36 protein-coding genes, 1 pseudogene and 3 riboswitches (1 of these 40 only partly in view) are annotated in these 46,793 nt (G+C 70.8%); of the genes and pseudogenes, 21 read left to right on the top strand and 16 right to left on the bottom strand.

The window, feature by feature from the left end; translation table 11 throughout:
- From ABZS42_RS03230 to ABZS42_RS03220, 3 genes and pseudogenes are all read left to right on the top strand, one after another.
- Window positions 1–263 (top strand): annotated as a pseudogene (locus ABZS42_RS03230) (N-acetylmuramoyl-L-alanine amidase); the annotation flags it as partial.
- Window positions 264–369: 106 nt separating this feature from the next.
- The gene (locus ABZS42_RS03225; RefSeq protein ID WP_355142051.1) at window positions 370–1,815 is read left to right on the top strand and encodes a VCBS repeat-containing protein; all 1,446 of its coding nucleotides are present in this window, start codon (window positions 370–372) and stop codon (window positions 1,813–1,815) included.
- A 20-nt stretch (window positions 1,816–1,835) separates the two neighbouring features.
- Window positions 1,836–3,902 (top strand): N-acetylmuramoyl-L-alanine amidase, encoded by a 2,067-nt coding sequence (locus ABZS42_RS03220; protein WP_355142048.1) that lies wholly within the window; start codon window positions 1,836–1,838, stop codon window positions 3,900–3,902.
- Between the two features lie 50 nt (window positions 3,903–3,952).
- On the opposite strand, the gene ABZS42_RS03215 is transcribed toward ABZS42_RS03220, so the two are convergent.
- The 9 genes from ABZS42_RS03215 to ABZS42_RS03175 all read right to left on the bottom strand — a co-directional run bounded on the left by ABZS42_RS03215 (window position 3,953) and on the right by ABZS42_RS03175 (window position 11,581).
- Complete coding sequence (locus ABZS42_RS03215; protein ID WP_355142046.1) at window positions 3,953–4,828, bottom strand: STM4011 family radical SAM protein; 876 nt, start codon at window positions 4,826–4,828, stop codon at window positions 3,953–3,955.
- Window positions 4,825–6,150 carry an STM4012 family radical SAM protein gene (locus ABZS42_RS03210; protein ID WP_355142042.1) on the bottom strand — a complete coding sequence of 442 codons (1,326 nt, stop codon included), beginning with the start codon at window positions 6,148–6,150 and terminating at the stop codon, window positions 4,825–4,827. The genes ABZS42_RS03215 and ABZS42_RS03210 overlap by 4 nt, the downstream gene beginning before the upstream one ends.
- Entirely contained in the window at window positions 6,147–6,950 is an 804-nt protein-coding gene (locus tag ABZS42_RS03205) for an STM4013/SEN3800 family hydrolase (RefSeq protein WP_355142040.1), read from the bottom strand. The genes ABZS42_RS03210 and ABZS42_RS03205 overlap by 4 nt, the downstream gene beginning before the upstream one ends.
- Window positions 6,938–8,041 (bottom strand): STM4014 family protein, encoded by a 1,104-nt coding sequence (locus tag ABZS42_RS03200; protein ID WP_355142038.1) that lies wholly within the window; start codon window positions 8,039–8,041, stop codon window positions 6,938–6,940. Before ABZS42_RS03200 ends, ABZS42_RS03205 begins: the two co-directional genes overlap by 13 nt.
- 1 nt (window position 8,042) lies before the next feature.
- Window positions 8,043–8,990, bottom strand: a complete 948-nt coding sequence (locus ABZS42_RS03195) for an STM4015 family protein (protein WP_355142036.1) — start codon at window positions 8,988–8,990, stop codon at window positions 8,043–8,045.
- 6 nt (window positions 8,991–8,996) lie between these two features.
- The gene (locus ABZS42_RS03190) at window positions 8,997–9,155 is read right to left on the bottom strand and encodes a hypothetical protein (protein ID WP_355142034.1); all 159 of its coding nucleotides are present in this window, start codon (window positions 9,153–9,155) and stop codon (window positions 8,997–8,999) included.
- 164 nt (window positions 9,156–9,319) lie between these two features.
- A complete protein-coding gene (gap, locus tag ABZS42_RS03185) occupies window positions 9,320–10,330 on the bottom strand; it encodes a type I glyceraldehyde-3-phosphate dehydrogenase (RefSeq protein ID WP_355142032.1) in 1,011 nt (336 codons plus the stop codon).
- 5 nt (window positions 10,331–10,335) lie between these two features.
- Entirely contained in the window at window positions 10,336–10,929 is a 594-nt protein-coding gene (locus ABZS42_RS03180) for a TetR/AcrR family transcriptional regulator (RefSeq protein ID WP_355142030.1), read from the bottom strand.
- 85 nt (window positions 10,930–11,014) lie between these two features.
- On the bottom strand, window positions 11,015–11,581 hold the full coding sequence (locus tag ABZS42_RS03175; RefSeq protein WP_355142028.1) for an alpha/beta hydrolase: 567 nt from the start codon (window positions 11,579–11,581) through the stop codon (window positions 11,015–11,017).
- 197 nt (window positions 11,582–11,778) lie between these two features.
- Between ABZS42_RS03175 and ABZS42_RS03170 the strand changes: the two genes are divergently transcribed.
- A complete protein-coding gene (locus ABZS42_RS03170) occupies window positions 11,779–12,276 on the top strand; it encodes a sigma factor (RefSeq protein WP_355142026.1) in 498 nt (165 codons plus the stop codon).
- Window positions 12,273–12,668 (top strand): hypothetical protein, encoded by a 396-nt coding sequence (locus ABZS42_RS03165; RefSeq protein ID WP_355142025.1) that lies wholly within the window; start codon window positions 12,273–12,275, stop codon window positions 12,666–12,668. The genes ABZS42_RS03170 and ABZS42_RS03165 overlap by 4 nt, the downstream gene beginning before the upstream one ends.
- A gap of 155 nt (window positions 12,669–12,823) precedes the next feature.
- Here ABZS42_RS03165 and ABZS42_RS03160 read toward each other — a convergent pair whose 3' ends face one another.
- Window positions 12,824–13,558, bottom strand: coding sequence for an NAD(P)H-binding protein (locus ABZS42_RS03160; RefSeq protein ID WP_355142023.1), 735 nt, complete (start codon window positions 13,556–13,558; stop codon window positions 12,824–12,826).
- 624 nt (window positions 13,559–14,182) lie between these two features.
- On the opposite strand from ABZS42_RS03160, the gene ABZS42_RS03155 reads away from it, so the two are divergent.
- Window positions 14,183–15,472: a peroxidase family protein gene (locus ABZS42_RS03155; RefSeq protein WP_355142021.1), complete on the top strand. Its 1,290-nt coding sequence runs from the start codon at window positions 14,183–14,185 to the stop codon at window positions 15,470–15,472.
- Window positions 15,473–15,586: 114 nt separating this feature from the next.
- On the opposite strand, the gene ABZS42_RS03150 is transcribed toward ABZS42_RS03155, so the two are convergent.
- The 3 genes from ABZS42_RS03150 to ABZS42_RS03140 all read right to left on the bottom strand — a co-directional run bounded on the left by ABZS42_RS03150 (window position 15,587) and on the right by ABZS42_RS03140 (window position 21,825).
- A complete protein-coding gene (locus tag ABZS42_RS03150) occupies window positions 15,587–18,064 on the bottom strand; it encodes a M14 family metallopeptidase (RefSeq protein WP_355142019.1) in 2,478 nt (825 codons plus the stop codon).
- A gap of 312 nt (window positions 18,065–18,376) precedes the next feature.
- On the bottom strand, window positions 18,377–19,354 hold the full coding sequence (locus ABZS42_RS03145) for a ribonucleotide-diphosphate reductase subunit beta (protein WP_355142339.1): 978 nt from the start codon (window positions 19,352–19,354) through the stop codon (window positions 18,377–18,379).
- 62 nt (window positions 19,355–19,416) lie between these two features.
- Window positions 19,417–21,825, bottom strand: coding sequence for a ribonucleoside-diphosphate reductase subunit alpha (locus tag ABZS42_RS03140; protein ID WP_355142017.1), 2,409 nt, complete (start codon window positions 21,823–21,825; stop codon window positions 19,417–19,419).
- A 121-nt stretch (window positions 21,826–21,946) separates the two neighbouring features.
- Window positions 21,947–22,165, bottom strand: a riboswitch (cobalamin riboswitch).
- A gap of 254 nt (window positions 22,166–22,419) precedes the next feature.
- Window positions 22,420–22,592: riboswitch (cobalamin riboswitch) on the top strand.
- Window positions 22,593–22,619: 27 nt separating this feature from the next.
- Here ABZS42_RS03140 and ABZS42_RS03135 point away from each other — a divergent pair.
- The 9 genes from ABZS42_RS03135 (at window position 22,620) to ABZS42_RS03095 (ending at window position 35,319) form a co-directional block, all read left to right on the top strand.
- The gene (locus ABZS42_RS03135) at window positions 22,620–23,297 is read left to right on the top strand and encodes an energy-coupling factor ABC transporter permease (RefSeq protein ID WP_355142015.1); all 678 of its coding nucleotides are present in this window, start codon (window positions 22,620–22,622) and stop codon (window positions 23,295–23,297) included.
- Complete coding sequence (locus ABZS42_RS03130; RefSeq protein WP_355142013.1) at window positions 23,294–23,614, top strand: energy-coupling factor ABC transporter substrate-binding protein; 321 nt, start codon at window positions 23,294–23,296, stop codon at window positions 23,612–23,614. The genes ABZS42_RS03135 and ABZS42_RS03130 overlap by 4 nt, the downstream gene beginning before the upstream one ends.
- A complete protein-coding gene (cbiQ, locus tag ABZS42_RS03125; protein ID WP_355142011.1) occupies window positions 23,615–24,358 on the top strand; it encodes a cobalt ECF transporter T component CbiQ in 744 nt (247 codons plus the stop codon). It abuts the gene before it with no gap.
- Complete coding sequence (locus ABZS42_RS03120) at window positions 24,352–25,197, top strand: ATP-binding cassette domain-containing protein (RefSeq protein WP_355142009.1); 846 nt, start codon at window positions 24,352–24,354, stop codon at window positions 25,195–25,197. The genes cbiQ and ABZS42_RS03120 overlap by 7 nt, the downstream gene beginning before the upstream one ends.
- Window positions 25,198–25,355: 158 nt before the next feature.
- Window positions 25,356–27,245 (top strand): Na+/H+ antiporter NhaA, encoded by a 1,890-nt coding sequence (nhaA, locus tag ABZS42_RS03115; RefSeq protein ID WP_355142007.1) that lies wholly within the window; start codon window positions 25,356–25,358, stop codon window positions 27,243–27,245.
- 422 nt (window positions 27,246–27,667) lie between these two features.
- Entirely contained in the window at window positions 27,668–29,143 is a 1,476-nt protein-coding gene (locus ABZS42_RS03110) for a PQQ-dependent sugar dehydrogenase (protein WP_355142005.1), read from the top strand.
- Window positions 29,144–29,383: 240 nt separating this feature from the next.
- On the top strand, window positions 29,384–31,150 hold the full coding sequence (locus ABZS42_RS03105) for a thiamine pyrophosphate-dependent enzyme (protein WP_355142003.1): 1,767 nt from the start codon (window positions 29,384–29,386) through the stop codon (window positions 31,148–31,150).
- Window positions 31,147–34,236 (top strand): FAD-binding and (Fe-S)-binding domain-containing protein, encoded by a 3,090-nt coding sequence (locus ABZS42_RS03100; RefSeq protein WP_355142001.1) that lies wholly within the window; start codon window positions 31,147–31,149, stop codon window positions 34,234–34,236. Before ABZS42_RS03105 ends, ABZS42_RS03100 begins: the two co-directional genes overlap by 4 nt.
- 3 nt (window positions 34,237–34,239) lie before the next feature.
- The gene (locus ABZS42_RS03095) at window positions 34,240–35,319 is read left to right on the top strand and encodes an enolase C-terminal domain-like protein (RefSeq protein ID WP_355141999.1); all 1,080 of its coding nucleotides are present in this window, start codon (window positions 34,240–34,242) and stop codon (window positions 35,317–35,319) included.
- 34 nt (window positions 35,320–35,353) lie between these two features.
- Here ABZS42_RS03095 and ABZS42_RS03090 read toward each other — a convergent pair whose 3' ends face one another.
- Entirely contained in the window at window positions 35,354–37,129 is a 1,776-nt protein-coding gene (locus ABZS42_RS03090) for a glycoside hydrolase family 15 protein (protein ID WP_355141997.1), read from the bottom strand.
- A 277-nt stretch (window positions 37,130–37,406) separates the two neighbouring features.
- Between ABZS42_RS03090 and ABZS42_RS03085 the strand changes: the two genes are divergently transcribed.
- The 6 genes from ABZS42_RS03085 (at window position 37,407) to ABZS42_RS03060 (ending at window position 45,392) form a co-directional block, all read left to right on the top strand.
- Entirely contained in the window at window positions 37,407–39,851 is a 2,445-nt protein-coding gene (locus ABZS42_RS03085) for a low temperature requirement protein A (RefSeq protein ID WP_355141995.1), read from the top strand.
- Window positions 39,852–39,967: 116 nt separating this feature from the next.
- Window positions 39,968–40,396 (top strand): hypothetical protein, encoded by a 429-nt coding sequence (locus ABZS42_RS03080; protein ID WP_355141993.1) that lies wholly within the window; start codon window positions 39,968–39,970, stop codon window positions 40,394–40,396.
- Between the two features lie 103 nt (window positions 40,397–40,499).
- On the top strand, window positions 40,500–41,120 hold the full coding sequence (locus ABZS42_RS03075; protein WP_355141991.1) for a helix-turn-helix domain-containing protein: 621 nt from the start codon (window positions 40,500–40,502) through the stop codon (window positions 41,118–41,120).
- A gap of 116 nt (window positions 41,121–41,236) precedes the next feature.
- Window positions 41,237–41,686, top strand: a complete 450-nt coding sequence (locus tag ABZS42_RS03070) for a hypothetical protein (RefSeq protein ID WP_355141989.1) — start codon at window positions 41,237–41,239, stop codon at window positions 41,684–41,686.
- A gap of 337 nt (window positions 41,687–42,023) precedes the next feature.
- Window positions 42,024–42,121, top strand: a riboswitch (glycine riboswitch).
- A gap of 168 nt (window positions 42,122–42,289) precedes the next feature.
- Window positions 42,290–44,038, top strand: coding sequence for an amidohydrolase (locus ABZS42_RS03065; RefSeq protein ID WP_355141987.1), 1,749 nt, complete (start codon window positions 42,290–42,292; stop codon window positions 44,036–44,038).
- A 472-nt stretch (window positions 44,039–44,510) separates the two neighbouring features.
- Window positions 44,511–45,392, top strand: coding sequence for a redoxin (locus tag ABZS42_RS03060; protein ID WP_355142337.1), 882 nt, complete (start codon window positions 44,511–44,513; stop codon window positions 45,390–45,392).
- A 74-nt stretch (window positions 45,393–45,466) separates the two neighbouring features.
- Here the strand turns inward: ABZS42_RS03060 and ABZS42_RS03055 are convergent, their stop codons facing one another.
- Together ABZS42_RS03055 and ABZS42_RS03050 are read right to left on the bottom strand one after the other, a co-directional pair.
- On the bottom strand, window positions 45,467–46,285 hold the full coding sequence (locus ABZS42_RS03055) for an SAM-dependent methyltransferase (protein ID WP_355141985.1): 819 nt from the start codon (window positions 46,283–46,285) through the stop codon (window positions 45,467–45,469).
- Between the two features lie 255 nt (window positions 46,286–46,540).
- On the bottom strand, window positions 46,541–46,793 hold the 3' end of the coding sequence (locus tag ABZS42_RS03050; protein WP_355141983.1) for an SDR family oxidoreductase. 434 nt of this gene lie beyond the right edge of the window; only the last 253 of its 687 coding nucleotides appear in the window; the start codon falls outside the window, past its right edge; the stop codon is at window positions 46,541–46,543.

Below are 46,793 nucleotides of genomic sequence, written 5' to 3'. Positions count from 1 at the left end.
ATGTGTTCGTGTCCCTCTCCGACGGCACCCGCTTCGTCCAGAACGCCTGGAGGTGGCACGACAACTTCGCCATCGGCGACGAGCTGCCCGGACTGGGCGACTTCAACGGGGACGGTCGGGCGGACGTGGTGACGTTCACCCGGGGTACGGCGGCCGACGTGTACGTCGCTCTCTCCGGCGGCGGACGGTTCGGGCCGACGGCGAACCGCTGGCACGACCAGTTCGCGCCGGGCACCGACCTGCCCCGACCGAGCGTGCCGTGACCCGGACCCCGCGGCCGCGGAGCCGCCGAGCGCTTCGCACCGGACGGCTGCCCCGGCCGTCGACGCAACCCCACCCCACACCCCAACCCCCTGGTGAGGAGGCATCGTGAGACGAAAGTTCCTGGCGATACCGCTCGCGCTCTGCGCGGCGCTGGCGGCCGTGACCGTCGGCGTGCCGGCGCAGGCGGACCCGATCGGTACCCTGGCCTGCACGTCGATCCCCGCCACCCATGATCCCGCCATCACCCTGATCGTCTACCGAGTGGCGCGCGCCCACAACGCCAACGACAAGGTGCTGCTCTCGGCCTTCGAGGCCGGCTGGGTCGAATCCCACATGAACAACCTGCCCTGTGGCGACAAGACCTCGCTCGGGGTCTTCCAGCAGCGCTGGGACTACGGGTGGGGCACACCCGAGCAGATCATGGACCCGGTCTACGCCACCACCCAGTACGTCACCCGGGCCATCGTCTGCGACAGCAACAACCCGGGTTACACCGCCGGTCAGGTCGCCCAGTGCGTGCAGCGCTCCGGCTTCCCGGACCGCTACGACCAGGCCGCGGCCAAGGCCCGAACCCTGCTCGCCGAGGCGGCCCGCACGCACGCCATCGCCGGCGGATCGTCGACCGATGTCACCGGCGACGGCCGCGACGACGTGCTCACCTTCACCCAGAACGCCCTGGCGGACGTCTACGTCGCCAACTCCACGGGAACCACCTTCGCCGGCACCTCGGTGAAGTGGAACGACTTCTTCTCCATCGGCGGCGAGACGGCGTCGAGCGGCGACGTGAACGGCGACGGCCGCGACGACATCGTGACCTTCGCGCACAGCAACACCGGCGACGTCTACGTGGCGCTGTCGAACGGCTCGTCCTTCGGCGGCGGCCAGAAGTGGCACGACTGGTTCGCCCCGGGCGCGGAGATCGGCGCGGTCGGCGACGTCAACGGCGACGGCCGCGACGACATCATCGCCTTCACCCACAATGCGGCGGGCGACGTCTACGTGGCGCTGTCCACTGGCACCTCGTTCGGTCCCGGCCAGAAGTGGCACGAGTTCTTCAGCCCGTTCGGCGAGTACCCGGCGGTGGGCGACGTCGACGGTGACGGCAAGGCCGACCTGATCACCTTCACCCAGGGGCCGGCCACCGCCGCCGACGTGATCGTCGCCCGGTCGACCGGCACGTCCTTCGGCGCGGCCCAGAAGTGGCACGACCTGTTCGCCGTCGGCGCGGAGCTGCCCCGGGTGGGTGACATCAACGGTGACGGCAAGGACGACATCGTGACGTTCACCTGCGACGCCAACGCCGACGTGTACGCGGCCGTCTCCAACGGCGACGCCTTCGTCGGCACCACCGTCAAATGGAACGACTTCTTCTGCCTGGCCGGCGAGTTCCCCTATCTCGGCGACTTCGACGGCGACGGCCGGGACGACATCGTCGTCTTCACCAAGGGCAGCCTCAACGACGTCTACGTCGGTCTCTCCACCGGCACCTCGTTCGGCGGCGGAGCCAAGTGGCACGACTTCTTCGGCCTCAACGGGGAGGCGACGCTGTGAAACCCGGACTGGAGACCCCCATGGCAGGAACACGTGCCCACCGGCGTCGTGGCGCCGTCGCCCTCCTCGCCGCGGCGCTCACCGCCGCGGCCGTCGGCCCGGCGGTACCCGCGGCGGCGGCCACCCCGGCCCGTACCGCGATCGACGCCGCCTTCGAGCGCGCGGCGAACGAGTACGACGTGCCCCGGGACCTGCTGGTCGCCGTCGGGTACGGCGAGTCCCGGCTCGACGCGCACGACGGCAAACCCAGCCAGGCCAACGGCTACGGCGTCATGCACCTGGTGAGCAACCCGACCCTGCACAGCCTCGAACGGGCGGCCACGTTGACCGGTGAACCGGTCGCGAGGCTGAAGTCGACCATCTCGGCGAACATCCGGGGCGGCGCCGCGGTACTGCGTGACCTGGCCGACGCGCAGGGCCTGACGGCGGCCGATCGCGACCGGATCACCGCCTGGTATCCGGTCGTGGCGAGGTACGGGGGAGCGGTCGAGGATCCGACCGCGCGGCTCTACGCCGACCACGTCTACGACCTGCTGCAGCAGGGCGTCCCGGGCGCCGCCCCGGTCCGCCCGCACCGGGTCGAGCCGGAGCGGGGGCACTACGCGCAGGTGCTGCCGGCCGGTACGCCCTCGAATCTGGTGGCGGCCGCCGTGCCCGAGTACGGCCCGGCTCGCTGGATCGCGGCCAACGGCGCCAACTACGGCGCCGGCCGGTCCAGCGCGATCACCACTGTGATCATCCATGTCACCCAGGGCTCGTACGCGGGCACCATCAGCTGGTTCCAGAACCCGTCGGCGGGAGTGAGCGCGCACTACGTCGTCAAGTCGAGCAATGGTGAGATCACCCAGATGGTGCGCGAGGGTGACACCGCGTACCACGCCCGCTCCGGCAACGCGTACGGGGTGGGCATCGAACACGAGGGGTTCGTGGACGATCCGGCGTGGTTCACAGACGCGATGTACCGCTCGTCGGCGGCGCTGACCCGCTACGTCTGCGACAAGTACGGCATTCCGAAGAGCCGTACCGGGATCAAGGGACACAACGAGATCCCCGGCAACGACCACACCGACCCCGGGCCGAACTGGAACTGGAACTACTACATCTCCCTGGTCAACCAGGGCGGTACGGGATCGAGGTACCTCGCCGGCTCGCCGACGGACTTCACCGGTGACGGCCGCGACGACGTGGTGGCCTTCTCGCAGGGCACGACGAACGACGTGTACGTGTCCTCCTCCACCGGCTCCTCCTTCGCCGGGACGTCGGTGAAGTGGAACGACTTCTTCGGACTCAACGGGGAGACGCTGCTCTCCGGCGACTTCGACGGCGACGGCCGGGACGACATCGTGGCGTTCACCCACGGCTCGCTCGCCGACGTGTACGTCGCCCTGTCGACCGGCACCGCGTTCGCCGGCGCCACGAAATGGCACGACTGGTTCGCGCCCGACGCCGAGGTACCAGCCGTCGGGGACGTCAACGGCGACGGCCGCGACGACATCATCACCTTCACCCACGACACCGCAGGCGACGTCTACGTCGCGCTGTCCACAGGCTCGTCGTTCAGCGGCACCGCCACGAAATGGCACGAATACTTCTCCATCGCCGGCGAGTACCCCGCCGTCGGAGACGTCAACGGCGACGGCCGCGACGACATCATCACCTTCACCCAGGGACCCGCCACCGCATCCGACGTGATCGTGGCACTCTCCACCGGAACGTCGTTCGGCCCGCCGCAGAAATGGCACGACCTGTTCGCCGTCGGCGCCGAGCAGCCGAGGGTCGGTGACATCAACGGCGACGGCAAGGACGACATCGTCACCTTCACCTGCAACACCGACGCGGACGTCTACGCGGCGATCTCCACCGGCACGTCCTTCGCGGGCACCACGGTGAAATGGAACGACTTCTTCTGCCTCGCCGGCGAATTCCCCTACCTCGGCGACTACGACGGCGACGGCCGCGACGACATCATCGTCTTCACCAAGGGCCACACCAACGACATCTACGTCGCCCTCTCCACCGGCACCGAATTCGGTCCCGGCACCAAATGGCACGACTTCTTCGGCCTCAACGGCGAGACCACGCTCTGACCGGTACGTCGAAGGCAGCGCCGGCCCGGTCTGGGCCGGCGCTGCGTCGTTCACGATCCGCTCTGGGTGGAGTGCCGGCGCGGCCAGCCGGCGGGGATGCGCTCCAACACCCCGCCGGCGAAGACGTCCCGCAAACCGAGCGGCTTGAGGTGGACGTATCCGATGTGGCAGTCGCAGATCGCGTTGCCACAGGGCCGGGGCTTCAGGGCGGCCCGCCAGGAGCCGTCGTAGAGGTTGCCGATCGGAGTCTGGATGAAGTGGCAGCGGCGTACGGTGCCGTCGCCGAGCACGGACACGGCCGTCTCTCCCGCGTGGCAGGCTCGGCCGAGGGACAGGTGCGGCCGGACGCTGTAGCCGAAGTGCGGATCCAGCTCGGTCCAGGTCGCCTCCTCGGTGGCGTCGTAGCGGCGACCTTCGGCGGCGTTCACCCACAGGTAGACGTGCTCCGGCAGGGCCTCGCGCAGCGCCCTGGCCTCGTCGAGGTGTTCCGGTAGGCCGACCACGCCGACGGAGTATCGGATGCCCAGTTCGGACAGTCGGGCGCAGCGGCGCAGGAACTGCTCGCGGCTCACCTGCCCCGGATGGTAGGTCGTCCAGAGGGCGGCGGAGCGGGGATCGGCGTCGGCCAGCCAGTCGACGCGGGCGGCCAGGTTGGTCTGGATGACCACCCGTTCCAGGTGCGGCAGGTGGGACAGCGACACCATCGCGTCCCGATACCAACTGCGGGTCAGCCCCTCTCCCCACGGCGTGAAGAGCACCGACAGCCGTACGTCGGTGGTCTCGGCCAACCAGCCGGTGAACCGGGTCAGCGCGGCCCGGTCCGCACGCAGCAGCTCGGGCGGGTCGTGCCGCTTGGCGAACGGGCAGTACGGGCAGTCGTAGTTGCAGCTCGCCAGCGGCCCGCGGTAGAGGATCTCCAGGTTCACCGCGGCACGTACCCGGTCATCGCGTGGTGGACCTCGGCGGAGGTGAGCCACGGGCCGATGGCGTCGGAGCGGGCCAGTCCCGCGGGAGTGAGCCGTGGCCCGTCCTCGGTGGCCCAGCCCCGCTCGACGAGGCGGGCGAGCTGGGGGAAGTCGTCCGCCGGTGGACGAGAGAAGCGGGCCTGGTAGGCGGCGGCGTCGACGCCCTCGGCGCGTAGCAGCGACTTGAGCAGCCAGCGGCGGCGCTGCTCGGCGCCGTCGAGGTGGAACCCGAACTCGGCGTACCCGAAGTCGTCGGCGGGGCGGGCGAGATAGTCGTCGAGTACCGCCCGCACCTGGGAGACGCTGACCGCGTAGTCGAAGGAGTAGTGCAGGGTGGTGGTGTAGGAGCGGGCACCGCAGCCGAGGCCGACCATGCCGTCGTCCTGGCAGCAGTAGTCGGGGCCGTCCGGTACCGGTGCGTCCGCACGGCGGAACTGCCGCATGGATTCCTGCCGGTATCCGGCCGCGCCGAGAGTGTCCACTGCCTGCCGGTAGAGGGCGAGCCGCTGGGCTTCCCAGTCCGCGCGGGCGTGGGTGCGCCGGCCGAGGCCGGTGAGCGGCCGGACGTAGAGCGGGTACAGGTACAGCTCCTCGGACCGCCAGGCCAGCGCCGCATCGAGGCTCTGCTGCCAGGTGTCGGCGGTCTGCCCGTCGATGCCGTAGATCAGGTCGATGTTGAGCACCGGGATCCGGGCGTCGCGGATCGCGCTCAGCGCGGCCTCCACCTCGGTACGGCGCTGCGGCCGGCCGGCGGCGCGGGCCTCGACGTCCAGGAAGCTCTGCACGCCGATGCTCACCCGGGTCGTGCCGTGCGCGGCGAGCACCGCGAGCCGGTCCGGCGTCGCGGTGGCCGGCGAGGTCTCCACCGACAGGGGTACGCCCGGCAGCCGGGCACCGACCGTGCCGGTGGCGATGTCGAACAGCTCGGTCAGCTCGTCGGCGGTGAGATACGTCGGGGTGCCACCGCCGAAGGCGGCCCGCACGTACCCGGCGTCGTCGCCGAGCGCGTCGGTGACCCGTTCGGCCTGCCGGCGCAGCTGCCGCAGGTACGCGGTGACCTGCTCCTCCGGAGCGTTGGCCCGGGTGAACAGGTTGCAGAAACCGCAGCGCATCTCGCAGAACGGCACGTGCAGGTAGAGGAACAACGCATCCCGCACCTCGGCTCGCCACACGTCGGCCAACCGGGGACGGGGCCGCAGCGGCCGGTACGAGGTCTTGTGCGGGTACGCGTACAGATACTGCTGGTACGGCGAGCCGTCGAGGCTCGGATCGGTGCTGGTCACCATTCTCCCGGGTGCAGGGTGAAGTGGGCGTACGGAACGGTCCACACCACGTCGTGGCCGATCCGGTGGCCGGTGTGCCCGTCCTCGCCGTAGGCCGTGCCGTGGTCGGAGCAGATGATGGTGAACACCGGCCGGCCGCGGCCGGTGACCAGGTTGAACAGCCGGCCGATCAGGCCGTCCACATACTCCAGTGCGGCGGCGTGGCTGGCCAGGCTGTCGACCTCGGCACCGGGTAGATGGTGCCGGTTGGGCTGGTGCAATGCGGCGACGTTGAGGAAGGTGAACAGCGGATGCGCCGCCGGCACGCGGGGCAGCACCTCGGCGAGCCGGTCGAGCTGCGCGTCCAGGCAGGTCGGTGAGGTGACCCCGAACTCCGCCTCCCAGTGCGTCTCGGTGAACAGGCCCGGAAGTACCGCGCCGAGCGGGCTGTTCCGGTTGAAGAAGCCGACCCCGCCCAGGCAGAGCGTGTGGTAACCGATGCCGGCCAGCGCGGTCGGCAGGTCCGGCGCGTCGAACACCCAGGTGTCCGGGCCGGAGGTCTCGCTGCCCGGGAAGGCCGCCGCGTAGAGCCGCTCGTGCCGGCCCGGCTCGGCCGGCGTGGGCAGGAAGCCGGCGAAGAAGGCGTGATGCGCGGCGTAGGTGAAGCTGGCGGGGGAGTGGCGTCGTTCCCACCGGCCGGCCGGCAACGCCCGGGCGAGGTTCGGGGTACGCCCCGTCGCGGCCAGCTCGGCGGCCACGTCGTAGCGCAGCGTGTCGAGGGTGACCAGGAGCAGGTCGTGACTGCCGATCAGGCTCCGCACGCGACCACCTCCCGAGCCGGCTCCGCCCCGAGGGACGCCCGCCACCGCTGCCACTGGCCGCTGGTCAACGCGTGCACCTGTTCGGCGTAGCTGTCGCGCCCGGCGGACAGCACACCGGGCAGCAGGTCACCGAAGGCGTTGACCTCGGCCACGGCGTGCCGACGCCAGCCGGCCAGGAACATCAGGTCGATCCCGACGTGCAGCGAGCCGGGGAAGCAGGCGGCGACCCGCTCGCACGTCTCCATCGCCGCCGACCAGCCCCGCGGTCCGACCGCGGCCCGCAGTTCGTCGAGGTCACCGCGCGCGTTGCCCAGGTGCAGGTTGGTCAGCGGCCCGTGGGCGGCGCGGACCACCGCGTGCGTCGGCCGCCCCGCGACGACCAGCACCCGGACGTCGACCACCCGGTTGCCGAGGCCGGCTTTCGGCAGCCACCGTTCGACGTGCAGGCCGTCCGGCGCGAGCCGGTCGACGATCGCGGCGATCTCCGACTCGTCGGTGTACCGGCGTACCCGCAGCGAGTTGAACATCGCGTCCGGAGTGTGCTCGATCGTGGTGACCGCCTGTACTTGCCGGGGACCGACCGCGAGCGCCAGCACCCCGGCGGCGGACGAACCGTGCGCGGGCTTGACGAAGACCCTGGCCCAGCCGGCCGCGGCCATCGCCGCCCGCAGCTGGGCGTAGCCGTCGACGGGCGGCAGCGCGGCCGGTACCGGCACCCCGGCGTCCGACAGCAGTGCGTGGCAGCGCCGCTTGTCGCAGAGCACCGCGACGTCCTCCGGCCGGTTGAGCAGGTCCGCGCCACCGGCGGCGACCCGCGTCAGGCCGCCGATCAGACCGGCGTACGCGTCGGCGAGGCCGACCAGCTCGCCGTGCCGGGCGGTGGTGGCCGCCTGGCGCAGCATCCGGTCGACCTGCGGGTCCTCGCCGGGTGAGTCCACCCGCACCAGTTCGCCGGCGGGCGGCGGTGCGGCCCCGGCCAGTACGTCGGCCCAGGGCAGCACCGTCGGCCGGGGCAGACCGGCGGCGAGCGCCGCCCGGGTGAACATCCGCACCCGGCGGTTGTCGGGGTTGCCGACGACGGTCAGTCGCATGTCACTCCGACACCGCCGTGTAGCGGTGGCTCTCACCGCCGTACTCGTCCGGCTTCTGCGGCTCGGACACGTCGACCCGGACGTTCGGCAGCGCGGCGACCACCGATGCCGCCGCCTCCTCGGACATGAAGTGGTGATGCAGGTCGAGTTCCGCCAGATGGGTCAGCGGCTGACCGGCCAGCAGCGCGGCCGCCCCGGTGTCACCGAGGGTGCCCAGCGACAGGTCCAGCCGCTCGATCCGGCGGACCACCGGTGCGGACGCCAGCGCCTGCGCGACCTCGTCGGCGATGTCCGCGTTGCGCAGCCCCAACCGGCGCAGCTGCGGGAACCGCTCACCGGCCAGCAGCGTCGCCAGGTCCGCGGTCGTCGAGTCGCCGCCGTAGTAGTTGCTGCCGAGCCAGAGCTCCAGGTCGGTCAGCGCGGGCAGTTCGGAGTCGAGCACCGCGCCGACGAACTCCCGCGACAGCCCGCCGCTCTCCACCGCCAGCTCGCGCAGCCGGGGATGCCGGACGGGGGAGAAGTGGAAATCCTCGCCACCGCGTACCCGTAGCACCTCCAGGGCCGGGTACGCCGCCAGCAGCTTGCTGACGTCACCGACCTTCATCCAGGAGACTTCGCATTCCTCGCTGGTCATGTCGCCGAGGAACAGGGCCCGCAGCGCGGGCAGGCGCGGGGCCGCCTCGCACAGCTGCTCGATCGGGGCGGGGTTGAACGCGGCGTACCCCCAGGCCCCGACGACCAGGGACTCCACCGTCGGACCGGTGTGCGCGACGAACTGCTCGAACGCCGCCTGGAACTCCTCGGAGAGCACGCCCTCGTCGTCGTCCTCGAAGTCCCAGCGGGCGATCCGCCACGAGACCGGACCGTCCACGGCCGGAAGCGGACCGTCCTCGGGGACATCGACCACCGGCCGGCCGGCGAAGGAACTCGCGTGGGATCCGAACGACATCGCCGATCACTCCCCGACCACGGTGCGGCCGTACTGCCCGCCGTCGCGCTCCGGGCCGCGGTCCTCGACGTCGAGCCGGAGAACCGCGCCCTCCGCTGGGGCGAACCGCGGTGTGCAGCGTGACACCGGCGGACCGGCGAACGACGACACGTGCGAGCGGATCACGGCAACCTCCGGTTCGACTGCGGCATGGGCGGCGCGACCGTAACAGGCCACCCCGACATCTTGATCGGTGGTGGCCTGCCGGCGACTCCCGTGCGGACGGACACCCGCACCGCACGGCGTGCTCAGCCGGCAGCTGAGCACGCCGCAGTCGGCCTCCCTCGGCGTCAGCCCTTCGTGGCCGCTCCGACCCGCTCGGAGAACTCGACGAGGCGGTTGGAGAACCCCCACTCGTTGTCGTACCAGCCGAACACCTTGACCTGGTTGCCGACGGCCTCGGTCAGCGGCGCGTCGAAGATCGACGAGTACGGGTTGCCGACGATGTCCGCCGAGACCAGCGGCGCCTCGGAGTACTGCAGGTAGCGCCGCAGCCGCTCGGAGCCGGCGGCCTCGCGGAACGCCGCGTTCACCTCCTCGACGTCGGCGCCGCGGCGCAGGACCACGGTCAGGTCGGTGATCGAACCCGTCGCGACGGGGACGCGTAGCGCCGCGCCGGTGAGCCGCCCGTCGAGCTCCGGGATGACCTTGCCGATCGCCTTCGCCGCGCCGGACGACGTCGGGATGGTCGAGACGGCCGCCGCGCGGGCCCGGCGCAGGTCGGAGTGCGGCGCGTCGTGCAACCGCTGGTCGCCTGTGTAGGCGTGGACCGTCGTCATCAGTCCTGACTCGACACCGAACGAGTCGTTGAGCACCTTCGCCAACGGGGCGAGTGAGTTCGTGGTGCACGAGCCGTTGGAGAAGACGTCATGGCTGTCCGGGTCGAGCCGGTCGTCGTTCACCCCGAGCACGAAGGTGGGGACGTCTCCCTTGGCCGGCGCCGAGATGACGACCTTCCTCGCGCCGCCCTTGAGGTGGGCCGCCGCCGCGACGCCGTCGGTGAAGTGGCCGGTGGACTCGATGACGACGTCGGCGCCGACGTCACCCCAGGGGATGTCGGCCGGGTCGGACTGCGCGAAGACCTTCAGGCGCGCGCCCTGAACGGAGATCGCGTCGCCGTCGAAGGCGACGCCGTCCAGATGGCCGGAGATGGAGTCCCACTCGAGCAGGGTGGCCAGCGTGCGGGCATCGGTGAGGTCGTTGACCGCGACCACCTCGACGTCGGCGTTGTTCGCCAGAGCCGCGCGCAGGTAGGTGCGCCCGATCCGTCCGAACCCGTTGATGCCGATGCGTACCGTCATGGTGTTCAGTTCCTATTCTTGTCCTTGTGCTCGGGCGCGGTTGGTGTCGCCGCCCGGAGCAGGTCGAGGGCGCCGGCGAGGGCGTCGTTGAACGGGCCGGGGTCCTGCTGTGCGATCGCGAGCACGTAGCCGCCCTGCAGGACGGCCATCAAGGTGTGAGCGAGGCGCTCCGGGTCGAGGTCGTCCCGCAGTTGACGTGCGGCGATGGCCTCACGTAGCACCCTGACCCAGCTGAGGTGGACCTGAGCGAACGCGCGCGCCACCGGGGCGAGCAGCACCGGGTCCTCGCGGACCTGCGGGTCCTGGGTCATCCGGCCGACCTTGCAGCCCTTGAGGGGGTCGCGCGGACGCATCAGATAGGCCTCGATCCGGGCCATCGGGTCGCCTGGACCGTCGAGTTCGGACGCGGCCGGCAGCAGGTCGGAGACGTTGCGTTCGAGGGCGGCCAGCGCCAGGTCCCGCTTGGTCGGGAAGTGGTGGTACATGCTGCCCTGGCCGACGCCGGAACGTTCGCGTACCTCACGGGGGCTGGTGTCTGCGTAGCCGCGTTCCCACATGAGCTCGCTCATCGTGTCGATCAGGAGTTGGCGCGAATCCACGAGAGCAGTGTACATACCGGTAGGTACAGTGTGCGTCTGCCCCACCCGCTTCCGTGATCAGCTTCGGTGGGCGCGAGGGCGGGGGTTACGCCGCGACCGCATCCACAGCCTCGAGGATCGAGGCCGTCACGACGTCGGGGTGGGAGACACTCAGCGTGTGGGAGGCGCCGGGCACCTCGCGTACATCCTTCGCGCCGGCCCGCTCCGCCATGAAGCGGTGCAGGGCCACCGGGATGCAGCGGTCCTCGTCGCTGAACACGAACCACGACGGGACCGACTGCCACGCCGGGACGTCGGACGGCAGGCCCTCGGTGAGGGCGACCTCCGTGACCGGGCGCTGGGTCGCGCTCAGCACTTCGGCCTGCGCCGGCGACACGTCGGCGGCGAACTGGTGATGGAACGTGTCCGGCCGGATGGCCAACTCGTTGCCGCCGGTCGTGACCGGGTAGGCGGTCAGCGCCGGGCCGAGCCCGTCGATGCCGGCGATCACGTCGCGCAGGTAGGCGGCGTCGCCGGGCACGCTACGCAGCGGGTTGGCGACCGCGACCACGCGCACGCCGTTCGCCTGCAACTGCTCCACCACCCCGGGCCGGCTCGCGGATTCGGCGAAGGCACCGTGCACCAGAACGACGGTGGGCTTCGGCTTGATCATGATTCGCTACTCTCGTGAGTCGTCGCTGTCTTCGCCCAGTGAGACAGCGCAACCGCGGGGAATGTGACAGGTCGTGCGGTAGCCAACGTCACTGCCGCGCGCCCGACATTGGCGACCGGGGCATCTTCGGATCACCATGGTCGGGGCGGGAGCCGCGACACGGATCCAGACGGGGGCGAGCGATGGCGGATTCCGATGTGAATCGTGAGCAGGTTGGCGCGGACGATCTGGAGGAGGCGGCCGCGATCTTCACCGACGTGCGGCCGCGCCTGTTCGGGATCGCGTATCGCATGCTCAGTAGCGCCACCGAGGCCGAGGACCTGCTGCAGGAGGTGTGGCTGCGGTGGCAGACGTGCGACCGCGGCGCGGTGGTCAACCCGGCCGCGTTCCTGGCCACGACGACGACCCGGCTGGCCATCAACGCACTTCAGTCGGCACGGGTGCGGCGCGAGACGTACATCGGACCCTGGCTGCCCGAACCCGTCGACACGAGCGCGGACCCGTACCTGGGGGCCGAGCGTGGTGAGGCGCTGGAGTTCGCCGCCCTGCTGCTGATGGAGAAGCTCACGCCCAACGAACGTGCCGCCTATGTCCTTCGGGAGGCCTTGACTACCCGTATGGGCAGATCGCCGCCATCCTGCAGTCGACCGAGCCCGCGGTGCGCCAGCTGGTCAGTCGGGCGCGCAAACACATGAGCGAGGAGCGGCGTACGCCGGCGAGCCCGGCCGCGCAGCGGGAACTGCTGACCACCTTCATCACGGCAGCCCGCTCCGGCGACATGGCCGCGCTGGAGCAGCTCCTGGCCAAGAACGCGACCAACATCGCCGACGGCAACGGCCGGGTGCGGGTCGCACGCCGCACGGTGGTGGGCGCGGAACGCGTGGCCAAGTACCTGTCCGCGCTCGCCTGGTTCTGGGAGAACGTCGAGGTGCGGTTGGTGACGACCAACGGGCAGACGTCCGCCGTGCTGCGACAGGACGGCGAGGTCTACGGGCTGATCACGGTCAGCGCCTCGAACGAGGGCATCGACCAGGTGCTGTGGATGGTGAACCTCGAGAAGGTCAAGGCCGTGCCCGCCCCGGCCTGACCGGCCGTGACGGAGCAGTGTGTTGTCCGATCCCCTCGGCGACCACGGGAGACGATCAAGCCGCGCGGGTGGTATCGCCGCCGACGAAGAGACCGATCGTCGGCGGAGGGCACGCGGGGCCCGCACGACGCACGTCGTACGGGCCCCGGGTGGTGTCAGCGGGCGAGGAACTCCCGATAGGTGGTCTTGAAGATCACCGCGTCTTCCTTGGCGATGAGCGCGTCGCCGGAGGCGGCGGCGAACAGGCCGGCGGTGTCGTCGGTGACGACGGTGCGCTGGTCGCCGCGGGCGGCGAGGGTGATCCGGCCCAGCTCGTCGAGGGGGAAGACCTCCGGGCCCGCGACGTTGCGAGTCCCCCGCAGCGGGGCGCCGACGGCGACGTCGGCCACGGCCTGGGCCACATCCGCCGAGGCCATCGGCTGAATGAGCGTGGCGGGCAGGCGCACGGTGTTCTCGTCGGACGTCCAGGACATCGTGGCGTCCATGAACTCGAAGAACTGCGTGGCGCGGACGATCGAGTAGGGCACCGGGCCGGCCTTGAGGATGTCCTCCTGCAGCACCTTGGCCCGGTAGTAGACCAGGTCCGGCACCTGCTCGGCACCCACGATCGAGAGGACCACGGCGTGCCCGACGCCGGCGTCCTTGGCCGCCGCGAGCAGGTTGTCCATCGTCGTCTGGAAGAACGCCGGCGAGGCGTCGTCGAAGGTCGGCGAGTTCGTCAGGTTGACCGCGACGTCGGCCCCGGTCAGCGCCTCGGACAGGCCCTTCCCGCTGATCAGGTCGAGTCCGGTGGACGGGGAGTGCGGCACCGCCTCGTGCCCGCTCGCGTTCAGGATCTTGACCACCTGCGACCCGATGAGTCCGGTACCGCCGATGACAGCGATCTTCATGTTGGTTGACCTTCCTGGTTCCGAAGGATGCTCTCTCGCCTCGTATGACAGGACAGCCTCGCGAGTTGTGACAGTGCCTCCGATGCCCGGACGCGGCGGCGGCCGGGGACGGTTGTCACAAGTCGGGGGGTCGTCCGGTCTCAGCTGGCATCGGGGCGGCGACGGACGCCGCGCGCGCGGGAGGGGCGTGATGAGGATCGTGGCCATCGGTGGCACCGGTCTGATCAGTTCGAAGATCGTGTCTCGGCTTCCCCCGACGGCGCCGCGGCGCTTCTCTAACCTATCGCTGGGGGAGAGGTCGCACGGGCTGTCGACCGGATCACCGTGGGTGGAGGCGATTCACGGCGGGACCCGCCACCGCGACCGGGCGGGCCGTAACACGCCCCGCCGGTGGGACGTCCCGCCGGCCCCGGACTTCACCCATGCCACGGAGGAACGATGAGCATCCCGATCGGCGACGGCGTTTGCCTGCGGGCTCCGGAACGCGGATCTCCGGTCGGTGGACCAACGCCGCCGACCAACTCGCCAGCACACCCGCACGGCAGTCACGTGGCCGCCCGCGACCATTGCCTCAGCCCGGTACGCGCCGTGGACCGCCCCACCGGAGCAGTCCGCTACGGGCGAATGTTTCGCGACGTCGAACCGCTGGGCACCGACCCTGATCTGCTGATGCGTGCGGGCAGTGACGGCGGGATCTGCGACGCCGCCGCGGTCCTGGAGCAGTTGCAGGCCGGCGGTGACGACGCGACCGAGGCCGCCGGATGGCCGTTCTTCGGCCAACTGGTCGCCCACGACATCACCGCCGACCGCTCACCCATCAACGGAGGCGTCGCCTCCGACCAGTTGCGAAACGCCCGGGCCCCGATGCTCAACCTGGAGATCGTCTACTCGGACGGCCCGATCGGCTCGCCGTACCTGTTCGACGTCGGCGACCCGGCGAAGTTCCTGCTCGGCCCGGACGGCGGCGACGTTCCGCGTAACCAGCAGGGCGTGGCCCTGATCGGCGACCCCCGCAACGACTCGCACCTGTTCGCGCTGAGCCTGCACGTCGCCCTGCTGCACATGCACAACCACCTGGTCGATCTGCTGCGCGCGGACGGGGTGCTCGAGGCCGAGGTCTTCGACCGGGCTCGGACCGCGCTGACCTGGCACTACCAGTGGATCGTCGTCCACGACTTCCTGCCCCGGCTCGTCGGAGCGCCGCTGGTCGAGCAGGTGCTCAGCGAGGGCGGCAGGTGGTTCGCGCCGCGGCCGGAGCAGGCGTACATCCCGCTGGAGTTCGCCGACGCGGCGTTCCGCTACGGCCACGGCCAGATCCGGCACACCTACCGGCTCGTCGCGGGCGGTCCCGCGGTGCCGCTCTTCCCCGACCTGGTCGGGTTCGGTCCGCTGCCCGCCGACCGGCGGCTGGATCTCGCGCAGATCTTCGACGTGCCCGGCCGTCCACCCGCGCAGCGTGCCAAGCGCCTGGACGGCCGGCTCGCCGCCGGCCTCATCGGGCTGCCCCAGCAGCTCACCGGCGCGGTCGACGTCGCTGCCTACCGCTCCCTGGCGGTACGCGACCTGCTGCGCGGCGAGACCACCCGCCTGCCCAGCGGCGAGGCGATCGCCCGGCTCCTCGACGTGGCGCCGCTGACCGCTCGCGAACTGGGGCAGACCTGGCCGCACGGCACTCCGTTGTGGTTCTACATCCTCAAGGAGGCCGAGCATCGCGGGAACGGTGACCGGCTCGGCCCGGTCGGCGGACGGATCGTGACGGAGGTCCTGATCGGACTGCTGCGCGCCGACCCGGCCAGCTATCTGAGCCGGGAACCGGACTGGGCGCCGCAGCTGCCCGCCACGGGGTCCGGCTTCGGTCTGGCGGACCTGCTCGCCTTCGGCGTCCACCGCGACGGGCCGGTCCACCCGGCGTGACGGTGGGTCGTGCTCCGGGCTCCGCCGCCACGCAACGGCGGGCGTGAGCCTGCGCGAGCACTGCCTCGTCAGTACGGGAGCGACCCGCACTGACGAGGCAGTGACCAGAACACGCTACTTCTTGTCGATCTTGATCGTTGCCGTGCGGTAGTTGTTGCGCTTGTCGTTCTTGGCCGGGTCGTAGTTCCGCTCGATGTTGCCGGCCGCGTCGACCGAGAACCAGTTGAACCTGGTCGTCTCGGTCACGTGGAAGACCTGACCCGGCTCACGGAAGTCGGTTGCCTCGTACCGCGGCGACTTCAGCGTGGGCCGGCTGCCGTCCGTCGTGTAGTAGATGGTGGCCGGCTCGTTCGTCTCGAAATGTACGTCGACGGGCCCGCGGTGCTTCCCGCCGCCGGGTACGAGCGTGGACTTCGGGTCCTTCTTGTCCCTGCCCCAGTCCGCCGCGACCCGGAACATCTCCATGATCCCGTTGGCGTACTCCATCGTCTCGGAGTGCCCGCTGACCAGGTTCGGGTCGCCCTCCCACGGCGGTTGGAACGAGCCGCCCTGCCAGTTGCCGGTGGCCGGGTTGTAGACCGAACCGCCGACCTCCCAGCCGAAGGCGTAGATGCCGTAGGTGTAGTACAGGTCCTCGCGCACGTTGCCGGCCGAGGAGTAGAGGACGTCCGACGAGCCACCGACGTTCTCCGGCGTCACGACGGTCTCCCGGTACGCCTTGACCTGCGACAGGATCCGGCCGGCCGACTGCCAGTAGAAGGCCTCGTCACCCAGCGGCGGACGCGGCGTGGTGATCCGGCCGTCGGCGATGTACGCGCCCGGCTGCCAGAACAGCTGACCGCCGTTGGAGTGCACCGACATCATGAACTTGATGTTCCGGTACTTCTCGACCAGCCAGACGATGTTCTTCGCCTCCGGCTCGGAGAGCTTCTCCGGGCCCTGGTAGGTGCCGCTGGTGCACACCGACGAGCCGCCGGAGTAGCCGTCCTGGCCCGAGGCGACCCGGTAGTTCCGGTTCAGGTCGACGCCCCAGGAGTCACGCCGGCCCGGATCGGCACTCTCGTCCGGGCAGTGGTTCGTCAGGTTCTTACGTTGCGAGGCGAAGTTGTAGAAGCTGTAGTTCGCGCCGTCCGGGTTGTTGGACAGGATGAAGAAGACATCCGTGTCCTCGACGATCCTCTTCGTCTCCCGGTCGGTCTTGTAGTTGTGCACCAGCCGCTCGGCGGCCTCGAGCGAGGTCGTCGCGGGCACCCACTCGCGGGCGTGGTCCTGCGCCTGGATCAGGACGCCGGGCTTCGTGCCGTCGCGGTGCTTGCCGATCCGAAGGACGGGGATCGTGGCCGGGCCTCGGGGCACCTCGCCCTCCGGCGCGCCGGCGCGCTTCTGGTCGAGGAAGTCGGTCAGCGCGACCGGCGCCGACGGCGCGACGATGCCGGTGCCCGCGTTGGTGCGGTACGGGTGCGCCCGGTCGATGAGGCCCGCGGACCGGGTCTCCAGCGCCGCCGCCACCTCGGCGGCCGTGCTCGCCAGCGCGCCGGAGGCGTCCTTGGCGAGCAGGACACGGATCGCCTTGCCCGTCACCTCGACGGAGAGCGGAAGGTCCGCCCCCGGCCGGTCGACGAATTCGACGGTGATGTCGTTGCCACCCTCGTGGCCCCACGCCGCCGAGCTGACGACGACCGCGGACTGGCCGGTGCCGCCGATCGTGGCCTGCGCCTTGCGCTGGTAGCCGTTGGTCTGGTTCGGCAGGTAGATGATCTGGGCGATGTCCGGGTACTGCCGGGCGATCTCCTCGGCGCGGCCGTAGAGCTGTTGCGGCGTCTTGTAGCCGTCGATGAAGTTCGACTTGTAGCCCGGATCGTCCGTCAGCGGCGGAGGGGCGTTCTCGAGCCAGTCGGAGACCTTGCCGGTGGTGACGCCGCCGGTGGAGCTCGTGACCCGGATCTGGCTCGGGCGCTCGTCGAGCTTGAACAGGTTCCGGTGGAACATGTACTGCCCGGAGTCGACGAACCGGCTCATCGTCCGGGCGAAGCCGAACGACGTGCCCGTGCCGGAGTCGTTCTCCAGCTGCATCTGGACGACCGGGTCGGCCTGCTGCCCCTCGGTGGTCCGCGCCTCGACGTAGAGGAAGCCCTGCCCCTTGGTGGTGAACCAGTCGGCGCGGACGACCCGTACCGTCTGCTCGTGGCTGAGCGGCTGGACGGCCTGCTTGCCGGCGGTCCGAATGCCACCGTCGGCCTGCTCGTTCCAGGCGAACGCCTCGTCGCTGCCGAGGATCTTGACGCCCATCGACTGGAGTTCGGCCCGCTGCTCGGCGGTCAGCACCGCCTCGGCCTCGATGCCGGTCGGCACTCGCTTGACGCCGTGCTCGAGGTCGAAGCCGGCGGCGACCACCTTGTCCAGCATGTCGGCGCCGGTCAGCTTGATGCGTACGAGGCTTACCGCCTCCCGATCCTCCAGGTGGGATCGCTTCGAACCCGCGCTGGCTGTGGAGTGCGTGGGATCCGCGCCCGCGGGCGCGCTCGCCATGAGGACGCTTCCCGCCATGGCGGTCAGCGCGAGAAGCCCGATGCGCACATGTCTGCGTCGCATGCTTCCCTCCTTCCGTTTGCGGCCAGTGGTTGATCTCATGGCACGCCCGTGCGCCGACCACTCCACTCCACTTGGGACATTCGCGCTGAACTCGCCCGCACCAGGCCGTGGTAGGACGGGGACCGCGGACGTGAGACGGATCGGACGGGCGACGGGCGAGCCGAGTGCGGTGATCGTATTCGCATTCCTCACATCGATGTCCGACGTGCTGCGGATTTGAGGATTACTTGAGGCAACGCCCGGGGCGGGTCCGGCCGCCAGGTGGATACGCGCCGACCCCGGGGCGCCGGCAGCCCCGGGGTCGGCCGGTGCTCAGAAGTCGTCGTCGAAGGTGACGCTGCCGGTGACGGCGACCTGGTACGCGGAGACCCGGCGCTCGAAGAAGTTCGACAACTCCTGCACGTCCTGAAGTTCCATGAACGCGAACGGGTTCGCCGAGCCGTAGAGCGGTGCGATGCCGAGCTGGGCGAGCCGACGATCGGCCACGTGCTGCAGGTACTCCCGCATGTCGCCGAGGGAGAGCCCGGATACACCCTGTTCGAGCAGGTCCTCGGCGAACTGCGTCTCGCACTCGACCGCCTCGGCCAGCATCTCCCGCACCTGGCGGACCATCTCGTCGTCGAACAGCTCCGGCTCCTCGCGCCGTACGGTCTCCACCACTTCGAAGGCGAACGCCATGTGCATGGACTCGTCGCGGAACACCCAGTTCGTGCCGGAGGCGAGACCGTTCAGCAGGCCCCGGGAGCGTAGGAAGTAGACGTAGGCGAAGGCGCCGTAGAAGAACAGGCCCTCGATGCAGGCCGCGAAGCAGATCAGGTTGAGCAGGAACGCCCGGCGGTCCTCCCGGGTACGCAGCTCGCGCAGCTCGAAGATGGAGTCGATCCAGCGGAAGCAGAACTCGGCCTTGCGCCGGATCGACGGGATGCTCTCGATGGCGGCGAACGCCGCGAAGCGCTCCTTCTCGTCGGGTACGTAGGTGTCGAGCAGGTTCAGATAGAACTGGACGTGCACGGCCTCCTCGAACAGCTGGCGGGACAGGTAGAGCCGGCCCTCCGGGCTGTTCACGTGCTGGTAGAGGTTGAGCACCAGATTGTTGGCGACGATCGTGTCGCCGGTGGCGAAGAAGGCGACCAGCCGGGACACCAGATGCCGCTCGGCGGGGGAGAGCCTCGCCAGGTCGGCGAGGTCGGAGTGCAGGTCGACCTCCTCGACGGTCCAGGTGTTCTTGATGGCGTCCTTGAACCGGTCGAAGAAGTGCGGGTAGCGCATCGGCCGCAGCGTCAGATCCATGCCGGGATCGAGCAGCAGGTGCCGCTCACCGGCGCCGTTGGTTCGTGGTTCGGGGATCGTGGTCACTGGCAGGCCTCGCAACTCTCGGGGTTTTCCAGGGAACAGGCCAGCGCCTCCGCGTCGCTGACCGCGACGACCGGCGCGACCGGCGCGACCGGCGCAACCGGCTGACCGACGGCGACGGTGGCCTGCTGGATGCGCGTCGCCGGACGCGAACGCAGGTAGTAGGTGGTCTTGAGCCCGGACTTCCAGGCGTAGAGGTACATCGACGACAACTTGCCGATGGTCGGCGATCCCATGAACAGGTTCAGCGACTGCGACTGGTCGACGTAGGGCGCCCGGGCGGCCGCGAGGTCGATCAGTGCCCGCTGCGGCAGCTCCCATGCGGTACGGAACAGTTCCCGCACCTCCGACGGCAACTCCACGATCCCCTGCACCGACCCCTCGGCACGCTTGATCTGCTCCCGGATCGCCGGCGTCCACAGCCCGCGTGCCTTCAGCTCACCGACCAGGTACGTGTTGATCTGCAGGAACTCGCCGGACATGGTCTCTCGCTTGAACAGGTTGGACACCTGCGGCTCGATGCACTCGTAGCAGCCGGCGATCGAGGCGATCGTCGCGGTCGGAGCGATCGCGACCAGCAGCGAGTTGCGTAGCCCGTGCGTGGCCACCGTCTCTCGCAGCGCGGCCCATCGCTCGCCCTGGGTGGGCTCGGCACCCCACAGGTCCGGATGCAGGTCGCCGTTTGCGGCACGGGTCTCGGCGTACGCCGGGTGCGCGCCGAACCGCTTCGCCAACCCGGCCGACGTCTCCAGGGCGGTCAGCAGGATCTCCTCCTGCACCCGGGTGGAGAGCTCCCGGGCCTGCGCCGAGTCGAACGGCAGTCGCAGGGTGAAGAACGCGTCCTGCAGTCCCATCAGGCCCAGCCCGACCGGTCGCCAGCGCGGATTCGACGCCGCCGCCTGCTTCGCCGGGTAGTAGTTGATGTCGATCACCCGGTCCAGGAACAACACGGCGGTGCGCACCGTGGACCGCAGCCTCTCCCAGTCGACGCCGTCGGCGCTGACGTGAGCGCCGAGGTTGACCGAGCCCAGGTTGCACACCGCGGTCTCGACGTCGTTGTTGACCTCGAGAATCTCGGTGCACAGGTTGGACAGGTGGATCGTGTTGCCCGGTGCGCCGGTCTGGTTCGACAGCCGGTTGGAGGGGTCCTTGAACGTCATCCACCCGTTGCCGGTCTGCGCGAGGGTGCGCATCATCCGCCCGTACAGCTCCCGGGCCTTGACCGTCTTGACGGCCTTCTTCTCGGCCGCGCGGTACGCCTCGTCGAACTCGTCGCCGTACAGGTCGGGCAGCTCCGGCGCCTCGGTCGGGTCGATCAGCGACCAGTCGCTGTCCGCCTCGACCCGGCGCATGAACTCGTCCGGGATCCAGTTGGCCAGGTTCAGGTTGTGGGTACGCCGGGACTCCTCACCGGTGTTGTCGCGCAGCTCGAGGAACTCCTCGATGTCCGGGTGCCACGGCTCCAGGTAGACGCAGGCCGCGCCCTTGCGCCGGCCGCCCTGGTTGACCGCGGCGACGCCCGCGTCGAGGGTCTTCAGGAACGGCACGATGCCGTTCGACCTGCCGTTGGTGCCGCGGATCAGCGCGCCCCGGCCGCGTACCCGCGACCAGGAGATCCCGATGCCGCCGGAGAACTTCGACAACCGTGCCACCTGGTGGTAACGCTCGTAGATCGAGTCCAACTCGTCGCGGGGCGAGTCGACCAGGAAGCAGGAAGACATCTGCGTGTGCCGGGTACCCGAGTTGAACAGGGTCGGCGAGCTCGGCAGGTACGCCAGCGACGACATCAACCGGTAGAACTCGACCGCCTCGACCGGCGTCTCGGACAGCCCGCAGGCCACCCGCAGCAGCCAGTACTGCGGTGTCTCCACCATTAGCCGCGACTCCGGGTGGCGCAGCAGGTACCGGTCCGCGACCGTACGCAGGCCGAAGTACTCGAACCGCAGATCACCGGCCAGGTCCACGGCCTCGTCGAGCACGCGAGCGTTGCGGGCCACGAACGCGGCGGTGTCGTCACCGATCAGACCCAGGCCGTGGGCGTACCGGATGGACTGGCTGAAGCTCGTCACGTCCTGCCCGCGGACCTCCTTGTCCACGTACGCGGCCAGCAACCGTGCCGCCAGCCTGGAGTACTGCGGCTCCTCCCCGATCAGCTCGGCCGCCGTCTGGATGGACAGCTTGTCCAGCTCGGCGGTGGTCGCACCGTCGTAGAGCCCGCTGATCGTCTTCGTGGCGACCCGCAGCGGGTCCACCTCGTCCAGATCGCCGACCCACCGCTCGACCGCTTTGACGATCTTGTTGACGTCCACCGGCTCGGTGTCGCCGTCGCGCTTTTGCACCCGCATCGCCTGCCGGCGCTGCTCCGGCGCGTCCGAACCGGACCCGGACCTCTCCCGCACGACCGTCATGCCGCCTCCTCGACTGTCTCCGATGGCCTCGGGCACGCGGGAGAACGCCAGGGCGACGGCGGGGTGCGCCGGTCCACTTGATGGCGTCGGTCGTCCCACGCGACCTCCGACCGCCGTCCGCGAACGCGTACGGCGCGCTGGCAGGTCTTCGGACTCGCGGGCGTGACCGGGACACCCGGTCGCCTACTGGCCGTCGCTTCCCGGGCCGGCAAGGCCCAGTGCTTGATGACGGCGTTCGTTCCCACTCACCGCTGCGGGGCAGTCCCGGATTCGCACCGAGTTCCCTCTTGCCTCGGCCACACCGTGCAGGTGCGACCGAACCAGCTGCGTGGGACACCATATATGCCGCCGTCCTTGGGACGGCAACACTAGATGTTCCGTCAGGGTGTCGTCTTTCTCACCGTCGCCGGATCGCGTCGCGCGACCCGCGACCCGGCGTCGCCCACCGGCGGCCACGCCCGGCTCGGGCCGTACCCGGCGGGTGTGTCGCCCTTGGAAGGACGTGGACCGGAGCCGACGCCGCGCCCCGTGAGCGGCGAGGCGGCGTAGGTCACCCGCGCCCCTCGGCCGCTTGCACCGCTCGGCGGTCGCCCGATAGCCTCTCGCCGTCAAGGTGCACGGGAAGCCGGTGGGATACCGGCGCGGCCCTCGCCACTGTGACCGGGTAGCGATCTCCGAAGACGCCACTGGGCCCATCCGGGTCTGGGAAGGCCGGAGTGAGCGTCGATCCGGGAGCCAGGAGACCGGCCTTGACAGTGATCTCATCCACGAGGTGCTGGAGAGGAAGGTCGTCGATGCATATCGCCGAGGGGTACCTGCCCCCGGTGCAGGCCGCGGCGTGGTTCGCGGTGTCCGCACCGTTCGTCGTCCATGGCAGCCGGGCGCTGGTCCAGCAGGTTCGCCGGGACCCGGAGACGAAACTGCTGCTCGGAGCGGCGGGAGCTTTCACGTTCGTGCTGTCCGCGCTGAAGATTCCGTCGGTCACGGGCTCGTGCTCGCATCCAACCGGCACCGGACTGGGCGCGGTGCTTTTCCGGCCGCCGGTGATGAGTGTGCTGGGCGGCATCGTGCTGCTCTTCCAGGCGGTGCTGCTGGCCCACGGCGGGCTGAGCACGTTGGGCGCCAACATCTTCTCGATGGCGATCGTCGGGCCGTGGGTCGCGTACGCGGTGTACGCGCTGATCCGCCGGGTCGGTGGCGGCCTGGACGTGGCGGTCTTCGCCGCCGCGGCGCTGGGTGACCTGGCCACCTACTGCGTCACCAGCGTCCAGTTGGCGCTGGCGTTTCCCGATCCGGCGACCGGGTTCCTCGGCGCGTTGGTGAAGTTCGGCGGCATCTTCGCGCTGACCCAGATCCCGTTGGCCATCAGCGAGGGGCTGCTCTCCGTGCTGGTGGTACGGCTGTTGGCCCGGGTCAGCGGTGACGACCTGCGCCGGCTCGGAGTGTTGCGGACGCCGGCGGTGCAGGCGTGAAGCGCTTCTCCCGGGTCAACCTGCTCCTGCTGCTCGCGGTGCTGCTCCTGGCGGTGGCGCCGGTGGCGCTCGGACTCGGATCGGGCGACGAGCCGTTCGCCGGGGCGGACGCGCTCGCCGAGCAGGCGATCGTCGACAACCACCCCGACTACGAGCCGTGGTTCTCCCCGATCTACGAACCACCCTCGGGTGAGGTGGAGTCGGCGCTGTTCGCCCTACAGGCCGCGCTGGGCGCCGGCTTCCTCGGCTACTACTTCGGGGTCGCCCGCACCCGGCAGCGGCTGCGGGGTCCCGCCACGAAGCCGCCGCGCGCCTAGGTGTTCGCCCTCGACATCGCGGCGCACACCGGACCGTGGCGGTCACGGCACCCCGCGGAGAAGGCGATGCTGTCGCTCGGGCTGCTCGCCTGCGCGGTGGCCCTGCCGCCGTGGCCGGGCGCGTTGTTCTCGGGCGGCGCGGCGGCGGTGCTGCTGGTGGGGCCCGCCCGGGTGTCGCCGGCCGTGGTGCTGCGGGCGGCGCGGGTGCCGTTGCTGTTCGTAGCCACGTCGACGGTGCCGCTACTGGTCACCATGCACGCGCCGGCCCGGCTGACGGTCAACGCCGCGGGCGTCGTACCGGCGGCGCAGACGGCCGGCCGGTCGGTGGCGGCGCTGATCTGCCTGCTGCTGTTCAGCGCCACCACGCCGCTGTCCGACGTGCTGCCGAGGCTGCACCGGCTGGGAGTTCCCCCGGCCGTCACCGAGGTCGCCGCGCTGACGTACCGGATGCTCTTCCTCCTTATGGACAGCGTGCGCGCGGTCCGGGAGGCGCAGGCGGCGCGGCTCGGCTTCCGGACCTGGCGCACCGCCTACCGGTCGCTGGCAGGGCAGGCGGGCGCGATCTTCGTGCGGGCGTTCAGCCGCGCGCGGCGCCTGGAGGAGGGATTGGCGTTGCGTGGATACACCGGTTCACTGGCCGTGCAGGTGGAGGCCCGGCGGATCTCGGCGCCGTTCGTGGCGGCGACCGTGGGGCTGCTCGTGCTGATAGTCGCGGTGAGCGCCGTGGTGGGGTGGCGGTGGTGAGCGACCCGCTGCTCGAGTTCTCCGCGGTGCACTTCGCCTACCAGCCGCAGCGTCCGGTCCTGACCGGCGCGGACCTCCGCGTGACAGCGGGTCAGCGGCTGGCCGTGGTCGGGCCCAACGGCGGCGGCAAGACGACCCTGTTCCGGCTCGCCGCCGGCTCGCTGACGCCAGGCGCCGGCCATGTCGCGATCGCCGGCATCCGGGTTCGGCACGACCGAACGGGTTTGCGAGCGGTACGACAGCAGGTGCAACTGGTGTTGCAGGACCCGGACGACCAGCTCTTCTCCGCCAGCGTCCGTCAGGACGTCTCGTTCGGGCCGGTCAATCTCGGGCTGGCTCCGGAGGAGATCCGGCGGCGCTGCGACGAGGCGTTGGCGGCGCTCGGGGTGACGGCGCTCGCCGAACGCCCGACCCACCTGCTCTCCTACGGTCAGCGCAAACGGGTGGCCATCGCCGGGGCGGTCGCGATGCGGCCCCGGCTGCTCATCCTGGACGAGCCGACCGCCGGGCTCGACCCGGCCGGGGTGGAGGCGCTGCTGCGGACGTTGGACGACCTGCACGCCGGCGGTACGACCGTGGTGCTGTCCACCCACGACGTCGACCTCGCGTTCCGCTGGGCGAACGCGGTGGCGGTGGTCGCCGGCGGGGGTGTGCGGATGATGCCGGCAGCCGAAGCTCTGGCCGACACCGGGCTCCTCGCCGCGGCGGATCTGCTGCCCGCCTGGGCTCCGCTGGTGCACCAGGTGCTCGACCGCATCCCGGGGCTGGCCGGGGCCCGCCCCGGCTCCGCCGCCGATCTCGCCGCGCTGCTCACCGCCGAGGCGCGAGCAGGTGGGTGACGGGCGGCCCGCGCGCCCGGGTCACCGGTTGACCGGCTCGTTCGGCAAGGCACCGCGGAGCGGGCGCCGGGTGCATTCCGCCGAGTCGCCCCTGCCGGCCGGTTACGGTGAATTGCCCGATTCCTGAGCGGCTGACGAGACGGTCGAGGAGACACGCGATGACGAGAGGCGCGTCCCGCTCACCGTGGTCGGGTCAGACCACCTGGGTCGGCCGGGTCGACGCCTCGCTCCGCTCCTTCCTGCGCACCGAGACCGGTAGCGCCCGAGTGGTCGTGGTCGCCACGGTGGCCGCACTCGTCTGGGCGAACCTGGGCCCGACGTCGTACGAGTCGTTCTGGCACACGCCTTTCTCGGTGCAGGTCGGCGAGTGGACCCTGTCCCGCGAGCTGCGCAGCTGGATCAACAGCGGGCTGATGACCTTGTTCTTCCTGGTCGCCGGGTTGGAGTTGCGCCGCGACTTCGACATCGGAGAACTGCGGGAGCGACGGCGGTTCACGTTGCCGCTGCTGGCCGGGCTCGGCGGCATGCTCGTGCCCATCGTGATCTATCTCGCGTTCAACGCCGGCACGGCGACCGCGAGCGGTTGGGGCGTGGTGATGGCCACGGACACCGCGCTCGCGCTCGCCACGCTCGCCGTCCTCGGCCCGCGTTTCTCGGACCGGCTGCGCGGTTTCCTGCTGACGGTCGCCGTCGTCGACGACGTGGTCGCGATCGTGGTGCTGGCGGTCGCCTATCCGGAACATCCGTCGCCGGCGGCGCTGCTCGTCGCGGCCGGGATCTTCGCCGTCGTCGTGCTCGCCCGGACGGTGGGTCTCCGGTACGGGCCGGTGTACCTGCTGCTGGGGGTGGCGGCGTGGGTCGCGGTCTCGGTCTCCGGTGTCGATCCGGTGGTGGTGGGCCTCCTGATGGGCCTGCTCACCTACGCCTATGCTCCCGGCCGGGTCGAACTGCAACGGGCCAGCGACCTGTTCCGCCTCTTCCGCGAACAACCCACCCCGCAGTTCGCCCACTCCGTGCGGGCCGGGCTCATCGCCGCGTTGTCACCGAACGACCGGCTGCAACACCTGTACCACCCGTGGGCGAGCTACCTGATCGTGCCGCTCTTCGCGCTGGCCAACGCCGGCGTCGTGATCGACGGCGAGCTGCTGGCCCGGGCCGCCACCTCGCCGGTCACGATCGGTGTGGTGGTGGCGTACGTGCTCGGCAAGCCGGCGGGGATCATTCTCACCTCGCGTCTGGTGGCCAGGCTCACCCACAACCGGCTCCGGCCGCCCGTCGGCTGGGCCGCCGTGACCGGCGTCGGCACGGTCTCCGGCGTGGGTTTCACCGTCGCCCTCCTGATCGCCTCCCACGCGCTGAGCGGTCCCGCCCTGGACGAGGCGAAGCTCGGCATCCTCGTTGCGACGGTGGTGTCGTCCGTCGTCACCTGGTCGGTGTTCCGGCTCGCCGCCCGGCTGCCGGAGGCACGGCGCGCCCGCGCGCTGCTCGGCAGCGCGGACGAGATCGTCGACCTGCTGGTCCCGGTCCGGACCGACCGTGATCACATACGTGGGCCGGCGGACGCCCCGGTCACGGTGGTCGAGTACGGCGACTTCGAGTGCCCCTACTGCGGGCAGGCCGAGCCGGTGGTCCGGGAACTGCTGGCCGAATTCACCAACATCCGGTACGTGTGGCGACACCTGCCCCTCACCGAGGTGCACCCGCACGCCCAACTCGCCGCTGAGGCCGCCGAGGCGGCGGGGGAGCAGGGCGCGTTCTGGGAGATGCACGACTTGATCTTCGAACACCAGGACGCGCTGAGGAACGCCGACCTGCTCCACTACGCGGACCGGCTCGGCCTGGATCTCGTCCGGTTCCGGGAGTACCTCACCGAGCGTCGGGGCGCCGACCGGATCAGCGAGGACGTCGATTCGGCCGACCTCAGCGGGGTGTCCGGCACCCCGACCTTCTTCATCAACGGCCGGCGTCACCACGGGGCGTACGACATCGTCGCGCTCTCGGCGGCGGTCAAGGGGGCGTTCGCGCAGGCGAAGATACGTCCCGAGTAGGCCCATCGGGCGCCGTGGCTGCATCTCATCGAAGGATCATCGATCGATCGTGAACCGGGTCCACTCCGGCTGCGTGCCTACCAATGGGACCGAGGTATCGACAGTCATCTCCGTCGAACGTGTCGGTGCATGGTGTCGACCTCGGCCCCGCCGGGTGTCCGGCGGTCGCCGGATCCGGCCGGCACCAGCAGGGACGGCCGTAACTCCGTGCCCCTGCGCCCGCGTTGGACGGAGAGGAGGCGACCCACAGGCAAGACAGGCGAGGCCGTGGCAGTGCGGCTTCACCCAGGCCGGTGCCGTCCGCTGGACACCCGTCACCACTCGGGCAAGAAGGGAAACCTGGCATGCACGAACGACACGTCCGTACCGTCGTCCCACGCCGCAAGCCCCTGGAAGTACCGAATGGATCACCTGGCGGTCGCGTGGCACCACGCACTCGCCGTCGTACGCGAGCGACCATCGCGATGCTGGCCCTGGCCGCGACGGGGCTGGCCATGACCGCGGCCGGCACCCCGGCCAGCGCCGAGCCGGGCGGACCGACGATGCTCGACCCGAAGTTGGCGGTGCGTACGGCCGCCACCGGGCTGGTCAGCCCCACCGGCCTGGCCTTCCTCGGCGACGACGACATGTTCGTGATCGAGAAGACGACCGGACGGGTCCAGCGGGTGGTCGACGGAGCCGTCGCGGACACGCCACTGGACCTCGCCGTCAACTTCGGTTCCGAGCGAGGTCTGCTCGGGATCGCCCTGCACCCACGCTTCCCGGCGAACCCCGGGGTATATCTGTACTGGACGGAGAGCACGACCGGCGCGGACACCAGCGTGCTCAGCGAGACCCCGCTACTCGGCAACCGGGTCGACCGGTTCGTCTGGAACGGAAGCACACTTACGTTCGACCGCAACCTGATCCGCATCCGCGCCGTCCAGGAGGACGCGGGCCAACCCGCACGCGCCAACCACAACGGCGGGGTGATCACCTTCGGCCGGGACCGGAAGCTGTACATCTTCACCGGCGACCTCGGCCGGCGCGGCCAGTTGCAGAACCTCACCTGCGGCCCGACCGCCGACTGCCCCGGGCCGATAGTGCCCGACGACCAGTTCGGCGGCCCGAAGCCGGACAGCGCCCACCTCAGCGGCGTCGTTCTTCGCCTCAACGACGACGGCAGCACCCCGATCACCAACCCGTTCTTCCGGGCGGGCGCGGCCCTGGGCGGCGAGGCCGGCGCGACCGTGCAGAAGATCTTCTCGTACGGCCACCGCAACGGCTTCGGCATGACTGTCGACCCCGACACCGGGAACGTGTGGATGCAGGAGAACGGCGACGACAGCTTCAGCGAGCTCAATCGCCTGGAGCCGGGCATGAACGGCGGCTGGATCCAGATCGCCGGGCCGGTGGCGCGGATCGGCCAGTTCAAGGAGATCGAGACGACGTTCGGCGGACAGAACCTGCAGCAACTGCGCTGGCCGCCGTCCAACATCGCGGACAGCCCGTGGCAGGCGCTCCGCCGGCTCTTCATGCTTCCCGGGGCGCACTACAGCGATCCCGAGTTCAGTTGGAAATGGGAGGTCGCGCCCGGCGGGATGGGCTTTCTCGACAGCCGGAGGCTCGGGCCACAGTTCGAGGGTGACCTTTTCATGGGTGCCGCGACGGGCGCCCTCAACGGCGGATACCTCTTCCGCTTCAACCTGACCGGCAACGGCCGGCAGATCGCCGTCGACGATCCGCGCCTGAAGGACCGGGTGGCGGACAACCTCGCCAAGCACGACATCACGGAGAGCGAGAGCCTCCTGGTCGGCCGGGACTTCGGTGCCGTCACGGACATCGAGACCGACCCGGACGGCAACCTGGCCGTGCTTTCGCTGACCGATGGCAAGGTCTACACGATCCATCGGCGCTGACGAACGTCGACGTCCTGGGGTGACCCGCCTGCCGTACCGGGGCGGGCGGGTCGTCCACGCCTGCTGATCGCGTGAATCGCCCGTTGGTGGTGGAATCTCGCGCCATTTCGGCGTTTACCGCCCAGGCCGGCGGGTAGCCGCCGAAATGTTCGCTCTGCCGGACGCTGTCCGGTTCGGCGCTCGCGGAGCTGTGGGCTCGGCCCGATCGAGGGTGGGCGAACCCGGAACCAGGAGGACGACGTGCAGGAGATTGTTGGCGAGTGCCTGGCCCGGCGGCTGCTGGAGTGGGGGGTGGACACGATCTTCGGCCTGCCGGGTGACGGCATCAACGGGTTGATGGAGGGCTTCCGCCGGCATCAGGAGCGGCTCCGGTTCGTGCTGGTGCATCACGAGGAGGCGGCGGCTTTCATGGCCACCGGGTACGCCAAGGCCACGGGTCGGCTGGGTGTCTGCGCCGCCACTTCGGGGCCGGGAGCGATTCATCTGCTCAACGGTCTGTACGACGCCAAGCTCGATCATGTGCCGGTGTTGGCGATCACCGGTATGCAGGAGACCTCGGTGCTGGGCTCGCACTACCAGCAGGAGGTGCACACGACGCACCTCTACCAGGACGTGGCCGCGTACAACCTCATGGTCACCAACCCGCAGCAGATGCCGGGCGTGCTGGACATCGCGATCCGCAACGCGCTGACCAAGCGGACCGTGGCGCACCTGACGTTCCCCAACGACCTGCAGGTCGCGGCGGTGACCCAGGACCCGTACCGGCACGTCAGCCCCGGAGAGCCACCGGCGAGCAGCCCGGTGGTGTCGCTGCCTCCGGTGCCCGCCGCCCAGCTCGACCTGGAACGGGCGGCGGAGGTGCTCAACGCCGGCACCAAGATCGCCATGCTGGTGGGGGTCGGCGCCCGTGGCGCGCGGGCGGAGGTGCTCGCCGTGGCGGAGGCGCTGGGCAGCCCCATCGTGAAGACGTTGCCCGGGAAGATGGTCGTCCCGGACGATCATCCGCTCACCACCGGCGGCCTCGGCCTGCTCGGCACGCGGCCGAGCGAGGAGCTGATGGAGGAGTGCGACACCCTGCTGATGGTGGGCACGTCCTTCCCGTACGCGAAGTACCTGCCCTCTCCCGGGCAGGCGCGGGTGGTGCAGATCGACGTCGATCCGAGCCTCATGGGCATGCGGCTGCCCCTCGACGCCGCCGTCACGGCCGACGCGCGGCTCGCGTTGCAGCAGCTGCTGCCCTTGCTCCAGGCCCGCACCGACCGGTCGTTCCTCGGCAAGTACCAGCGGGAGCGGGACGCCTGGCACGCCGAAATGGCGCGCCTGCGGGACCCGGACCGGCACCCGGTCGCGCCCCAGTACCTGATGGGTTGTGTCGACGAGGCTGCCGCCGACGACGCGATCCTCACCTGCGATTCCGGCACGATCGCCACCTGGTCGGCCCGGCACTGGACCATCCGCGGCGACCGCGAGTACTACCTGTCCGGCAACCTGGCCACCATGGCGCCGGGCCTGCCCTACGCGATCGCCATCCAGCACGCGCACCCTGGGCGGCAGGTCATCGCGTTCGTCGGCGACGGCGGCTTCGCCATGCTCATGGCCGAGTTCCTCACCGCCGTGCGCCACGGCCTGCCGATCAAGGTGATCATCAACAACAACAACTCGTACGGGCAGATCCTCTGGGAACAGATCATCCTCGGCTACCCCGAGTACGCCGTACGGCACCGGCAGCCGGAGCCCGACTTCGCTGCCTGGGCGCGCGCGTGCGGCGCGTTCGGCGCCAAGGTCACCGACCCGAAGGCGCTGCCCGACGCGATCCGGCAGGCGCTCGCGCACCCCGGAGCCGCGCTGGTCGACTGCGACGTCAACCCGAACGAGCCACCCATGCCCGGCAAGGTCCACTACGAACAGGCGAAGCACTTCACCGAGGCATTCCTGCGCGGCCAACCGAAGAAGATGGCCACCCTCGCCACCGTCGCTCGTGACAAGATCAACGAGCTGCGGCCATGACCAGAGTCCTCCGGCCGGCACCGGTCGTGCGGCCACCCGGCCCGGTCCAGGACCTCGACCTGTCCGCGCTCGCCGCCGACCTGCGCGCCGAGGTCGACGGCGAGGTCCGCTTCGACGCCGGCTCCCGGGGCGCCTACTCCACCGACGCCTCGAACTACCGCCAGGTGCCGCTGGGTGTAGTCGTACCCCGATCGGTGGAGGCGGCGGTCACGGCCGTCGCGGTCTGCCGCCGCCACCGGGCCCCGCTGCTCTCCCGGGGCGGTGGCACCAGCCTGGCCGGCGAGTGCACCAACACCGCCGTCGTGCTCGACTGGTCGAAGTACTGCCACCGGTTGCTGGAGGTCGACACCGACGCGCGCACCTGCCTCATAGAGCCCGGCATCGTGCTCGACACGCTCAACGAGCGACTCGCCTCGACCGGCCTCGAGTACGGTCCCAAGCCGGCCACGCACGACCACTGCACCCTCGGCGGCATGCTCGGCAACAACTCCTGCGGCGCCACCGCCCAGCGCACGGGCAAGGTCGTCGACAACATCGTCGAGCTGGAGGTACTGCTCTACGACGGCACCCGGATGTGGGTGGGCGAGACCGACGACCAGAAGTACGCCGAGATCCAACGCCGGGGCGGCCGGCAGGCGGAGATCTACCGGCAGCTGCGGGCCCTGCGCGACGAGTACCTGACCGACGTCCGCGACCGCTACCCGCGGATCCCGCGCCGCGTCTCCGGCTACAACCTCGACAGCCTGCTGCCGGAGAAGAACTTCCACCTCGCCCAGGCCCTGGTCGGGTCCGAGGGAACCCTGGTCACGATCCTGCGCGCCCGGCTCAGGCTGGTCCCGATCGTGCCCGCCCAGTCGCTCGTCTTCCTCACCTACCCGGACATCGCCGCCGCCGCGGACGACGTGCCGCGCGTCCTGCCACATCAGCCGATCGCGCTCGAGGGCATCGACGACAAGCTGATCAACTTCGAGCAGCGCAAGGGCCTGCACCCGCACGCGCTGCACGAGCTGCCCAGCGGCGGGGCCTGGCTGATGGTCCAGCTCGGCGGCGACACGCCGGAGCAGGCCAAGGCGGCGGCGCAGCGGCTGATCGCCGCCGTCCGCCGCGACGGCGGCCCCACCGTGCACGAGTTCGCCGACCCGGACTCCGAGCAGCGGATGTGGAAGGTACGTGAGTCGGGGCTCGGCGCCACCGCACACGTGCCGGGCGGGGAGAGTACCTGGCCCGGCTGGGAGGACTCCGCCGTCGCACCGGACCGGCTCGGCGACTACCTGCGGGATCTCCTGAGCCTGTACCGCGAGTACGGCCTCGAACAGGCTTCGGTGTACGGCCACTTCGGGCAGGGCTGCGTGCACAGCCGCATCCCCTTCCGGCTGCGCAGCGCCGAGGGCATCCGGCAGTTCCGCTCCTTCCTCGAGCGCGCCGCCGACCTGGTCGTCTCCTACGACGGCTCGTTCTCCGGTGAGCACGGCGACGGCCAGGGCCGCGCCGAACTACTGCCGAAGATGTACGGCAACCGGCTGATGCGGGCGTTCGGGCAGTTCAAGGCGATCTTCGACCCGGACGACCGGATGAACCCCGGCAAGGTGATGCCGCCGTACCCGCTGGACACCCACCTGCGCCTCGGCGTGGACTACAACCACGGCGGCGTGCAGACCGTCTTCGCCTACCCCGACGATGGCGGAAGCTTCGGCGAGGCCGTGCTGCGCTGCGTCGGCGTGGGCAAGTGCCGCCGCGAACACGGCGAGGTGATGTGCCCGTCGTACATGGTCACCCGCGAGGAGGAGCACTCGACGCGGGGGCGAGCCCGGTTGCTGTTCGAGATGCTCGACGGCACGGAACGCGGGGGAGCCATCGACGACGGCTGGCGTTCTACCGCGGTACGGGACGCGCTCGACCTCTGCCTCGCCTGCAAGGGCTGCAAGGCGGACTGCCCGGTCAACGTGGACATGGCGACCTACAAGGCCGAGTTCCTCTCCCACCACTACGCCGGAAGGATCCGGCCGCGGGCGCACTACTCGATGGGATGGTTGCCGGTCGTCGCCGTGGCCGCCGGGGTCGCGCCGCGCGCCGTCAACGCGCTGGCCCAGGCGCCCGGGCTGACCCGACTCGCGAAGCTGGTCGGCGGGATCGACCAGCGCCGGCAGATCCCCTCCTTCGCCCGGACGTCCTTCCAGCAGTGGTTCAGCCGGCGCAGCCCGTACGGCGACGGGTCGCGGGGGGAGCTGCTGCTCTGGCCGGACACCTTCACCAACCGGTTCCACCCGGGAATCGGGCAGGCGGCGGTCGAGGTGCTGGAGGCCGCCGGTTGGCGGGTGCGGGTGCCGGACGGTCCGGTCTGCTGCGGGCTGACCTGGATCTCCACCGGTCAGCTCGGCATGGCCAAGCGGGTGTTGCGCCGCACCGTGGACGTGTTGCGTCCGTTCCTGCGCTCCGGCGCTCCCGTGGTGGGCCTGGAGCCCAGCTGCGCGGCGGTCTTCCGCAGCGACGCCCACGAACTGTTCCCCGCCGACGAGGACGTACGCCGGTTGCGGGAGCAGACCGTCACGCTCGCGGAACTGCTGCACGAGCACACCCCCGGCTGGCAGCCGCCCCGGCTGCCGGCCCACGCGCTGATCCAGACCCACTGCCATCAGCACGCCATCCTGGGCACCGCCGCCGATCAGGCGGTGCTCGCCGCCGCCGGCGTGCACGCCGAGTTCCTCGACTCGGGATGTTGCGGCCTGGCCGGCAACTTCGGCTTCGAGCAGGGGCACTACGAGGTGTCCGAGGCGTGCGCCGAACGGGTCCTGCTGCCCGCCCTACGGGATGCCGCCGACACCGACGTGCTGCTGGCCGACGGGTTCAGCTGCCGTACCCAGATCGAGCAGAGCCCGGCAGGCGGTCGGCGGGCGATCCACCTGGCCGAGTTGCTCCGCGCCGGCCTGCACGGCCGGACCGTCCCGCCCGAGCCGGAACGGGCCTGGTCACAGCGGCCCCACCCGCCGTCCCGCCCCACCCGCCTGCTCGCCGCCGGCCTGGCCGGCCTGGCCGCGCTGGGACCCGCCGCCGCGCTCGCGGTGCGGGCCGCGCGTCGTCGGGGGTGAGCGGTGCGGCTCACCGCCGAGGCGTACCGGGTGCCCACCGACGCGCCCGAGGGTGACGGCACGCTGGACTGGAGCGGCACCACCCTGGTGCTGGCGCGCGCCGAGGCGGACGGCCGTACCGGCATCGGCTGGACGTACGGCCCGCCGGCCGTGGTGCCGGTGGTGGCCGACCTGCTCGCCCCCGTGGTCGCCGACCTCGACCCGGACGACGTGCCGGCCCTCTGGTCGGCGATGCGGCGACGGTTGCGCAACGCCGGCCGGCCGGGCGTCGCCGGGCTGGCCCTGTCCGCCGCCGACTGCGCCGTCTGGGACCTGAAGGCCCGCCGCCACGCGCTCCCGCTGTCCCGGCTGCTCGGCACCGCCCGGCGACGGGTCCCGGTCTACGGCAGCGGCGGGTTCACCACCTACGACGCCGAGCGGCAGCACCGACAGCTCGCCGGCTGGGTGCACGAAGAGGGCATCCCCCGAGTGAAGATCAAGATTGGGGAGTCGTCGGGCGGCGAGGTGGGGCGGGATCTCGCCCGGATGACCGCCGCCCGGCGCACCATCGGCGACGACGCCGAGCTGTACGTCGACGCCAACGGTGCCTACCAGCGCAAACAGGCCATCCGGGTGGCCCGCGCCGCGGCGGAGCTCGACGTGCGCTGGTACGAGGAACCGGTGAGCTCCGACGACCTGGTCGGGCTCGGACTGGTCCGGGACCACGTCCGGCCCGACGTGGCGGCGGGCGAGTACGGGTACGACCTCGTCTACTTCCACCGCATGGCGCCCTACGTCGACTGCCTGCAGATCGACGTGACCCGGTGCGGCGGCATCAGCGAGTTCCTCCGGGCCGCGGCCGTGGCCGACGCCGCCGGACTGGAGGTGTCCGCGCACTGCGCGCCGCACCAGCACCTGCCGGTCGCCGCGGCCATCCCCAACCTGCGGCACGTCGAGTGGTTCCACGACCACGTCCGGATCGAGGCGATGCTGTTCGACGGCACCGTACCGGCCACCGGTGGCAGCGCGCCCGTGCCGCTGGAGGGGCACGGCAACGGCCTGACGTTCCGTGCCGAACGCGCGGAACCGTACCGGGTGGCGTGACCCGGTGGCGTCGGCCACCGCCCGGGGTCCGGCCTCAACCCACGTCGGTCTGCCCCAGCGCCATGGCCGTCTCCAACATCAGCGCGTGCACGAATGCCTGCGGCAGGTTGCCGCGCAGCTGCCGCTGGCCGACGTCGTACTCCTCGGTGTAGAGCCCCGGGGGGCCGCAGGCCGCGCGGTTGCGTTCGAACCACCGGTTCGCCGCCACCTGATCGCCGGCCCGCAAGGTGGCGAGCGCCGCCGCGAACCCGCAGAGCAGGAACGCCCCCTCCGCGTCGCCGAGCGGCCTGCGGTCCGGCCGGAACCGGTACAGGTAGCCGTCGCGCGCCAACTCGGCCAGCACCGCGTGCCGGGTGGCCTCGGTACGCGGATCGTCCGCGGACACCGCGCCACGGATGCCGGGCAGCAGCAGCGCCGCGTCGACCCGTTCGTCGTCGTACGCCCGCTGCCAGCGCCCGGAGGAATGAACACCGTGTGCCGCGACGTCGGCGAGGATCGCGTCGGCGAGTCCCGCCCACCGCCCCGCCACCGCTGTCGGCGCCACCCGGGCGGCGGCCCGGAGCCCGGCAACGCAGGTGAGCTTGGAGTGGGTCCACTGTCGGGCGGGCAACTCCCAGATGCCCGCGTCCGGCTCGTGCCAGCGTTCCTCGACGATCCGGGCGGATAGGTTCAGCGCCCGCCACGAGTCGGGTGGCAACCGGTCGTGTCGGGCCGCCGCCGCGAGCAGCAGCAGGATCTCCCCGAACGCGTCCAGCTGGAACTGCTGCCGGACCCAGTTGCCGACCCGCACCGGAGCGCCCGGATAGCCGGGCAGGAATTCCAGGTCGTGCTGCTGCGGCACCGGCCCGCCGGCGACGGTGTAGGCGGGCGCGAGCCGTTCGCCGTCGGCGAGCACCCGCGCGGTGAGGAAGGCGACCGCGTCGTCCAGCAGGTCGTACCGGCCGGTCAGGGCGGCGGCCTGCCCGGCGAACGACTGGTCCCGGATCCACGCGTACCGGTAGTCGTAGTTGCGCCCGGCGTGGGCCCGCTCCGGCAGCGCGGTGCTCGCCGCCGCCACCATCCCCCCGCCCGGACTGCTCATGCCGCGCAGCACCGCGTACGCGAAGGCGGCGTCCCGCCGCGCCCCACCGCCGGTCAGGTGCGGCATCGCCGCGCGCCAGCCCCGCTCGGTGATCCGCCAGAGCACGTCCGGGTCCGGTGGCGGTTCATCGAGCGGATCGGCCGACACCTCCAGCACCAGGTCGTGCCGCCCGCCCGCCGGTACGTGCAGCTCACCCTCGAGCGCCGCGTCGTCGGTCGGACGTAGCAGTTCCCCCTCGCTGTGCCGCACGTACAGATCACCCGTCCGGGCCGTCCACGAGCCGGCCTCGCGACGGATGTCCATCAGCGGGGCACGGCCGAAGTCGGCCCGGGGGTCGAGCCGGACGCGGACGACCGTGTCCCGGTCCAGCGCGCGGACCCGGCGCAGCAACACCAGCCGCCGGGGGTCGCCGGGGAAGAGCAGCGCCTCCCGGGCCTCCACGACGCCATCCGTGGTCACCCAGCGGCTCACCCAGATCAGTGACTCGGCCTCGTAGTGCCCACCCCAGACGAACCGCGGGCACGCGGGTGCGACCAGGTAGCGCCCGCGCCCACCCAACAGGCCGCTGAAGATCGGCGGATCGGCCCAGCCGGGGGCGCACAACCAGACCACGTCGCCGTCCGGGCCGATCAAGGCTCCGCGATGGCCGTCGGCGAGCAGGGCGTACTCGCGCAGCACCCGAGGGCCGCTGACCGGCGGTGACCGGGCTGGTTCCCCGTCGTCCGGCACGGCGCCCACCCCCTCCCGTCGCCCGCGCGCCGACTGCACGCGCTACCCGCTGCCGGCGGTTCCACACCCGGCTCGCTCGCCGCACTCGCGCTCGCCGCGCCGCGCCGACCGGTTCCGGCCGTGCCGACCGGTTCCGGCCGTGCCGACCCACGGCGATCGGCAGAGTTGCGAACCAGGCCGGTGCGGCACGGTCGTGCCGGCGGACAGCGGTCCGGCACACCCCGGAGCGTTGGCTGTTTCCACCTCCGAACCTCCGCAGCCTGGGCACAGTGGGTGAGTGGACGAGAGCGGTGGGGAGGTGAACTCGCAGCGCGCGTTCGGGGCCGGTGGACGGGTCGAGGTCGCCACCCACGGCGGCGTGACCCGCTCGGAGCTCTTCCTCGATCTGGTCTACGTCTACGCCTTCATCAACGTCACCCACCTCATGGCCGAACGCCCGGGCCTGGAGGGGCTGCTCCACGGCGGGTTGGTGGTGCTGCTCATCTGGCGCAGCTGGGCCGGGTACTGCTGGGTGGGGAACCTGGTCCGGCTCGACCGCGGTGCCATGCCGGCCGCCGTCTTCGCGGTGGCCGTCGCGATCCTGCTCGTCGCGGTCGCCATTCCGGAGGCATTCCTCGACGACACCTCCGGGTTGCTCGGGCCGCTCGTCTTCGTCGTCGGTTTCGTGGCGACCCGGCTGGGTTCCCTGCTGGTCGTGTCCCGCGCCCGGCAGACGGACCCGCGCTGGTCGTCCTATCCGGCCCGGCGCGCCTGGGTGCCGCTCGTCGGCAGCGCCCTACTGCTGTTGGGCGCGATCCTGCTGCCTCATCACCTACCGTCCGGGTGGGGCACTGAGAATTTTCAACTGGCGCTCTTCGCGGTCGCGATCGTCGTCGACTACCTCGGGCTGCGGGTGATCGGGACCGGGACGTGGCACCTCACGTCGGTACGACACTGGGCGGAGCGGCACAATCTGATCATGCTCGTCGCGCTCGGCGAGACGATCATCTCGATCGGAACGAGTCGTGGCTTCGGCAACGTCGTTCCCATCACGTGGTCCACGCTCGCCGGGGCGGCGCTCGGCCTTCTCGTCGTGGCGTTCCTGTGGTGGGCGTACTTCGACATCGCCTCGCCCGCCGGCGAACAGGCGTTGGAGTCCATCCCACCCGGATATCTGCGGTCGCGCCGCGCCCGCACCGCGTACACCCTGCTGCACCTGCCGATGATCGGCGGGCTGATCCTGGTGGGGTTCGGGCTCAAGAAGGCGCTCGGCGGGACGCCGGCCGATCAGGCGGAACACTGGAGCGGGCCGGACCTCGCGGCTCTCTACGGCGGCGTGTTCCTGTACCTGCTCGGACTGGTGGCGTTCGAGTGGACCACCGCGCGACGGATCGGCCGCGGCCCGGTGCTCGGCCTCGTCACGGTGGCACTGCTGATCGTGCCGGCCCGTGGCCTGACCGCTCTGGCGTCGCTCGCCCTCCTCGCCGGCGCCCTGGTCGCTCTGGTGCTCGCCCATGTGACGGTGTTTCGACGCCGCCACCGGCAGCTGCACCGCGACATCGAACTGGCGGCCGGTCGAGAGGTCGACGCCACTCCCGAGGAACTCTTCCTGGATCTGGTCTTCGTGTACGCGTTCATCCAGGTCACTGCGCTGATGGCGCGGAACCCGTCGGCGCTCGCCGTGTTCCAGGGGCTGGCTGTCCTGACATTGCTGTGGTGGTCGTGGGTCAACTACACCTGGTTCACCACCACGGTCCGCAGCGCGGGGAACGCGGTGCGGCTCGTCGTCCTCGCCGCGGTGGGGCTCACCCTGATGCTCGGCATCGCCGCACCCCAGACGTTCGAACCCGTCCCCGGTGGGCTGCCCGGGGCCTTGATCGTCGTGACCATGTACGCGGCGGTGCGCATCCTGCACCTGGTGGCGTTCTGGTGGGTGCTCCGGCACGACGTCGTCCTTCGCTCCATCGTCGTCCGGGCGGCCGTGCCGACCGGCGTGGGGATCGCCCTGCTGCTCTGCGCGGGGCTGACCGCAGCGATCGCGGGCGATTCGCTCGCGATGTTCGTCGCGGTGTGCTGGACCCTCGCCATCGTCGTCGACGTGGGTGGCGGCTACCTGATCCGGGCCCGCAACTGGCGGTTGCAATCCATCAACCGATGGATGGGTCGCTACAACCTGATCATTCTCATCGCGCTCGGCCAGGCGGTCATCTCCACCGGCATCGCCGCCGGCGACCCACCCGTCTCGATGTCCACCTTCGCCGCCGTCGCGCTCAGCGCCGCCCTGATCTCCGCGCTGTGGTGGACCTACATCGGCAGCGACGTCGTCGTCGGGCAGCGCTTCACCCAGCTCCGCAGCAGCGGCGAACGTGGCGCCCTGGCCCGGGACGCCTACGCGTACCTGCACCTGTTCCTCGTCATCGGTCTGGTGCTGGTCGCCTTCGGACTGCGTACGACCCTGCCGAGGCCGGGGCACGATCCGCACGTGGTGGTGGCGGTCGGACAGGTCAGCCTGGCGTGCGGTGTCGTCGTCTACCTCCTCGCCGACCAGCTCATCTGGCGACGCGCGAATCGTCCGATCGGCGGTCGGCGGGCGGCCAACCTGGTCGTCGCCGGGCTGGCCGCGGTGACGATTCTCCTCCCGATCATGTGGGCGCTGGCGGTCCTCACGGTGGCGCTGTTCGCCGCGCACCTGGTCGGACGCGCGTCCGTCCCGCCACCGGGCGCACTCGGCGAAAGAACATGACAGGCGGCCCGAACGTGATTCTGCTAATGGCGAGGAATGCATTTTCCGGGAATATGATCATCACGTGTCGGCCCCGGAGTAATGGCCGCCGCCGAGCCGAATTCAGGAGAGTGCACGTGTTGACGCCGAATACGCATCGCCAGATCGTCATGGCCGAACGTCCGTCCGGTCCCCTGGCGATGCGGCACTTTCGCAGTGAGGTCGTGCCGGTGCCGCCGCGCCCAGCCGACGCGGTGCTGCTGCGGAACATCTTCGTGTCCGTCGCCCCCGGAGCCCGGGCGGTGATGCAGGGGGCGGCCTACCGCCGACAGCTCGTCCCGGGCGAGGTCATTCCGAGTTCTGTCATCGCCGAGGTGATGACCGCGCCGCCGGGCGGCCCCGAGCCGGGAGGCATCGTCGGCGGGGAGGGGCTGGCAGGAGTACTCGGTCGTACCCACGTCCGAGATCTGGCCGTCGGTGGCAACAACGTCGGGCAGCTCGCCGTCCGGCTCGCGCCCGACCCGCCCGGCTGGCGAGCGGGACTTATTGACGATAGGATGATATAGCCAATAACAGGAATTGATCCGACGAGGATCGTCGCGGCGGTGGACTCGGCCACCGTTTCGGGTTGCCGACAGCGTTCGATCCCGCCCCGATACCATTCGTTCCGTGGGAACGAGCAGATATCATTCGCCGCGGCGCGCGGACGCCGCGGCGGCGACCCGGGCCTCGATCCTGGCCGCCGGGCGGGAGCTGTTCCTGCGCAAGGGGTACGCGGGCACCACCGTGCCGCAGATCGCCGAGGCCGCCCGGGTGGCCGTGCCCACCGTCTACACCAGCGCCGGCGGCAAGGCCGACATCCTGGCAGCGCTGATCGAGCCGATCACCCGCGATCCCGCGGTCGGCGAGACGCTGGCCGCCATCGCCGAGAGCGAGGACGCCGCCGAGATCATCACACTGCTGGGCGAGGGTGTGCGGCGGACCTACGAACGCCACTGGGACGTCGTCGTCGGGCTGTTCCCGCAGAGCCAGTCGGAGCCGGCCGCCGCCGAGGTGTACGAGCGGATCCTGCGCGCGTACCAGGAGGCCATCGGGGTGGTCGCCGACCGGCTGGTCGAGCTGGACGCACTGCGCCCCGGACTGGACCGTGCCGGCGCGCTCGACCTGCTCTGGTTCTACCTGGGGCAGGCGGCCTGGCCCACCCTCGTCCGGGACCGCGGCTGGTCGCTGGAGCGGGCCGCACGCTGGCTCACCGCCCAGGCCGTCGCCGCGCTACTGCCGCCGGACTGATCCGCACCTCTACTCGCCCTGGGTGCCGGTGTTCCCTGACGACCGGGGCGCGCTGCTCGACCAGCCGTACACCAGGTGGCCGCCGCGCACGGACACCGGCGGATCATGTTGGGCGCGTGGGGGCTGCGGGGTCCTCCGCAACCGCCCCCGCCACCGTCGCCGAGGCGTTCGCCGACGCGTTGCGGGCGGTCGACCGGTTCGACCTGGTGGTGTTCGCCATTCGCGACGGCCTGGCCGGCACCCCGGTGTACCGCGCTTTCGCGGACCGCTTCCCGGAAACCGCCCGGCGCCAGCCGGTTCGCCTTCGTCGTATTCTCGCCGTGTCACGCTGTTCCACGCCGAAATTCGGATTGGTTCGCACCGACCGGTACGACCGTCTGAGCGCACATTTCTGTGAGCGTTACCGGCAGGTCGGCAATCTGGTCACCGGCGACCTCGGGCGGCCGGTGTCCTGGCATCGAGCCGAGCGATCCGGGTTTCGTCACCTCCCGGGTCGTCATATTCTTGGCCGCGATGGCCGCGGCGGTGCTGCCGCGTCGGTAGATGATGATAGACCTCGATGTTGATGGTGTCGACGCTGCTGGTCCGGCTCCGTCTTGTTCTCGACGCGGCCACCCTGCGGTGCGGCCCGCGCGGACGCCGGTCGGCGCGGTCTGACGCTCGAGGCATAGTCCTGAGACGATCCCTATGATGGCGCATAGCGTGTTTCGGTGTCACATAAACATCGACATCGGGCGAACTGCCAGCCCGGCCTGACATGCGGTCGAGGGTTGACATTCGGCCGCCTTATGCGTTGGATCAAATATGCCGTTCGAGGAGCTGTAGGAGAGTCCTCCCCCTGGCCAAGGGAGGCGCCGAAGGAGCAACTTCCCCGGAAACTCACAGGCCCCAGTACTGCAGCTCCGAGGCGCCACTGGAGAGCAGCGGCGTGTGCCGCTCACCGAAGGAGGAACCCGGCGAGAGCCGGTGACACTCTCAGGTACACAGACAGTGGGGACGGAGGACGCCCGCCGCGTCCAATGGTCAGCCGGCTCATCGTCATGCCTCCGTACCCCCAGCCCTTCCTACCCACGCGAGCCGGTGACTCCGGATCGCTGGTCGTTCCTGGGCTTGTCGATGACCCGTCAACGGTGGCCGGTTGATCAGCTCTCAATCGAGGAGAGTTGCACATGTGCGAAACCGATCATCTCGACTCGTCCGGGTACAGCCGTAGGGACCTCCTGGGCCTGCTCGGCATGGCTGGCGCCGGGCTGGCGGTCGCCCCGGTGCTGACGTCGGACCCGGCACTGGCCGCCGCGTCCGACCTCGCGCTGGACCCGAACACGATGCCGTCCGATCTCGTCAACTACGAGGCGCCGACGAACCTGGCCGTCGACTCGCGGGCGAAGGACGCGGCCGTCTCCTGGATCGACCGCCAGGCGGACCGCATCGCCGGCCTGAACGATCGGATCTGGGAGTACGCGGAGCCCTCACTGGCGGAGTGGAACTCGTCGTGGGCCGAGGCGCAGTTCCTGGCCGCCAACGGCTTCACCATCGAGTGGGGTGCGGGCGGCATGCCCACCGCGTTCGTCGCCACGTTCAGTCACGGCACCGGCAAGCCGGTGATCGGGTTCAGCGGCGAGTACGACGCGCTGCCCGGACTGTCGCAGGAGAAGGGGAACCCGAAGCACAACCCGCTGGTCTACCACCATGATCCGTACGCACCGACGTACGGCTTCGGGCACGGCTGCGGACACTGCGCGCTGGGTGCCGCGGCCGCGGGCGCCGCAGCGGCGACGGCGGCGGCGATGAAGGCCCGCGACATCGACGGCACCATCAAGTTCTTCGGCTCCACGGCGGAGGAGCAGCTGGTCGGTAAGTCGGTCGCGGTGAAGGCGGGGGTCTACCGTGGCCTCGACGCCTTCGTCGACTGGCATCCGGCCAGCGGCAACAGCACGAGCTGGGGTTCGGGCAACGCGATGTACAGCGTCGCCTTTCACTTCCTCGGCACGGACGGGCACGGCGGCTCCCCACTGGAGACCCGGTCCACGCAGGACGCGGTCACGGCCATGGCGATGTTGACCGAGTTCCTTCGCGAGAGCGACCTGGCGCACACCGCTCGGATGCACCACGCCATCCGGCAGGCAGGGCAGGCGCCGAACGTCTTCCCGACGCTGTCCAGCATCTGGTACTACGCGCGGGAGGGTAGCCCGGCCCGCTCCAAGATCCTGATGGACAAGATCGTCAGGTGTGCCGAGGCGGCCGCACTGGCCACCGGCACCCGGATGGAGCACCGCATCATGGGCGGGGTATGGAACAAGCTCGGCAACAAGCGTGGCGCCGAGCTGATGTACGCCAACATGACGCAGATCGGCGCGCCGACGTTCTCCGAGGCCGACCAGCGCTTCGGTAAGGCGCTGCAGAGGTCGAACGGCTCGGCGGAGACCGGATTCTCGAGCGCGATCAGTGAGCTCCGACCTCCGGCGCCGGTCTTCATGGGGGGCGGCTCGACCGATGTCGCCGACATCAGCTGGCAGGTGCCCACCATCTCGATGGGCACCGCACACCAGCCCGGGGGCACGAAGAACCACTCGTGGCACCACACCGCCACCGCCGCCGCGAACTCCGGGCACGTCGCGATGATGGCCGCCGCCAAGTACCTTGCGGCGACCACCGTCGATCTGCTCACCCAGCCGACCATCCTGGCCGAGATGAAGGAGGAGTTCGACCGGCGCACTTCCAAAATCAAATGGAAGAGCATGCTGCCGGACAACTACCAGTTGCCGCTCTACGAGCCGCCGAAGTGGTTCCTGGAGCGGACCCGGCAGTCCTGGCCGCCGCGCGGCGTCACGTGGCCGCCCAAGCGGATCGTCTCGACCGAGTCCGCTCCCGATCTCGGGCCGGACCTTCCGCCGTCGAACCTGCCCCCGCTCGAGTAGCGCCGGCAGCGCCGCCCGGCGCGAGGCCGCGAACTGCGGCAACAGCCGCGCGTAGCGTTCGATCACGGGCTCCCGGTGTGGTGTCGCGGCCCGCCGGCACCACACCGGTCCCGGCCCACCGTCGGACGCAGCGAAATGATCACGGCGACGCCGTGGCTCCGCCCGCCGAGCTGCCGGCACCCTCATGCCGGCGCGGATCGGCCGCGGCGGACCGGAGCCGGGATCGTCGGTGGTGACGGCCGGGACGCAGCGTTTCGGCGCGTACGCCCTCGCTCCCGATTTAGGCTGACCATGCCGTGACGCGGCGCCCGAGGATGCCGGGCAGGCACCTCCGCGGCCGATCCGGCTCGCCCGAGTCAGCGACCACACGTGCGGGCGGAGGTGTCCCCGCCCTGGCCCGGGCAGTGCGGGCGTGCCGGCGGACACCGTGCGCCGACTCCGCCAGCGGCGGTGGAAGGAGATCGCCGTGACCATGCGGATCCCCGCGCTCGACGTCCAGCGTTGGGTGAACTCGCCGCCGCTGACCCTCGACGAGCTGCGCGGCCGGGTGATCCTGATGGACATCTGGGAGTACACCTGCATCAACTGGATCCGCACCGCGCCCTACGTCAAGGCTTGGCACCGGGAGTACGCCGACCGGGGCCTGACCGTCATCGGCCTGCACGCGCCGGAGTTCGAATTCGGCAAGCACGCCGAGAACATCGACCGGGGCATCCGGGAACACCGGCTCACCTATCCGATCGCGCTCGACAACGACTTTCGGGTCTGGGACGGCCTCGGCAACCTCGCCTGGCCGGCACGGTATCTCTTCGACGCGGACGGGAAACGCGCCGCCCGGTGGATCGGCGAGGGCGAGTACGACCGTACCGAGGCGGTGCTCCGGCAGCTTCTCGTGGACCGGGAGCCCGACGTCGAGCTGCCGTCGGTGACCGCCGAGGCGGCGACCTTCGCGGCGACCGCGCCGCCCTCGTACGCCGACGTGACGGAGGAGACGTACCTCGGCGTGGACCGGCGGCTGCCCGGCGCCTTCAACCTGACCGGAAACTGGCGGGACGGTGGCGACCACGTCGAACTGGGCAGCGGCGCGGGCGAGATCGCCCTGCCCTTCAACGCCGGCGAGGTGAACCTCGTCGTCGAGCCGGGGCCCGCCGGCCCGGCCATCCTGCGGGTGCTGCTGGACGGGCGACCGATCAGTGACCGGCGCGGCGCCGACGTCGACGTGGACGGGACAGCCCGGGTCGACCGCCCGCGCATGGTCCGGCTCGTCGCCCGCGCGTCACGCGACGATCACCTGCTGACGGTCACCGCCGATCAGCCCGGCTGCCGCGCGTACGTCTTCACCTTCGGCCCCTGACGAAGGATCGGCCGGGCGGAGAGCCGACGTGGTCGCGGCGGAGCTCGTGGCCTCCGCCGCGCACCACACCTGAACTACCGGCGGGGGACCCGGCCGACGGCCGCCAGACCGGCACTACGCCGGGGGTCATCGGTGAAGTACTGCGGGTCGTCAGGGGCGGGCCGCCACAGCGGCAGCCACACCAGGCCCGGCTCGACGAGATCGAGGCCGGTGAAGAACCGCTCGAACCGCGACCGCGAGCGCAGGCCCAGCGGGGTCTCGGTCCGGTGTTGGTAGATGTCGTGGGCGACGTCGAGTTCGTCCTGATCGTGTCGCACGTCGTCGGTGGTGGCGTGCGACGCGACGAGGTGACTTCCCGGCGCGAGCGCCGCGCGGAGCTGGTCCACCGCGCCGTACGCGACGTCGTCGTCGGGCACGAAGTGCAGGACCGCCGCCAGCAGCAGGCCGACCGGCTGATCGAAGTCGAGCAGCTCCGTGACCTGCGGATGCGTGAGGATGGCCGCCGGCTCGCGGAGGTCGCCCCGGATGGCGGTCGCGAGCTGATTGTCCTTGAGAAGATCCAGGCTCTCCGCCACCGCGACCGGGTCGATGTCCACATAGACCACCCGGGCATCCGGCGCGACCTGCTGAACGATCTCGTGGACGTTGCCCACGGTGGGGATACCGGAGCCGATGTCGAGGAACTGCCGCACACCGGACTCGGCGAGGTAGCGCACGGCACGCCCCAGGAACGCCCGGTTGGTCCTGGCGAGCTGCGGCCCCAGCGGAAGCACCCGCATCATCGCCTCGGCGGCTTCGCGGTCCGCCGGGAAGTTGTGTGTGCCGCCGAGATAGTAGTCGTAGATCCTGGCCGCGGTCGCCGGCCTCGTCCCGCCGTCGGTCGCACCAACCATGCCGGCCCCTTCCGTAGGTAGCGCACGGTTCCTCGGGCTTCGCCTCCGCGATCTCCCGCCGGGTAGTGCGCGACCCGCCGCCCCGACGGCGTCCACATAGGAGGCACCGCGACCCTACCCGTCGGGTGGGCCTCGGCGCAGCCCCGGCGGCCGCTGCCCGGCCCGGGCCGGGCGACCCCGTGCCCCGGTTTAGTTTCCCGGGTACGCACGATGCTTCTCGCCGGGCCGCCCGGCCCACGGCCGTGCCGGTCGGGGTCAGTTGGCCAGGACGCCGCCCTCGACGGTCAGTTCCTGAGCGTTGATGCCGCCGTTGCGCAGGAGGAAGTCGGTCGCGTCGACGATCTCCGCCATCGTCACCAGCCGCCCGATCGGGGTGCGGGCCACGTGCGGGTGGTCGGGCATGTGACGCCACTTCGGACTGTCGCCGACGATTCCGGAGTGCAGCGCGTTGACCCGGTGCGGAGCGAGCTCGACGGCCAGCGTCTTGACCAGGCCGCTGAGGCCGGCG

It is taken from the genome of Micromonospora sp. NPDC005367, from assembly GCF_040606825.1.
In the GTDB taxonomy this organism is placed as follows: domain Bacteria; phylum Actinomycetota; class Actinomycetes; order Mycobacteriales; family Micromonosporaceae; genus Micromonospora.
The sequence above is the reverse complement of the archived record's forward strand: the minus strand, read 5'-3'. Positions and strand labels throughout refer to the sequence as shown.

Coding starts and splice junctions, on each gene's coding strand:
- nhaA (WP_355142007.1), top strand. CDS start 25,356: ATGACGAGAGGCGCGTCCCGCTCACCGTGGTCGGGTCAGACCACCTGG.
- ABZS42_RS03175 (WP_355142028.1), bottom strand. CDS start 11,581: ATGATCAAGCCGAAGCCCACCGTCGTTCTGGTGCACGGTGCCTTCGCC.
- ABZS42_RS03150 (WP_355142019.1), bottom strand. CDS start 18,064: ATGCGACGCAGACATGTGCGCATCGGGCTTCTCGCGCTGACCGCCATG.
- ABZS42_RS03135 (WP_355142015.1), top strand. CDS start 22,620: ATGCATATCGCCGAGGGGTACCTGCCCCCGGTGCAGGCCGCGGCGTGG.
- ABZS42_RS03145 (WP_355142339.1), bottom strand. CDS start 19,354: ATGGATCTGACGCTGCGGCCGATGCGCTACCCGCACTTCTTCGACCGG.
- ABZS42_RS03140 (WP_355142017.1), bottom strand. CDS start 21,825: ATGACGGTCGTGCGGGAGAGGTCCGGGTCCGGTTCGGACGCGCCGGAG.
- ABZS42_RS03220 (WP_355142048.1), top strand. CDS start 1,836: ATGGCAGGAACACGTGCCCACCGGCGTCGTGGCGCCGTCGCCCTCCTC.
- ABZS42_RS03065 (WP_355141987.1), top strand. CDS start 42,290: ATGTGCGAAACCGATCATCTCGACTCGTCCGGGTACAGCCGTAGGGAC.
- ABZS42_RS03155 (WP_355142021.1), top strand. CDS start 14,183: ATGTTTCGCGACGTCGAACCGCTGGGCACCGACCCTGATCTGCTGATG.
- gap (WP_355142032.1), bottom strand. CDS start 10,330: ATGACGGTACGCATCGGCATCAACGGGTTCGGACGGATCGGGCGCACC.
- ABZS42_RS03200 (WP_355142038.1), bottom strand. CDS start 8,041: ATGCGACTGACCGTCGTCGGCAACCCCGACAACCGCCGGGTGCGGATG.
- ABZS42_RS03055 (WP_355141985.1), bottom strand. CDS start 46,285: ATGGTTGGTGCGACCGACGGCGGGACGAGGCCGGCGACCGCGGCCAGG.
- ABZS42_RS03100 (WP_355142001.1), top strand. CDS start 31,147: ATGACCAGAGTCCTCCGGCCGGCACCGGTCGTGCGGCCACCCGGCCCG.
- ABZS42_RS03195 (WP_355142036.1), bottom strand. CDS start 8,990: ATGTCGTTCGGATCCCACGCGAGTTCCTTCGCCGGCCGGCCGGTGGTC.
- ABZS42_RS03165 (WP_355142025.1), top strand. CDS start 12,273: ATGAGCGAGGAGCGGCGTACGCCGGCGAGCCCGGCCGCGCAGCGGGAA.
- ABZS42_RS03160 (WP_355142023.1), bottom strand. CDS start 13,558: ATGAAGATCGCTGTCATCGGCGGTACCGGACTCATCGGGTCGCAGGTG.
- ABZS42_RS03060 (WP_355142337.1), top strand. CDS start 44,511: ATGCGGATCCCCGCGCTCGACGTCCAGCGTTGGGTGAACTCGCCGCCG.